A 40,887-nucleotide genomic window follows, 5' to 3' on the forward strand; every position below is an offset into this window, starting at 1 on the left:
CCCTCGGCTGCGATCAGACCGAGCCCGCCCAGCTCGCGGACCAGCGCGTGACCTCGGTGCTGCAGGACGTGAGCGAGCGGGGAGCCATCGCGCAGCACGAACCCTGGCGCGCCTTCCGGAAAGTGACCCTCGGTGCTTCCCTCGCCCCGGGTGATCCACACGGCGCCTCGAGACCTGAGTTCCTCGATGAGTCGCGGCGCCTCGATCGTCTGCCCATCCGCCGCTCGTATCGGAACGGGGGAGGCGTCTTCCACGCCGAGGAGGCGCAAATTCCACTGGTAGGTGGCAACGACAGGATCCTCGGGACGTGCTGCGGCGAGCTCCACCAGCAGTGCCGCCGCGGCGCGCAGGACCACCCTGGCGATTTCGTCGGAGGGCGCGGCGGTGCCGAGCAGCAAGGTGCCTCCGATCGGCAGGGCCCCGCTGAGATCGCGGTGCACCGCGGTGACGCTGAGTGGGCCATGGCCTGAGCGCATGCCGTCGGGCGTGGGGTGAGAGAACCGCACGTAGGGCTGGATGGGCCAGACCGCAGGGAGCCAGATCCGCCCCATGACGAGGGGGCGTCCGGAGGGATGCGCGGCTTCGACCCAGCGGCTCGCGAGCACCTCCGTGGGCGCAGGTGCCTGCGCATGGAGCCAGGCACGGACCTGCGTGCGGACCTGCTTCAGCAGCCGGTCGCCAGCGGCGGTCGTGCGAGGCGCGTCGAAGTACCGGTTGGGCGACAGTCCGTCGTCGTTCACAGCGGCGAGGAGAGGCCAGCCCGGACGATCGTCGAGTCGGCAGAGCGGTCGCCCCCCGATGTGTACGGCGACGCCTCGCGGATGACCCGCCCCCTCGAGGGAGGGAATGAGCAGCCCGATCTCGCCGCTCATGCCGGCCCCTCCAGAGAACGGTACGACGGCGAAGCATCGTGCCCGCTCCGCCGGATCGAGGGCAACACGCGCGAGAGGTGGTGCGGCGAGGCGGCGCTCGCCTGCGAGGTCGCGCGCCACGATCGGGGTCGCATCGTGCAGCGTGATGCGCGCGCGGAGCTGCTCCTGCTCCTGAAGGGATAGACAGAGGACGGGTGGATCGTAGACCCGTCGCGGGTAGGGGGGCGGGGCGTGGGTGCAGGCCCAGGTGGCGCCGGGGGCGCTGAGGTCCAGCAAGGAGCGCCACGCACCCTGCGTGTCCTCGAAGAGTGGCGCTCTCCGGCCGTCGTCGAGGACCGTCTTGTTCTCGGAGAAGGTCGTGCACACGGCCCGGCGCAGGTGGGCGCGGACGAAGGACGGGAGCTCGTCCGGCATGGCAGCGTGGGCCAGCAGGTGCCGGCTCATGGCCCGCGCGATGCGCTGGAGCAGCGACGCGGTGTGCTCGATGGTGGGGTGAGCGTGGTCGACCCGCACCACGAGCTGGAGCGGCATCGCGAGCTTCGCAGGGACGCGTCGCATCGTCCCGTCGAGGCCGACGAGCTGCACCTCGGAGGTCGTCCCGTCGAGCACCTCGACCTCGCCGTCGGCTTCCTTGATGTCGAGCTCGCCGAGCGTCCGGCGGAGCAGCGGGTGCGGCGGAACTCCTGGAAGGCGTGGGGCCTCGTCCTTCACGCCTGACGTGGCGCGGCGGGCTTGCAGGGTCGCCACGGCGTGGGTCACGTCCCGCAGGGCGAAGCCGAGCGCCTCGAGCAGTCTCCTCCGCCCCGCTCCGTCCGGGTCCTCGGAGAGATGGAGGATGGGACTGTCGAGATCCGAGCTGCGCGCTCCCTTGCGCCATGGGAGGTGGAGTCGCGAACCGAAGTAGAGATCCCGACCGTCCGATCGCAACGAGACCAGGAGCGCACAGGTACCCTGCACGGTGGGCCAGCGCATCGTGCTCGACCGGATCGCGGCGGAGAGCTTCGTGGCGCCGAGCTTCGCTTCGAGCAGGGCGGCGAGGAGGTTGCACACCCGAGGATCGCGGAGCGGGCGCACGTCGTTTCCGGGCTTCTGTACGTCGACGAGGAGCTGGTGCGCGAGCGTGAGCGCGGCTTCGTGGACCCGCTTGCTGACGGCGGCGAGCCCCGCGGCGCTCAGATCGGTGAAGTCGTCGACGTGGGCCAGATCGTCGACATTCACCCGGGCCACCACGGGCACGGCGAGGGGCAGAGCGCGCCGGCACAGGGCGCGCCGGGAGAAGAGCACGTCCACCCAGGCGCGCTCGATGGGGAGCGTCTCACGCGGGAGCCCTGCGATCACGGCGATGCGTGCCGATTCCTCGAGGGGCAGCGTCTGCCGGGAAGCGTCGAAGGGGGCGGCGGGCTGGCCCGCGTGCAGGAGCGCGGTGATGGGCAGGAGGGGGCCGCGAGGGGAGTCACCCAGGTCGCCGAGGCTTTCGGGATCGTGCTCCGAGCCGGCCAGGAACGCCCTGCGGGTGCGCTCACGTTCGGAGATCGCGCGGAGTTCGGCGAGCTGGCTTGGGGTGATCTGCGCGGCGCGCCCCTGAAACCAGGCGATGAGGGCCTTGCGTTCGCGCGCGTCGCGGACCAGGAGCGGCTGCCATGCGAAGGTCTCGAAGCCAGGCTCGCTGGACAGGAGAGGGACGGCGTGGGGCGCCGGGTGCGCGGTCTCCGCATCCTCCAGGCTCGCAGGCTTCGGGAGGCCGTCCGCACCGAGCAGCGAGAGCAGGGGGAGCTTGCGGATCCGCGCGAGCAGCGCGCCTTCGCCCGACCGCGCGTCCGGGAGCGAGGCCCGCTGCGCGAGAGCGCACGCGCTGAGGAGCAGGTGGACCACGATGCGGGACGATATGGCCCCATGCGTGGGCGGCGATGGTGTCAGCCCCAGCCGCTCGGCGGCCCCGTCCGCGCCCTCCACGAGCGCGATGAGCGCCTCGCACAGGTCCAGCTCCACCCTTTGCGTCGTGAGCGTCGAGCGCCCTGCGAGGACCTTTTGCCACGCGCGATCGGGTACGACCTCGTCGCTGTCGATGGCGATCGCAATCGGCGCCAGCGAGGGCTTCGGTTTCACGGTGTCCAGCGGGCGGAGGGCGTGGTGCCACATCTCCACGTGCGCGTCGGCGAGCGTGGCCATCGCCATCGCCCACGGGCGGGTCCAGACGAGCACGGGCTGCGCGTCGGACTGCGTGCCTGGCGCCAGGCGCGCGAGAGCGCTGGAAAGGACACGCTGGCGCTGTCGTTGACGTTGCAGCAACCCCTCGGCGTCGACCAGCGCTTCCCCGTAAGGGATGAACGCGCTCCCGGGGAACATCGCTTCGAGCCAGGCGCGCTCCTCGACCCGTAGCGTCAGCACCGGGCGCCCATCGGCCGCGCGGCCCGTGGCGCCTGCGGGGGCCACGTGGAGCGCTGGGTGGAGCCTCGCGAGCAACGAGAGCGTCTCCAGGCTCTCGCCCCGCTCGGGCTGGGTGGTGGGCCAGACGCGTGCCTGCTGGAGGCCGAGGAGCCCGTCGAGATCGGTCTCTCCCCGGAGGGCATGGCCGGGGTCCGTCGGAGGGCGCTCGCCGAGAGGGGACGCCCCAGCCTGCGCCGCGAGCAGCGTGCCCGTAGCGCAGCGGATCACCGGGCCGAGGCGGCCGCGGGCTTCCTTCTCGTCACATGCTTGCTTCGCCTGGCTCGATCCACTGCCGAACAGGCGCTGCGCCTCTCGGTCGACCATGACGAGGGCGATCCGGACCGCCTGGTCCACGGCGGCGTGGAGGTGACGGTCGCGCTCGACCCCCTCGTAGCCGAGCTGAGGGCGCAGGCGTCCTGGCCAGGCGAGCGCTGCGTCGAAAGGGAGCGGCACAGCGGCGCGGTCCAGCGCGATGATGTCGAGGACCCGCCCCTCGTAGAACACGCGGATCGACGCCGCCGCAGGGGACAGGGGCTGCCCACGGTGCGCCTGTGCTCCTGCTGCGGACGCTGCGGAAGGCATCGCATCGAGCGCCCGGATCACCACCTCACCGCAGAGGCCGAGGTGCGGTCCTTCTTGCACGTCGAAGGTGCTGCGCGCGAGCTGGCCTGGGCCATGAGGCACCTCCACCGCTCCTGGCGCGTGGGCATACAGCGCGCGGCGGCGCTCCTCACCGCGCTGTGCCTGCTCCACGAGCTTTGCTGCGTCCCGGTGCGGGAGCCGCTGGAGGAAGCTCGCATCGATCTTCCCACGAACCCACACGATCTCGTCGGCCCAGGGTGACGCCACCTCGGGGACGGGAGCGCTCGAACGCCACACGTAGACCGTGTCCGGCAGCGACGCGGGCGCGAGCCCTCGGCCCAGGCCATCTCGCAGAAGCGGCAGCTCCAGCAGCGCGCGAACCTCCTCGGGCCAGGCCGCATCTGACGACACCCTGGCACTGCCGACGCTCGCGCACGCTGCGAGCGCCTCCTCCAGCGCTCTCGCGTCGTCCGAGAGCACGACCACCCCCTCGGGCACCTCACCCCGCCCGCAGACACGCGCCGTCAGCGCGTGGAGTGCTTCCACGAACGAGGCATAGGCGGCCTCCGCGATCAACGCGCGCAGCGGCGCGTCTTCACGCAAGGCGGAGCGCGAGGCGTTGGTCGGCAGCGCCTCGGCGTCGACCAGGATCCGCACCGGCAGGGTGAGCCCCGCGTGAGGTGTCGAAGGAAATCTGTCCCCGAAGCTCCATCCACCACGGAGCAGCCGCACTCCATGCTCGAGCAGGTCGAGCACCGGGCCGCGCTCGGAGGCTTCCTCTTGTTGTCCGGGTGCCCCTGCGCCTCGTCCGGGTGCCCCTGCGCCGGCGGGCACGGACGAGATCTCCAGCGCCCCTCGCGTCGTTCCGTGCAGTCGGAAGGGTACCCGCACGAGAGGCGCTGGCACCTCGACCCGGGCGAGCGGTGCCCCGTCGAGGGTGATCGGAATGGCGAGATCCGCGGTCGCTGCTGCGAGCATCTCGATCTCGGGTGGCCTCCCGCCGGCCACGGCCCGCCGGACCACGTCCCAGCCCATCCGTCGCCGCAGCTCGACCCGCATCCCTTCTGCCGGCATCCCGGGCGGCGCCGTCACCTCCGCGTGCTCGGGTCGCGCGGCGGCCTCCTCGGCGCCCGCCTCCACCGTTGCCGGCGTGAACCGCGCCCGCACGCAGCGTCCGGGGCCGAGAGGAATGAACACATCGACCCGCGCGAGCCCCAGCCCGAGCGCCGCGTTCACGCCCAGTGCGAGCAGCCGCACCCGCCGCCCCTCCCGATCGCGTGGCGCGTCCAGCACGTGATCGAGCAGCCGCACCAGGGTGGTCCGATCGAGGGGCCGCCCGTCGAAGTTCACGATCACATCGTCGGCGTCGCTCTGGAGCGCGATGTGGGTGGCTCCTCCAGCGACGGCCGCGCGCACCAGCTCCAGCAGGTAGAGGTGCAGGTCGACGAGCAAGTGCTCGCGCAGCTTGGCCACGGCGCGGCGCGCATCCACCCGCAGCGCGCCGCGTGCGACGACGCGGCTCATGGCCGCTCCTTGGTCGACGCGCGCCGCCTGGCACCGCGCTCGTTCGAGCCGAGCCCGCTCAGATCGAGGAGCCGATCGGCGTCCCCGCCTCCGAGTGGCCCGCGCGCCTCCAGGATCAGCGCCCGCGCCAGCAGGGCTGCGGTGGTGATCGGATCCACCTCGGCCGCCGCCCGGGCCAGGGACACCGTGGACGCGCCGACGTTCAAGTACAGCGTGTCCCTGGAGCGGAAGCGCACGCCACGGCGCTCCACGTCGTTCGCCGTCGACAGCCGAGGCGCGCTGGACGTCTCGGGAATGGCCTCCCCCTTCTGCGCGCCCTCTGGCGGCAAAAGCAGTGCGGCGCGCTGCGCCAGCGCGCCCTCGACACGGCAGAAGTGCACCGCGGCGACCGCGTGCGCCGCCAGCGCGAGGGCCTCTCCGAGCGCCCCCGTGAGCGCGGCGTCGGCGCCTCCCATCGCCTCCGTTTCCGGGATCACCAGCAGGTGATTCTCCTGCGCCGTCGTGACCCGTCGCCGCGGGTAGCACCGCTCCAGCAGCGGGCGCAAATCCGGGTGGACCACCCGCACGACGGGCGTCCCCGCCGCCGCCAGCGCCGTGCTCAGCGCATCCGCCTCGTTCGTCACGAGCAAGGGCGCGCGCCATGACCCCCATGACGTCAGGTCGGCGGCGATCGACCGGCCCCGCACCGTACACGCCAGCGGAAAGGGGATCTGCGCCGCATCGATGCGCGTGGGCGCCGTGAGCGCGGCCTCGACGAGCGCCATGTACGCGCCCACCTCGCGGCCCGCCGCCGCCGCCTCGGCCGCAGGCCAGAGCTGCGCTGCGAGGACGCGCTGGAGCGGCCCCCGGGACGCCTCCCGAGCACACCGGAGCGCCTCGCGGAACGTCCTGTCGCGGCGCACGTCGTCTCGGCTCAGCGTGTGCTGGAAGCGAGGATCCATCGCCTTGAAGCGCAGCCCGTCGAGGCCTGGCAGCACCTCCTCCGAGGTCTCGAAGAGCGTGAGCCCGCGGTTGTAGAACCCGGCGAACCGCTCCGCGCCGGCCTCTGGCTCTCGCCGCCTCGCGGCGCCGAGATACCGCGCGCCTGCCGACGGACCCACCACCACCCGGAGGTCCCCCTCCGTCACCGTGACGAACGCTGCAGCCGTCACGGCGAACGGGACCTCGACCCGTTCCATCCGAGCCGTCCCCTCCCCCTCGACGACCGACAAAGTGATCGGCCGGTCCGCGTGCCGGCACCAGCGCCGCAGCGCCTCTCCCACCAGCGCCGCGTGGCGCGTGAAGGCCGACGCGTCCATCCGCTGGAGCAGGATCACCCGCGTCCCGCTTCCCTCTCGCGGCCCGGCATCCTCCAGCTCGAAGGTGGTGTCAGGCCGCAGCACGAGCCGGAACGCGCGCCCGTCCCGCCAGGTCTCCACCTCCACCGCCTCGGGTCCGATCGCCAGCACGGAGATGAACCCGACTCCGTACTTGCCGATCTTGCCTTCGACCCCCTCCTTGGACGACGCGAAGAGCGTGAGCAGCGGCCCCTCGATCGTCTCACGCGTCATCCCCTGGCCATCGTCCAGCACTGCGGTGGACGTCACGCCGTCCGCGACCCGCCCGACGCGCACGTCGACGCGGTGCGCGCCAGCATCCAGGCTGTTCTGCACCAGCTCGCGGAGGAAGGCGTACGGGTCCGCGAACTGGCGGACCATGTCGCCGATGAGCCCAGTCTCTTGCAGGGGAGCAGGCCGCTCCTCGTGGCTGGAACGATAAGGGAGCACGCGCGAAGGCCCTCTCGGTCACACGCAGGGACGCTCGCGGAGCGTACCACGGGCTTCCGGGGTGCCTTCGGGTCGATGACATGGCTAGCTAGCGCGCATGAACGCGCCCGCCACCCGCCGTCGCGCCTTCTCGAGCACGCGCCTGGGCGCGTCGAACACGCGTCTGGGCGCGGCGATCATGCGCCTGGGCGCGGCTGTCGTGCTCCTCGCCGCGTGTGCCGCGCCTCCCGTCGCGAGCCGCAAGACCTCGCCGGCGGAGCCTCCCCCACCGGCCCAGGGGGCCACCGTCGACGCGCGCGTGCCGACGTCGACCTCACCTCCGCTTCCGTCGAGCGCCCCTTCGTCCCTTCCGCAGGGGGATCCGGCCGCCGAAGGGCTCGACCCGACCCGGCTCGCCGACCTCGTCGCGCGTGCAGAGGCCACCTCGTCCGACGCCCTGGTGATCCTCAGGAACGGCAAGCTCGTCGGCGCGTGGACCTTCGGCGAGCCCCGGAGCCCGATCGAGCTGATGTCGGTCACGAAGTCGATCGTCAGCCTCGCCATCGGGCTGTTGATCGACGAAGGCAAGATCGCGTCGGTCGATGCCCCCGTTCATCACTTCTTTCCCGAGTGGAACCAGGGACAAAAGAAGGACATCACCGTGCGTCACCTCCTCGAGCACACCTCGGGGCTCCAGCACGAACCGTCGACGAACGTCATCTACGCGAGCCCCGATTTCGTGCGGCAAGCGCTCGCAGCGGAGCTGACCCACCCTCCCGGGACGCGCTGGTCGTACAACAACAAGGCCGTGAACCTCCTCGCAGGCGTCGTGCACGTCGCCTCTGGCGAGAAGCTGGATGACTACCTGAAGCGGAAGCTCTTCCTGCCGCTCGGCATCCAGGAGTCCTCCTGGGAGCGGGACAGGGCAGGGAACCCGCATGGCATGTCGGGGCTGGGCTTGCACGCGGTCGATCTGGCGCGCATCGGACAGCTCCTGCTCGACGGCGGCGTGTGGAACGGAAAGCGCGTGCTCAGCGAGGGATGGATCGACACCTCGACGGCGTGGGCGAGGGAGCGCGGCGAGAGCGGCATGCTCTGGTGGCCCGTCCTCGACTGGATGAAGTTCTCCATCGACGGCGAGCTCGTCGCGCAGTGGCGCAAGGCGAAGATCGACGGCGCCTTGCTCCGCAAGCTGATCCCGCTCCAGGACCGCACCTTCGACTCCCGGCGCGCGTTCGAGGAAGCCCTCTCCGGCGCGCTGGGACCGGAGGGAGTCTCTGCCTTGCAGGCCTCCACGAGCAAGGCCGGGCTGCGCACGAAGAAGGTCCAGCTCGGGCCGACGATCGGCTACGCCGGCGATGGCTGGCTGGGCCAGTTCCTGGTCGTCTTGCCCGCAGCGAAGCTCGTGGCGGTGCGCCAGCGCCGGTATCCGGCCAGCGAGGCCGAAGTGAACGACCCGGACCGGAGGTTCCCGGACTTCATCGAGAAGGTCCGCGCCCTTCCGCGTTGAGCCGCATCCACGCCGGACGCCACACGACGTATACAGGGGGCCATGACCGAACGCGCGGACACGCCCGCGGCTTCTCCTGCTCCGGCATCCGCCACCGCAGACGAATACGCCTGGCTCGTCGGCTTCGAGGGTGACTGGCGCGACACCTGGTGGAACCGCGACTTCCTCGACCTCATGGCGCGCCGCCTCGACCTCGGCGCCGTCCACGCCGCGCTCGATGTCGGCTGCGGCGTGGGCCACTGGGGGCGCACCCTCCTGCCCTTTCTCCACCCCGAGGCGACGCTCGTCGGCATCGACCAGGAGGCCAGCTTCGTCACGCAGGCCAGCGCGCAAGCCGAGGCCCACGCCCTCGCGTCACGCACCTCGTACCGTGTGGCCCAGGCCGAGGCCTTGCCGCTCCCTGACGCCAGCGTCGATTTCGCCACCTGCCAGACCGTCCTCATGCACGTGGCCGACCCCCTGCGCGTCATCCGCGAGATGCGCCGTGTCCTTCGGCCAGGCGGGCGGCTGCTCGTGGTGGAGCCCAACAACTTCGCGGAGAAGGCGGCCATGCTCGTCGCGGCGCCCGGCCTCTCGCGCGCCGAGCGCCTCGCGCTGCTCACCCTCGAGGCCACCTGCGAAGATGGCAAGCGTGCCCTGGGGCGCGGCGACAGCTCCGTGGGCGAACACCTCCCGACGCTCTTCCAGGAAGCGGGGCTCGTCGGCATCCAGGTCCATCAATCGGACAAGTGCGCCGCGCTGCTCCCCCCCTACGAGGCCCCCGAGCAGCGCGAGGAGCTGCGCCAGATGCTCACCTGGATCGACGGCGGCGTCTGGCTCGGCGCAGGTGGCACCCGCGACGAGACGCAGGCGCTGTTTCTCGCTGGCGGCGGAGACCCCGCCGACTTCGACGCGCTGTGGACCCTCGCTCTCCGCGAGGCCCAGGCCTTCCGCGAGGCGGCGATCGCGCGCACCCTGAGCGGAGCGCGCGGCATCACCTGTTACCTCGTCTCGGGGAGAGCCCCCTGATGCGTCGCCCCGTGCACCTCACCCTCGCGCTCCCACTCCTCACCCTCCTCCTTCCAGCCTGCATGCCAGGCCCCATCCTCCCCTTGCCCCACGACCCGCCCGCCCCCGCTCCTCGCCACACCCGCCCCCCGCCGCCCGACGGTGCCGTCTCGACCTCCGCCGAAGATCCCGCGATCACCCGGGCCCACCGCGTCGATCGCCTCATCGAGGCCAGCATCCGCGCCACGCATGCCCACCACGCCCTGCTCGTACGCAAGGCCGGCCAGGGGGATCCGCTCTGCTACGGCCTGGAGGGACGCACCGACGACGAACTGCAAGCCCTCGTCGCCCACCAGCGCGCCCTCTTCGCCCTCGACCCGAGCGCCTTGCGCGCCTGGGCCGAGGGTCGCCCCGGCAGCGCCGATCCCACCCCCCACCTCGACGCCCTCCTCGCCGCTGGCATCGAACCTTCGCTCTCCACCCCCGTGGAGCTGTCGACCTCGTACCTGCGCCGCCGCGCCACCGCCCCCGAAGGCACCCCCCGCGCGATCGCCAACCTGTTCCAGATCATCCTGGAGCTCGACCGCGACGGCGACATCCTCCAGCAGGCCTTCGACGCCTACATCGCGCTGGGCGTGCCGGTGTACGTCGGCCAGCTCGGCATGAAGGGCAGCGACGCCGACTTCCTCGCCATGGGCGAAGCGCTCGCCCCGAAGACCTGCGCCTCCCCCTTCGCCACCGACCCGGCCGCGTGGCAGATCGCCGCCCGCAAGCTCTGGAACTGGGGCGAGAAGAAGCTCCACGTGCGCGACGCCGCCGTGGTCGCCACCGAGCTCTCCCGCGAGCCGGCCGTGCAGGCCCTCTTGCCCGCCTTGAAGGCCCTCCCCGCGCGCAAGCTCGCGGTCCTCGGCCACTCCTTCACCCTGGAGCTGCACTGGTCCACCCCGGGGTCGTTCGTGCAGATCGCCGGCGCCATCCTCGCCGAACAGAGCCCGCAGGTGACGCTGCTTCAGACGGCCGCTGGGGGCCTCGGCGCGGCCAAGGCCGAGAAAAAGTACCTCGCCGACCTCCTCGCCACGAAGCCCGACAGCGCGCTCCTCGTGCTCCTCACCCGCAGCGACGACGACTACGCCGCGCTCGCGCGCATCGGCAAGGCGCTCCGCGAGGCGAAGATCGACGCCTACGTCTTCGACGACGTGATGGACGGGTCGAGCCGCGAGAACTCTGCCGTGGCGCGAAAGGCCGCCGACATCGCACGCAAGGAAGGGATGCACGTCATCGAGGTGCGCAAGCTCCTCGAAAGCGCACCCGACCGCGACGCCTTCCTCTGTCTCGACGGCATCCACATGACCGAGCCGTACCACCGGCTCATGGCCCGCGAGTGGCTGCGCCTCCTCGCGGGCGCACGCAGACCAGCCCTCTGATCCTGCGCGTCGGTTTTCACCGACACCCCCGCAGTGCATCGCAGCGGGCGGGCCGAGCGCTCGTCGACCCCGCATTTTCAGGTCGACGCTTCTTCACGGGAATAACTCACGGAGATGGCGGCAAGCGGTCCTCATCGCTTGCCGCTGCAACCGTCCTCGGCCGTTCCCGGGCACACCTCGACCTGCAGGGGGGACATCAGGTCGCTCCCTATTGTACTCGGGCGTGTTTCGACCGATCCATCGGGGCCATGGCGGTCTCCAGTCAAGCCTCTCCTCCCGCCCGACCCGTCTCTGCCCGCGCGCGCAAGATCGCGTTCGCAAGCCTCGCCGTGGCAGGCATCGTCGGAGCCATCGCGCTCGTCCGCCTCCAGTCCGCTCCCTCCTCGGAGAGCCGCCCGCCCGAGCGCGGTGGGGCCTCCGCTGGTGCGGCTCCCACCGGCGCACCCAGCCAGAAACCCGTCGCTGGCCCCTCCAGCCAGGCGCCGCTCCTCGTCGACGTCCACGTCGCCAAGCCCGAGCCCCTCGAACTGACCGTCCCTGCCACCGGCTCACTCATCGCGCACGAGTCCGTCGATCTCGTCAGCGAACTGTCGCGGCGCCTCATCAAGGTGCAGGCCAAGGAAGGCCAGCCGGTCAAGAAGGGCGACGTCCTCTTCCAGCTCGACACCGCCGACCTCAACGCGCAGGTCAAACGTCTCGACGTCCAGAAGCGCCTGGCGAAGCTCACCCTGGAGCGCAGCGACAAGCTCCAGGCCGAGAACCTCGTCACCCGCCAGGAATGGGAACAGGCCCGCGCCCAGTACGACCAGGCCGAGGCCGAGCGCGCCATCCTCGGCGTCACCCTCGCCCAGTCCACCATCCGCGCGCCCTTCTCCGGCACCCTCGGCCTCCGCCGCGTCAGCGAAGGCGCCTGGGTCACCCCGCAGATCGTGCTCGCGACCCTCCAGGACACCAGCCGCCTCAAGATCGACTTCACCGTCCCCGAGCGCTTCACCACCGCGATCAAGCAAGGCCAGAAGTTCACCTTCACCGTCGAAGGCCATGGCGAGCGCATGAGCGGCACCATCGTCGCCATCGAGCCGCAGATCGTCGCCTCCTCGCGCAGCGTGCTCGCCCGCGGCCTCGTCGAGAACCACGCGGGCCTCCTGCCTGGCACCTTCGCCCGCGTCGAGGTCCCCCTCTCTGCCGACGACGCCTTGCTCGTCCCCTCCATCGCCGTCATCCCGAGCGTGAAGGGACGCAGCGTCTACGTGGTCAGAGAGGGCAAGGCCCAGCTCGTCGACGTCAAGACCGGCGCCCGCACCCCGGATCGCGTGCAGATCCTGACCGGCATCACCGCCGGCGATCAGGTCATCGTCACCAACCTGCTCCGCCTCCGCGACGGCGCCCCCGTGAAGGTGAACACCCCGTGACGCTCGCCGAGATCAGCATCCGTCGGCCGGTGCTGGCCGTGGTCCTCTCGATCCTCATCGTCCTCTTCGGGCTGGTGAGCCTCACCTTCCTCGGCGTGCGCGAGTACCCCGCCGTCGACCCGCCCATCGTCACGGTCACCACCAGCTACCCGGGCGCGAGCCCCGACGTCGTCGACACCCAGATCACTGAACCGCTCGAACAGAACATCAACGGCGTCGCGGGCATCCGCACCATGTCCAGCACCTCCCGCGACGGCCAGAGCCAGATCCGCGTGGAGTTCGACCTCTCGGTCGACGTCGAGGCCGCCGCCAACGACGTGCGCGACAAGGTCTCCATCGCCCGGCGCCTCCTGCCCGTCGACGTCGACCCACCCATCATCGAGAAGGCCGACGCCGACTCCTCGCCGATCGTCTTCATGACGCTCTCCAGCGAGACCAAGGACATCCTCGAGGTCGCCCACGTCGCCGACACCCTGGTCAAGGAGCGCGTCCAGACCATCCCGGGCGTCGCCAGCGTGCGCATCTTCGGCGACCGCCGCTACGCCATGCGCTTGATCCTGGACGCCGACCGCATGGCCGCCCACCAGGTGACCCCGAGCGACGTGCAGGCCGCGCTCTCCCGCGAGAACGTCGACCTCCCGTCCGGGCGCCTCGAAGGCCAGAGCACCGAGGTCGGCCTCAAGACCCAGGCGCGCCTCTCCTCGACCGCCGAGTTCAACCGGATGCTCATCAAGCAGCAGGATGGCCGGCAGATCGTCCTCGAAGACATCGGCCGCGCCGAGCTGAGCGCCGAGAACCTCCGCAGCGGCATGCGCTCGCAGGGCATCCCCCTGGTCGGCGTCGCCATCATCCCGCAGCCGAACACCAACGCCATCGCCATCGCCGACGAGTTCTACCGGCGCCTCGAACAGATCAAGCAGGAGCTGCCGCCCGAGTTCACGACGGACATCGGCTACGACTTCACCACCTTCGTCCGCCGCTCCATCGAAGAGGTGGAGGAGACGCTGCTCATCGCCTTCGGCCTGGTCGCGCTGATCATCTACCTGTTCCTGCGCGACTGGCGGGCCACGGTGATCCCGGTCATCGCGATCCCGGTCAGCATCATCTCGACCTTCTTCATCATGTACGTGCTCGGGTTCTCCATCAACATCCTGACGCTCGTCGGGCTGGTGCTCGCCATCGGCCTCGTCTGCGACGACGCCATCGTGGTGCTGGAGAACATCTACGGGAAGATCGAGCAGGGCGTCCCGCCGCTGCGCGCAGCGATCGACGGCTCGAAGGAGATCTACTTCGCCGTCATCTCCACGACGATCACCCTCGCCGCGGTCTTCCTCCCCATCGTCTTCCTCCAGGGCCTCACCGGACGCCTCTTCCGCGAGTTCGGCCTGGTGGTCGCCGGCTCGGTGCTCGTCAGCGCCTTCGTCGCGCTGTCCCTGTCGCCGATGATGTGCCGCTTCCTGCTCAAGCGGCACGAGAAGCCGAGCTTCTTCTACCGCATCACCGAGCCCCTCTTCGTCGGCATGACCCGTGGTTACGCCATCGCGCTCGGCGCGTTCATGCGCGTGCGCTGGGTCGCACCGATCGCCATGGTCGGCATCCTCGCCGCCACGGTGTTCTGGTTCCGGAAGCTCCCCTCGGAGCTCGCTCCGCTGGAAGACCGCTCCAACATCCGCGTCAACGTGCGCGCCCCCGAGGGCGCCACCTACGAGTACACCGAGGAGGCGCTCTCCCGGGTCGCCCAGTACGTGGACGACAACCTCCCCGAGGTGCGGCGCAACTTCAGCATCGTCGGCACGCAGGGCGGCCCGCCGAACACCGGCACCCAGAACCTCTACCTCTACGAGCCCTTCGAGCGCTCGCGCACCCAGGCCGAGATCTTCCAGCAGATCACCCGCGACCTCGGCCCCTTCGGCGCCCTGCGCGTCTTCCCCGCGCAGCCGCCCACCATCGGCAGCCGCTTCGCGGGCCAGCCGCTCCAGTACGTCATCCGCGCCCCCAGCCTGGAGGCCATGGTCGAGGTGCTCCCGACCTTCCTCGAAGAGGCCCAGCGCCGCCCCGAGCTGCGCTTCGTCGACGCCGACCTCAAGGTGAACCGCCCCGAGGCCAACATCCGCGTCGACCGCGCCCGCGCCGCCGAGCTGGGCATCCCCGTGCTCGATGTCGCCCGCGCCCTGCAGCTCACCTTCGGCGACCAGCGCTTCGGCTACTTCATCATGAACGGCAAGCAGTACCAGGTCATCGGCCAGCTCGACCGCGACGACCGCAACGAGCCCGAAGACCTGCGCCGCCTCTTCGTGCGCGGCGCAGGCGGCCAGATGATCCCCCTCGACAGCCTGGTCACCTGGGAGGAGCAGGCCGCCCCTGCCGCCATCTACCGCTTCGACCGCTTCGTCTCCGCCACCATCTCCGGCAGCACCGCCACCGACTACACGCTGGGTGATGGCATCCGCGTCATGGACGACATCGCGGCCAAGGTCCTCCCCCAGAACTTCAGCACCTCCCTCGCGGGCGAGGCGCGCGAGTTTGCCGACAGCTCCTCCAGCTTGAGCTTCGCCTTCGGCGTCGCCCTCTTGCTCATCTACCTGGTGCTCGCCGCGCAGTTCGAGAGCTTCATCGACCCGTTCATCATCCTGCTCGCCGTGCCCATGTCGCTCAGCGGGGCCGTCGGCTCGCTCGCCCTCACCGGATCGTCGCTCAACATCTTCAGCCAGATCGGCATCATCATGCTCATCGGCCTGGTGACGAAGAACGGCATCCTCATCGTGGAGTTCGCCAACCAGCGCAAGGAGCAGGGCCTCACCGTGCGCGAGGCCGTGCTCGAAGCCGCCGCCTCTCGCTTCCGGCCGATCCTGATGACCAGCCTCGCCACCATCCTCGGCGTCGCCCCCATCGCCCTCTCCCTCGGCGCCGCCGCCGGCAGCCGCCAGTCGCTCGGCATCGCCGTCATGGGAGGTCTGCTCGTGGGCACCTTGCTCACCCTCTTCCTCCTGCCGGCGCTCTACTCGTTCATCTCTCGCGAGCACCGCCCTGCCGAGGACGAAGAAGCGCATCCCTCGGCCGCCTCGCCCGAGCGTCTCCACGAGCCCCCGGCCGCCGCATGAGCACTTCGTCCAGCGCGCGCTCCATGAGGCTGGTGATGGCCGTCACTGGGCCCTGGCACGGCGCGTCATCGGCTTGGTCCGCCTCGTGCCGGTGCGGTACGCTCCTGCCGAGCGACCCTGACGCAGCGACCCTGACGCAGCGACCCCGTGAACCCTCTCGGTGACTCCTGGAGCGCGGCCAAGAGCCGCATGATCGAGACCGTCGAGGATGCGATCCTCGCCCTCGAAGCGCGGGTGCGTCCTCGCGCCGTGCGCGCGGTCGCCGAGCGCGCGCTCGCCGAGCTGGGCGTCGGCCCCGTCCCGCGCAGCGCCTTGCTCTCGGCCCTCGTCCGCTGCGCCGACGTCTCCATCGCCTCCATCAGCCGGGTGCGCGCCAACGAGGCTGCGGTCGGCGTCGCGTACCAGGCCGCGGCCACCCCGGAGGCGAAGCGCGAGGTCCTCTCCGCCCAGCTCGAACGGTGGGCTGCCGAGCGCGTCGTCGAGGGCCGCTTCGCTTTCGTCCACCAGATCCAGAACCAGCTCCGCCTCGCCGGCGACAAGCGCGCCCTCGAACGAAACCTCGACATCGAGGCGGTGAGCGAGCGCTTCGCCGAGGCCATCGCCAACCTCCTCGACGAGGTCGAGGTCGCCTACCACGCCACCGCCACCCTGGCCCGTGCGCTCGACGATTCCCGCGAGGCCGTCCGCGCCGCGACCGACGGCGGCGTCCTCCGGCTCGCCATGGAGCACGCCGATCCAGGGCAGTCGCCCACCATCCGCCGCGCCGCCCTCCTCGCCGCCGTCGCCCTCGTCGAGCGCATCCCCGTGCGTGAGCGCCTCGGACACCTCGGACCGCAAGCGGCGCGCTCGGTGATCACCTGGGCCCGAGGCATCTCCGCGGGCCGCTGGATCCAGATCGCCGCGATGGAACTCGCCGTCCTCATCTTCCCCGACGAGGCCCTCCCCCTCCTCGTCGAGCGCCTCAAGTCCCGCGGCCCCGAGGACGAGGACGGCCTCATCATCCGCCGCAACGCCCTGCGCATCCTCGGCACCCTCCCGCCACCGAGCGCACGCCGCGCGCTCGGGCCTTCGCTCCGGAGCGCATCGTCCGCAGCGAGGCTGCGCAGCGGGCGCCAGAAGTCCGGAGAGCACCCCACGCTGACGCGCTCGACGCCCCCGTCGCCGTCCACGCCCCCTCCGACGACCTCGCCGCCGAGCGTGCTGCCCGTGACCCCGGCGCCTTCGACCCTCCTCGTCCCTGCGCCTCCCACCGAACTCACCTCGCCAGCGTCGGGATCCGGCACCCCGGCCACCCCGGCCGGAGCTCCTTCTTCGGCTTCCCCGCTGCCGGCGACCCCGCTGTCGGCGACCCCCTCGATCACCGTCAGTTCCCGCGTGGTCGTGACCGAGGTCGCCGACGCCGCCGAACTCTCGCCGACAGCGCCTCCCGACCCTCCGCTCGCGGTGCGCGCTGCCGCCGACGATACGACGGAGTCCGACCCTGTTCCCGTCGTGTCGCCACCCGTCAGGTCGACCACGCGCAAGAAGAAGAGCAGGAAGAAGGGCCACGCCGAGGAGCCGCATCCTGCCGTCGAAGCCCCGGACGTGTCGGCGCGTGGCCTCGTGGTCGATGGCGTACTCCTGCCGCCACCCGCCACCGTCGTCTCGTCACCGAGCGTGACCAGCGGCGAGGTGGTGTCGCGCGCATCGAGCGGCGAGGAGGTGGTGTCGAGCGCACCCGAGGTGATCGGGTCGAGCGCATCGAGCGGCGAGGTGGTGTCGAGCGCACCCGCTGTCACGTCACCGAGCGCATCGGCCGGCGTGACGTCGAACCCACCCGAAGCCACCGCGGCGGACCTCTCTTCAGCAGCCAGCGAGGACGACCGAGAGGACGCCAGCGACGGCGCCAGCGAAGACGCGGCTCAGGAAGAGCCGACGACCGTCCCTCCCGAGCACAGCGGGATCATGTCCCTCCCGCCTGGCGTCACCGTCGCCCCGCCGCCCGATCCCGTCGAGGTCGCGTGGATCGCGCACGACGATCCCAGCGAGCACGTCCGCCAGGAGCTGGCGCGTCAGCTCGCCGCCTTCGGCCGTGACGACGCCTTCGACCGCCTCATCTCCCTCGCCCTCGACGACAAATCCCCCCGCGTCCGCGGCCTCGCCCTGCGCGTCCTCGCCCGTGCCGCCATGCGCTCTCCGAGCGCCCTCCCTCACGCCGAGCGCGGCATCCGCCGCTCTCTCGGCCAGGTCGGCCCCCCCGTCGCCGCGCGCACCTCCTTCGAGGCCATCCGCCTCCTCTGCACCGGCCCCTTCGGTCAGCTCCCCCCGACCACCTTCGTCAAGGACCTGACCGACTTCGCCAACCGCCCCGAGACCAAGCCCGAACTCGCCGACGAAGCCGCGGGCTTGCTCCGCCTCCTCGAAGTCGAGCAGCGCCCCGTCGCCGACCGCATCCGCCACACCCTCATCGCCGCGCTCGACACCCTCTTCGAAGGGGAGCGCTGCTCCATCGAGCTGCCCACCGACGCCGAGCCCCGCGACATCGAGCGCGCCCTCGCCGTCGCCTCGCGCGGCGACCTCACCGCGACCCTGCGCCACACCGGCCCGGGCCGCTACGTCCTCACCCGCGGCGAGCCCCGCGGCTTCCGCTTCTGGCGCGCCATCCACGAGATGCGCACCCCCGCTCCCGACAAGCGCAAGGGCTGGGTCCACACCGCTGGCCGCGTCTTCGTCGGCGAGATCAGCGCGCCCTCCGTGGGCATGTGCGAGGTCACCCCGACCCGCATCCCGGGCGAGCGCCACCTGCACCCCGAGGTCGGCGGCTGGGGCGCCTTCCTTCCGCGCATCGACGACCTGCTCGCCGTCTCCGGCCGCAACCGCCGCGAGATCCGCATCATCACCGCTGGCGGCACCGTCACCCTCGGCGGCCCCGAGACCTTGCGCCAGCGCCTCAAGGCCTGGTGGCGCCTCTCCTTGCACTACGAGCGCTGGGCCCAGACCCGCTCCCGCTCGATCATGGCCACCGAGCCCGCCGAGCAGCGCCGCTACGCGACCCTCATCTCCGAGATGGGCTTCACCGTCACCTACGGCGACACCTCGGGCGACGTCCGCGGCGTGCCCTACCGCATCGAGCCGCTCCTGCCGGTCAAGTACCTCGGCACCGAGGTGCTCGTGCAAGAGATCGGCGGCAGCGCCCTCTCCGCGCCCATCCTCCCCGTCTGGATCGAGAGCTTCGTCTCGTACCTGGTCAGCCCGAGCGGCAACACCCCCGTCCACCTCGCCTGGGTCGTGTGGGTCATCCTCGCCTTCCTCGTCCTGCGCAACGCCTGGGTCATGGGCGTCATCGAGCGCGCCCGCTACGGCATCCCCATCTCCGTCGGCGGCTGGGGCACCCGCGGCAAGAGCGGCTCCGAGCGCCTCAAGGCCGCCCTCTTCCACGCCCTCCGCTTCGACGTCGTCGTCAAGACCACCGGCTGCGAGGCGATGTTCATCCACGCCATGCGCGACCTGCCCGCCGGCGAGATCTTCATCTACCGCCCGTACGACAAGGCCACCATCTGGGAGCAGCGCAACATCCTCGTCGCCGCGCGCAACCTCCGCTGCCAGGTCTTCCTCTGGGAGTGCATGGCCTTGCAGCCCCTCTTCGTCGACACCCTCTGCTCCGAGTGGATGCAGGACGAGATCACCACGCTCACCAACGCCTACCCCGATCACGAGGACATCCAGGGCCCCGGGGGGGAGGACGTCGCCCGCGTCATCGCCCGCTTCATGCCCACCGAGGGCCTGAGCCTCACCACCGAGGAGCAGATGCTCCCGCTCCTCAAGGACGCGGCGAAGACCCGGAACACGAACCTCATCTCCATCCCGCCGGTCGAGTCCGATCTCATCCCCGTCGACCTGCTCGATCGCCTCCCGTACCAGGAGCACCCGCGCAACATCTCGCTGATCCTGACGCTCGCCGAGCACTTCGGCATCGACTACGAGTGGGCGCTCGTCGAGATCGCCGACCACGTGATCCTCGACCTCGGCGTGCTCAAGACCTACCCGACGGTGAGCTACCGCGGCCGCAAGCTCACCTTCTCGAACGGCATGAGCGCGAACGAGCGCGCCGGCTTCATGTCGAACTGGATCCGCCTCGCGTACGACAAGCACGACCCCGACGAGCCGCCTGGCCGCGCCACGGTGATGGTCGTGAACAACCGCGCCGATCGCGTCGCCCGCTCCCGCGTGTTCGCGCAGATCATCGTCGAGGACATCGGCATCGACCACGTGATCCTGATCAACACCAACCTCGGCGGCATGATGCAGTTCATCACCGAGGGCCTCGACCTGAAGCTCAAGGACATGCTGGTCACCGGCGACGGCGGCAAGGAGCGCGCGCTCCAGCGGTTCGATCAGAACATGAAGAAGGTCGGCATCCCGGCGCGCCCGGGCGCCCTCGAAGACGACCTCACCCGCATGCTCACCGCCTTCCCCATGGACGAGGCGAAGGCCAAGGAGATGGTGGCCAGCGTCATCGGCAAGCGCGAGAGCCCCGACGCCGTCGAGGCGGCGCTCAAGGCCTTGCTCGACCCGCTCACCGTGCCCGAGGGCGAGGACGACATCCGCCCCGACATCCTGCTCCACGCCGCGCGGCGTGTGCGTCGCCTGAACGCCCGCGACAAGGCCCGCGTCGAGGTGTCGGCGGCCCTCGACCGGAACGACGAGGCGGGCGCCAACCAGATCTTCCGCACCGTGTACCGGGAGCTGTTCCTCGAACGGGTCGAGGTGCTGTGGAACGCCGATGCCAAGGGCGACAAGGTCGTCGACTTCATGACCCGCGCCATCCCGCCGGGGATGGACGCGCGCATCATGGGCTCGCAGAACATCAAGGGCACGGGCCTCGACTTCGTCTACCGCTGGCTGTCGATGGACCGGGTGCGCCTCGCCCTGGAGAAGATGCAGAAGAACCCGTCGTCGCGGCGCGAGCTGGTCAACTGGATGCTCTCGTACACCGACTTCGGCCTCATCGACGTGCGCGAGGCGCTCGCTTACATGCGCGGGGTGCTGGTCGGCAACGACGAGGCGTGGGCCGAGCACAAGAGCCTGGTCGAGAGCGCCATCAAGCGCCTGGAGACGCTCGACCGCGACAAGACGGCGGGCCTCGACGCGGTGGCGAAGGCGGGGATGATGAAGAAGGTGCTGGGGCGCCTGGAGCAGGGCGTCGATCACCTCGACTCGGTGCGGCGTACCTACCGGGCGCGCCGGGTGATGAACGATCTGTTCGCGCAGCGGGTCGGCCACAGCGGCGCGGCGCTCTTGCTCCGCGAGATCGTGGGACGTGGCAAGGGCGGCTGGCTCTACAAGGACGTCACCGAGATGCAAGAGAAGTGGGGCGGGCGCTTTCGCGCCTGGAAGGCGAAGCGGAAGGCGCCGAAGCCCGACGCGGAGACGTGACCCCGGTGTGTCTGTGGTGCCAGGGCTGGGGCCCCGCACGGCCCCTACTCCGAAGCGTCCGGAGCCAGGGAGTCGTCGAAGCTTACGAGCTTCGGTTCAGGGCGCCCGGAGCCCTCAAGGGGAGCAAGAGAGCCTCGCTGGACTCGGAAAGCGGCTACGCTAGGATCAGTGGGTCCCTGGCGACCGCGAGAGCGGGCGCTCTCCGGCCTTGCACACACGCACCAGCATCGCGAGGCAATGCTCACTCTCATCGAAGCGATCAACTTCCGTTGTCTTCGGTATGTCCGACAGCCACTGGAACCCTTCCACGTCCTCGTCGGCCCGAACGCGAGTGGGAAGACGACCTTTCTGGATGTCGTCGCCTTTCTGGGGCGCCTGGTTTCGAGAGGGCCCGAGGCTGCTGTCGAAGAGCGGACGGGAAATTTTCACGACCTCACCTGGAACCGATCGCAGGAGCAATTCGAGCTGGCCATCGAGGCGAGGATTCCGGAGACCAGGCGGGAGAAGATCGAAGAGTCGTTCGATGCTCTGCGCTACGAGGTCGTCTGCGGTGTCGATCCCAAGACACAGGAGTTCGGGATCATCGCCGAGAGCCTGCATTTGCGTGGCTCCAGCGAGGATCCACGACAAGGGCTGCTACGGTTTCCGCGAAATCTTGAGCCGCCTTCTTCCTTGATGACGAAAAAGGGCGTCAAGAATATCCGCCGGGTAATCGCCAAGGTTCCAGGGGGCAACGACAACTTCTATTCGGAGAGTCACAAGGAAAAGGGCAAAGGCTGGTTCCCTTCCATCAAACTCGGCCATCGTCGCTCCGCGCTGGGCAACCTGCCTCATGATGAAGAAGCGTTTCCTGTAGCAACCTGGTTCAGTGAGCTGCTCACTCAAGGTGTCCAGTCGATCACGCTGAATAGCCTTCTCATTCGTAAAGCGAGCCCCCCTGGCCACACCCGCGGCTTTCGGCCAGACGGCTCGAACCTCCCCTGGGTCATTGCCGACCTGGAGAAGAAGCACCCGGAGCAGTTCGCCAAATGGATTGCGCATCTGCGGACCGCCTTGCCCAACCTCGAAGGCATCAGGACCGTGGAGCGAGAGGACGACAGGCATCGTTACTTGATGCTCCGGTACCGAGGTGGTCTCGAAGTGCCTTCATGGGTCGCCTCGGACGGGACACTGCGGTTGCTTGCTCTGACGTTGCCGGCTTACCTGTCCGACCTCAGGGGTGTGTACCTGATTGAAGAGCCTGAAAACGGGATCCATCCTTCGGCCGTCGAGACGGTCTATCAGTCGCTCTCGTCTGTCTATGATGCGCAGATCCTGCTCGCGACCCACTCCCCCGTGATCCTGAGTCTCGCGCGAGCTTCCGATGTGCTCTGTTTCGCGAAGACGGAGGAAGGCGCGACGGACATCGTGCGCGGGAGCGAGCACCCCGCGCTGCGCGAATGGAAAGGAACGCCGAACCTCGGACTGCTGCTCGGCTCTGGCGTGCTGGGGTAAAGGCCATGGCTTACGAGAAAGACTTGGTTGTGCTTCTTCCCAACAAGGATGCTCAGTTCTTGTTGCGCGGCATCCTTTCCAGGATGCCAGAGATGGGGATGCGCACTCCGTCAGTTCAGTTCGACACGCACCCTCTCCGCGATGCTGGATGCTTGGACGGCGATGAGTTGCTGGAGTCGCAAGCGAGCCGCTATGAGAAGGCGCTTATTTTCGTTGCCGATCGAACCAAGAGCGGGCGCGAGGAGATGACCCGAGAGGATCTGGAAGCCAGGATCGAAGAAGGGCTGAATCGTACGGGGTGGGGCTCCCGTGGTCGCGCGATCGTCGTCGATCCAGGGATCGATCGCTGGTTGCTCGAGCATCAGCTCGGCGAGACGTGGTCTCCCATGGAGGGAGCGTTGTCCACTGCGCTCGACATCGCGCTGCGACGCCGCCGTTTGCCTAGGTCCTCGAACCTCTATGAGCCCCTTGGCGAGCGCCTCGTTCATGAGGGGCTTATCGATCCCGCATGGCGAAAGCTCGTCGCCATCCTCCGACAGTGGTTTCGAACGGAAGCGCAGCCACTCGAAAAGGAATCTTCAGAGGTGGAACTCCGGGTGAGGTTCGACGCGCTGGTCCAGAAATGGTTGAGCGAAACGGCTCATCTTTCATCGCTGGATGCCATCGTGCAGCATGGCGCGTACCGGGAGATCATCGGGATGGGGCCTCGCGTGATCCCGCTAATCCTTCGAGATCTCGAACAAGAACCCAAGCACTGGGGGACCGCCTTGCGAGAGCTGACAGGAGAGAACCCGATTCCTCCAGAGCATGCAGGCAGGGTCCGGTTGATGGCTGAAGATTGGGTGAGGTGGGCCAAGGAGCGGGGGTATGACAGGTAGTTCACGCCACTCGCCCATGCTCGAAGTCGTCTTTCCGGATCTCTCTGGTTGGGACTACGAGGTTACCAGCGAGATCACGTTCGATTACAACTGCATCGCGTTCGCTGCAGGAGACGAGTCTAGCTGGTGGTGGCCAACTCACCCCGAGGGTTACTGGCCACCCGAGGCGCCTCGAGAATGTACGCTCGAAGCGTTCATCAAAGCTTACGAGACCCTTGGGTATCACCCGTGTGATGACGACTCACACGACCCGGCTTTCGACAAGGTCGCGCTTTATGCCGATGAAAAGGGCACGCCAACGCATGCGGCGCTGCAAATCGATGGGTTGTACTGGAAGAGCAAGCTGGGGAAGCTCCACGACATCAAGCACCCGCTGAATGCGCTGGTTGGCTCCAGCTACGGTCGCGTCGTGGCCTTCTTGCGGAGAGCCCGACCCACGAACCTTTGAGCCGGGTTCCACCGTGTTGGGTTAGCCCGTTTTCCTCGCTCCTCCTTCCCGAAGGTCGCCTGACGGCGCAGAACGGGGCAGGCTTCGGCCATGTGCACCCTCATCGCCGCCGTGGGGCAGTGGCCGGAGCTCCCGCTGGTCGTCGCTGCCAACCGGGACGAGTTCCTGGCGCGGCCGGCGCGACCGCCGTTCCTCTGGCCCGGGTCGCCGCGGGTCGTGTCGCCGCGGGACGAGCTGGCGGGTGGGACGTGGCTCGGGCTGAGCGAGTACGGGGTCTTCGTCGCCGTCACGAACCGGGCGGGATCCCCGCCGGACCCTGCGCGTCGCTCCCGGGGGGCGCTCGTCGTGGAGGCGCTCACGGCGTCGTCGGCGAGGTCGCTGCACCAGCGTCTTCAGCCGCTCGAAGCGACCACCCACAACCCGTTCCACCTGTTCTACGCCGACCGCGCCGACGCCTTCATCACCTGGAGCGACGGCCACGCCGTACACCACGAGGTCCTCGCGAAGGGCTTGCACGTGATCACCGAGCGCAGCTTCGACGCGGGGGACCTGGGGCGCGAAGCCACCATCCGCGCCTACTGGGCGGAGCACGTCGCGGGGCGCGCGTTCGATGTCGACGCGCTCCGCGGGCTGCTCACGATCCATGGCGTCGATCCGCGCGCGGGGACGTGTGTTCACCTCGACGAGTTCGGTTACGGCAGCCGTTCGGCGTGCATCCTGAAGCTCGGGGCGGCCGGGGTGGCCTCTTCGCTTCTGTGGGCCGAGGGTCGGCCCTGTCAGAAGCCGTTTCTGTCCCAGGAGGAGCTTCTCCTCGCGCTGGGGGAAGGCACGCGACGGGAGGCCACGGCATCGGAGCGGTAGCTCGGACAGAATTTTTGTGGTTTCGGCCCGCCCTCCTGGTCGGCTGAAGGGGGGTCGAGGGGGCCGCGTGGTCGCTGTTTTGTGATCTCGGTCGCTTTTGAAGCGTGAAACACCGGCATGCGGGCCGTAGGTCGGTTGGGTGAGGTCTCATCATGGGAGGAGATCACCCGCATGCACGCTGGGAGAGGTCTCACCAAGCGTGCCTACGGGCCGTAGGTCGGTTGGGTGAGGTCTCATCATGGGAGGAGATCACCCGCATGCATGCTGGGAGAGGTCTCACCAAGCGTGCCTACGGGCCGTAGGTCGGTTGGGTGAGGTCTCATCATGGGTGGGGATCACCCGCATGCACGCTGGATGAGGGTCTGCTGGGATGGGAAGCAGCGGGGAGGAAGGGGGAGTGAGGCGATGGGGAGGCTTCCTCACGGGTGTGGGGAAGGTCACCGTGATGGATGGCGGCCGCCGGAGGACAGGGAACTCGGGCGGGGCGGAGTTCCGGTGATGGAAGAGCGGTGCCGGAGGATGGGGGCCTCGCGGACGAGGGCCTTACGGACGAGGCCTTACGGACGAGGCCTTGCGGACGAGGGAGCGTCTTGCTTCGTCGGCCGATCGTTTTACAGGAGCGTTCGTGATGTCCGAACCGACCCTGGACGAGCTGCGGCAGGTGATCGTCGACGCGTTTCCGGAGCTTGCGTCGTCGCGGTTCACGCTGCTGACGATGGGGTGGCAGTCCCTCGCGGTCGACGTCGACGACCGGCTGATCTTCAAGTTTCCCAGGGACGAGGAGGCGGAGAAGGCGCTGATCAGCGAGGCGGGGGTGCTCGCCGTCGTTCGTCCGGCCCTGACCATGACGGTCCCAGATCTGACGCTGCACCAGGGGACGCGGTTGTTCTCGCGGCACGACAAACTGCGCGGGGAGCATCTGCTCGCGCCGGAGTACGAGCGGCTCGGGGAGCGGTCGCGTCAGGTGCTGGCCGAGGAGCTCGCGCTGTTCTACGCGGAGATGCATGCGCTGCCGGAAGCGGCGCTGAAGGCGGCGGGGGCAGGGCCGGCAGAGGCATGGATGGAGCCGGACGAGATCCTGGAGAAGGCGTGGCCACGGCTGCCGCCCGCGCTGCGACCGTACGCCGAGCAGACCCTCGCGGTGTGGCGAGACCTTCCGCCGGATCCGCACGGGACGACGTTCGGGTTCTTCGACGGGCACGGGTGGAACATGGCGTTCGACCACGAGCGCGAGCGGCTCCAGGGGATCTACGACTTCGCCGACGCGGGCTTCGGCGTGCTCCACCGGGAGTTCCTTCAGTCCGACTGGATCGCGCGGGACCTCACGGCGAGGATCATCCCGGCGTACGAGCGCCTGACGGGCCGGGCGATCGACCGAGCGCGCGTGGCACTGATGAGCGGCGTGCTCAGGCTGTGGGAGCTGGCCGATCTCGCTGCCGAGGATACGCCCAGGATCGAGGCGGCGGTGCGCATCGTCGAGGTGTGGGCTGCGTCCGAGCGGGCTTGAGGAGCACCTCCGTCGTCGCCGGGAAGCGGGTCAGGAAGTAGGATTCACGGCCATGTCTTCTCGTGTTCGTGGTCGCATCCAGATCCATCCCCGAGGCTTCGGCTTCCTGAAGCCCGAGCCTTCGGGCGATCCGGCCGGTGAAGAGCGGCCGGCGGCGTTCGTCACGCCGCCCGATCTCAACCACTTCCTCGAAGGCGATCTGGTCTCGGCCACGCTCGTCGAGAGCGAGCCCGGTCGCTTCACGGCGACGCAGCTCGCGCTGGTGGAGCACGCTCGGGCGGAGCTTCTGGGGACGATCGTCTTCCACGGGGGGCGACCTCACCTGCGCACCGACCGCGATCTCGCGAACACCGACTGGCCCTTCCGGCATGGCGAGGGCGCGGGGCTGGCCGAGGGCGCGTGCGTGGTGGCGCGGGTCGAGGGGAAGGAGCTGCGGCTCGAGCGCGAGGTGGTCCACGAGGCCGACCAGGGGCTGGAGCGGTGCATCGTGCGCCACGGGCTGCGGGGGGCGTTCCCGGAGGAGGTGGCCGCGTGCGCGGAGGCGATGGCCAAGGAGACGCTCGCCGCCCTCGACGCGGGGGCCGAGACGGCGAGCTGGCCGTCGGCGTTCGGGCATCGCCGTGACCTCCGCAGCATCCCCACCGTCACCATCGATGCCGCCTCCACCCGCGACATCGACGACGCGCTGGCGGTGCTCCCCGCGGGGCCCGATGGGGCGCTGCGCGTGCTCGTCTCCATCGCGGACGTCGATCAGTTCGTGCCCGAGGGGTCGGTGCTCGACGTGGACGCCCGCGAGCGCGCGACGAGCGTGTACCTCGCGGGCCGGGTGCTCCCCATGCTGCCCGAGTGCCTGAGCAGCCACGCGGCGAGCCTCGTCGAGGGGGCGGATCGGCTGGCGCTGACGGCAGAGCTGCGCATCGATCCCGAGGGACTGGTCACCTCGGTGGATCTCTACGAGAGCGTGATCCGCTCGACGGCGCGCCTCACGTACGACGCGGTGGCCGAGCTGCTCGCCACGGGGGCTTCGGCGGATGTGCCCGCGGAGGTCGTCTCCACGTTGCGCTGGTTGCGCACGGCGGCGGCGCGGCTCTCGGCGGTGCGGGCGGCCCGCGGTGGGGTGTCGCTGCACCGCGAGGAGGCGTACATCGCCCTCGACGAGGCGACGCGCTCGCCCACGGCGATCTCGGGGCGCACCGACACCGAGGCGCACCGGCTCGTGGAGCGCTTGATGGTCGCCGCCAACGAGGCCGTCGCGGGCTGGCTCGTCGCCCGAGGGCTGCCCGGCATCTACCGCGTCCACGACGAGCCCACGGCAGAGCGGGTCCTCGCGCTGGGGAGCTACGCGCACAACTTCGGCATCGAAGCGGGCTTCGGTCCGCGCTTGACCTTGCGGGGCCTGGCGGCTTTCGAGGCGCAGTTCGCTGGCGCGGCCATCGCGCCCGCCATCCGGAACGTGCTCGGCAAGGCGCTGGGTCCTGCGCGGTACACGGCGCTACCAGGGCTGCACTTCGGTCTCGGCGCGCCGCTCTACCTGCACTTCACGTCACCCATCCGTCGCTATGCCGACCTTGCGGTGCACCGCGTGGTCAAACACTACCTCCGCGGCGAGCGCGGCCTGCGCGCCGGAGACGAGCGCTTCGCACTCCTCGGCAGCCACCTCGACGCCCGCGCGCGGCGCGCGAGCAAGGCCGAGGCAGAGCGGCACCGCATGCTCGTGGCGCGCTACTTCGCGAGCCGCGTCGGCGAGGTCGTCGAGGGGAACATCGTCGCCATCAAGCCCTTCGGACTCGTCGTGCAGATGCGCGGCACGGGCGCGACGGGCACCATCGCGCTCGACGCGCTGCCCGAAGGGCCCTACCAGCCCGACGCCGCCATGCACGCGCTCGTCGGCCCTGGGCGCCGCTACAGCATCGGCGATCCGCTGCGCGCGGTGATCGCTTCCACCAGCGAGGCGCTCGGTCGCGTCGAGCTGCAGCTTGCCCGGGAGGCTGGATGACGACCCACTGCGCCGTGTGCGGGGTCGAGCTCACGTCGGGCGCCTCGGACGGGCCGCGCTTGCGCCTGCTCTGTCCGAGCTGCCGTTCGGCGGAGCGCCCCACCACGGAGCAGCTCGCGGCCGCGCTGCCGAAGCGGAAGCCCGAGAAGGTGAAGAAGCGGTGGCGGCCGAGGACCATCGCGCGCGCCTTGCTGATCGTGATGGCGCTCCTTCTCGCGGTGATCCGTCTCCTGGAAAAGTGAGCGGCGCAAATCGGCTCGGATCGTTCGTGTAGAACCGCGAGCGCTGGGGCAAAATCCGCCTCGCAGTGACGCCCAAGGAATTCCAGAAGCAGCTCAAGGCCCTCCTCCTCAGCCCTGTCGACGGCATGGACTGGGAGGACAAGCTGGCGCGTGTCCGGCAGTACCTGCGCACGATCGAGGCGCGAGCGAACCCGCAAGAGGAGTCGGCAGAGCTTCTGCCCGCGGTGGAGATCATTCCCTTCGAGGCCGGCAAGCGTCCGCTCGACGAGGCGCTCTATCCAGGGCACGGGTGCAGCGAACGCTCGGGTCTCCTGAGCACGGCGCCGGACGCGGTCCTCCAGGGGGAGGACGAGGTGTGGATCCTGTTCCGGCTCCGGGATCTCTACGCATACGTCGCGCCCTTTCAGCGGTCGTTCGAGGTGACGCTGTCGGCCTGGTACTTGCCGCCGCCAGGGGTCGACGCCGCGCCGGTACCCGTGCCGGGGCTCGTCGGGGTGCCGATCGCGCCGCAGGTGGTCGCGCGGGATGCGTATCCGCTGCCGGCGCTGGAGCCGTCGGACTTTGCCGAGTTTCACCGGACGCTCTTCGTCGCGTCGCTGCGCCCGCGAGAGCAGCTCGTGCCGGCGGTGCTTCCGGAGGCGCTGCGCGAGCGCACGCCCGACGGTGCCGATCCGTTCACGTTCGCGCACCGGTTTCAGCAGGCGTTGCGCCTGGAGATCACGCTCTCGGAAGGAGGGGAGCGGCTGTCGTCGGCGACGACGGAGGTGGAGATCTTCGACACGGGGCGCTTCGGGTCGCTCTACGCGCGGCTGCTCGACGAGCTGGTGAAGGCCGACCTCGTCGCGCAGCAGGAGCAGCTGCGCGTCGACGATCTCCACGTCGGCTACCACCCGTGGTTCCCGGTGCTCACCATCGGGGCCGACAAGGCGAACCTGTACCTCCGCGCCATCCGCCAGGATCTGGAGATGCAGCGCCGCAACTTGCCGGACCCGCGCTGGCTCTTGCGGGTGGGGCTGTACCTGGAGCTGCTCACCTGCCTGGGGATCATGGAGGCGGTGCGGGACGAGTACCCGGATCTGCTCACGCCCGCGGAGCGCGCGGTGTTCGAGAAGAGCCCGGCGTTCGCGCCGATCCGCGAGCGGCTCCGCGTGGACGACTGGCGCAAGGTCTGGGAGCTGCGAGAGATCGCGCCGCACCGCGCCGGATCGTTCTCGTCGGTGTCGGTGATCCTGTCGAACCTTTTGCGCAAGCAGCGAGCGACGCTGGGCTTCCTGCACACGCACCACGAGGACCTGAAGGCCGCGCTGGAGCTGGCCGGGCCGAACCTGGTCGACGCGCAGGAGACGTGGCACCGGGTGTTCCGCGACGCCGAGCGAGCGGTGCTCCGGAACGCGGAGATCGCGTTCCCGGAGCTGCGGCAGCTCGACGCGCGGCTGCGGGAGTTCGCGCTGTGGCACCAGCGGGGCGACATGCGGGTGCTCGGGTTGACGGTGCTGCCCGAGGCGTTGACGTCGCTGTTCGGGGATCAAGACGGGATCTACCCGTCGGCCTGTCGTCAGTACCGGCGCTCGATGAACGAGGTGGCCGGCTGGGCGGCGTCGCATGGGCTGATGGACTTCACCGGGGAGGAGTGCATCCCGCCCAACGCGAGCTTGCTGGAGGCGCAGATGCACCAGCACCCGAAGCTGCTCGACGCCCTGCAGCGGCGCGATGGCTACGGTCGGGACCTGGAGGTGTCGGCGCCGCGGGCGGGGACGTCACCCGGGAGCCTGGACGAGGTGATTGGGGTGCTGCGCGGGGCGAAGGTGTTCGGTCCGCTGATGGACCGGGAGCTGCGGCGGCTGGCACAGCGGGCGCGGCGGGCGGTGTACGGGCCGCTCGATCGGGTGGTGGTGCAGGGGAACTCGGACGCGTCGATGTTCGTGGTGGCCTCGGGTTCGGTGGAGGTGCTGGTGCGGCTCGGCGATGGGCGGGACGCGCCGCTGGCGACGCTGGAGGCGGGGGCGATCTTCGGCGAGATCGCGCTGCTGACGGGGGAAGAGCGCTCGGCGACGGTGCGGGCCGTCGAGGAGGTGGTGCTCTACGAGATCACGAAGGAGGCGCTGCAGCCGATCATCGAGGCGCGCCCTCAGCTCGTGGTGGAGCTGGCGCGGCTGATGGCGCTGCGCCAGGCCGATCTGCGCGAGGTCGCCGGTCGTGTGCACGAGGAGGAGCAGACGAGGAGCCTCGCTGCGCGCATCCGGGGGTTCTTCCTGGGCTGAGCGCGAGCGCCCGAGGGGAGCGCAGGCGTCGGGCGTCGAGCGCTCAGCGGCGCGCAGGCGTCGGGCGTCGAGCGCTCAGCGGCGCGCAGGCGTCGGTCGACGAGCGCTCAGGGGCCGCGGAGGAGCCAGGCGACGGCGTCGCTCTCGGCCTGGAAGAAGGAGTACTCGGGTAGGCGCATGTCGGTGGAGAGGCGGCCGATCTGCATCTTCGAGAGCGCGCTGCTGACGAGGTTCGCCGCCCTGCGCATACCGTGCTTGCGCGCGAACTCCATGGTCTTCTCGACGTAGGCGTTCACCTCGGGTTTCTGCGCGGCGAACTCGGAGATGTCGGCGAGCACGTACCAGGGCCTGCCCTCGCCAGCGGAGCCGTCAGAGGAGGCTCCGCTACGCGCGGCTTCGTTGACGACGAGGGCGGCCTTCGCCCGGAAGTCGTCGAGGTATGCCCGGGCCTCGTGGATGTCCCAGAAGCCCCACACCTTGAGCCGGACGATGCAGTGTTGCAGGTCGGCGACCACGCGGAAGCGACGCTGTCCGCCGGTGCTGCTGCTGGCGCTGGGGGCGCTGCTGCCGGTGCTGGACCCGCTGCCGGTGCCGGGGGCGTTGCTGGCGTGGTTGCCGCTACCAGCGCTGGGGGCGTTGCTGCCACTTCTGCTGGCGCTGGGGGGGCTGCTGGCGTGGCTGCTGTTGCCAGCACCGGGGGCGTTGCTGCCACTTCTGCTGGCGCTGGGGGGGCTGCTGGCGTGGCTGCTGTTGCCAGCACCGGGGGCGTTGCTGCGGCGCTTGCTGCCGCTGGGGGTGAGGTGGCCGTGGAGGTGGGCGTCCTCGTGGTGTGGAGCCGGGCGCTGTGAGGCGGGTGAAGGCGGCTCGGGGGAGGCGGGGGGCGAGACGCTCTGGCGTGCGAGCGGCGGGAGGCGCTCTTGCAAGATGGTGGCGCCGCGGAGGCGGGAGACCGAGATTTCCTCGCTGTGGTGCGTGGGCTCGGGCGTCGCGTACTCGGTGGCGCCGAGCGTGAGGGGGGGGCCGGTGCGGCGCTCGCGCGGTGCGTTCGGCAAAAGGACGTCGAGCGCGGTGCCGAGTTCGAGGATGGCCTGGGAGGCGCGCTGGAAGCGCGCGTCGGGGCGCGCGGCCGTGGCTTTCGAGAACCAGGCGTTGAAATTCTCCGGGAGCTTGCGGCCGCGGCGGCGGAGTGCGCGCTCGACGGGGGGCTCGGTCGGCCCGGCGAGGACGGCGATGGCGAGCATGTACGACGAGCCCGCGGCCTCGGCTTCTTCGCGCCAGTAGGTCTCGCCGACGAGGAGGGCGTAGCCGACCTGCGCGAGCGCGTAGACGTCGGCGGTGGCGCCGATGGTGCGCTCGGCGCGGACCTGCTCGGGTGCCATGTAGGCGGGGGTGCCGACCATGCTCTGCGTGAGGGTGGTGCCCTCGCCGAGCACCTTGGCGATGCCGAAGTCGAGAATCTTGAGGCAGGGAGAGCCGTCGTCGCGCTCGGTGAGGAAGAGGTTCTCGGGCTTGAGGTCGCGGTGGACGACGCCGGCCGCATGCGCTCGGTCGAGGGCGAGCGCGGCCTGGAAGAGGAGCATCACCACCTCGGCGGCGGAGATCGAGCCGCGTCGGCGCACGAGGGCGCCCAGGTCCTCGCCCTGGAGCAGCTCCATCACGAGGAAGGGGGTGGCGGAGGCGTCGTCGACGCCGGCGTCGTAGACGCGGACGATGTGGTCGCTCTCGAGCGAGCCGGTGATGCGCGTCTCTCGCTCGAAGCGGGTGCGCAGCTCGGGGCTCGCCATGAGGGTGGGGAGCATGATCTTGAGCGCGCGTCGTCCGGAGGTGACCTCGTCGAGGACCTCGTAGACGGCGCCCATGCCGCCGGCCTTCAAGCAGCGCCGGATGCGGTAGCGGCCGTTGAAGAGGCCTTCGAGTTGAGGAACTGCAGCTTGGGCGCCCATGAGAACTCGTCAGCCTGTTCGCGCTCGTGGCGGAGTGCGCCGGTGCGTCGTCCGGTGCGCTCTCGGTCATCCGCGTGACGGAAGGAGCTTCCCGCACGCCACGGCGAGGTGCTCTGAGCGAGGAAAGTACCAGCGCCCTCCACGAGCGACAAGCGCGACGCCCGGGGCCGATCGTGCGGGGCGGCACACGATGTCGCGGGCATGCTCGTGATCGGCGTGCGCGGTCATGGGCGCAGGACGTCGAGGAGTGCAGCCCACAAAGAGGTCACGTCCGGGAAGCGCGCTTCGCGGGAGGTGGCGAGCGCGCGCGCGACCCAGGCGTCGATGGCTGCGGGGAGGTCGGGGCGACGGGCCTTCAAGCTGGGGCGAGGGCCGTGCATGCAGGCGACGATGAGGTCGATGCGGGTCTCGGCCTGGAAGGGGGGCTGCCCTGCGAGGGCGCGGAAGATCACCGCGCCCAACGAGTAGACGTCGAGGCGGTGGTCGAGCTCGTGCGGTCTGCCCATCCATACCTCGGGCGCGATGTATGCTGGGGATCCGGCGATGGCGCCCTTGGTGGTGAGCGGATCGGCGGCGAGGTCCTTGGCGAGCCCGAAGTCGAGGAGGCGGACGACGCCCTGGTCAGGGTCTTCGAGGACGAAGATGTTCGCCGGCTTGAGGTCGCGGTGGATGATGCCGCGCGCGTGGGCCGTCTCCAGGGTCTTCACGATGGGCTCGAACAGCGTGATCAGGCGCTCCTGGGTGAGCCGTCGGCCCTCGGTGTCGAGGGCGCGCAGGGTGGCTTCCAGGTCACGGCCGTGGAGCAGCTCGAGGACGAGGTAGAGGGTGCCCTGGGGGGTGCTGCCGAAGGCGCGCACCTCGGCGGCGCTGGTGCCAGCGAGGGCGCTCATTGCGCGGGCTTCTCGGGTGAGGCGGGCCTTCAGGCCTTCGTTCGCGGCGAGTTCGGGGTGCAGGCACTTGATGGCGACCTCGGCGCCGTGGGCGGTCAGGTCGCGGGCGCGGAAGACGGTGCCGTGCGCGCCGGCGCCCAGCTCGTCGAGCAGCTCGTAGCGTTCGTCGACCACGTCACCGACGTCGAAGATCTCCATGCGCTCCGGGCTCACTGAGGAAGATGAAGGTCATGCGGCGAGCGCGGAGCGTAGGTCGCGCGGGCCGTCCGCTGCAACGCGACTCGGGGCTTCGCGGCCGAGGAGCTGGGGAGGGTGTGGGCCAGTGAACCGCAGGTGCGCCGTGTCGTCAGGCGAGGGACGTGAGGGGCGGGCGTCGGAGGGGAGGTGGCGGGGCTGCGAGGAGAGGGGAGGACGTGGGCTTCGTGAAAGGTCGGGTGTGATGGCGTTGCACGACGGCACTCACCGAGGCGAGAGAGGCGGTGGTGCGTCGTTCGCCAGGGTGACTTCCTGTTTGCGCAGCCAGTGTCGGAGGAGGGGGAGGAAAGCGTCCGGTCGTTCCAGGTGCGCTGCATGGCCTGCGTCGGGAATCACGTCGAGGCGGGCGGTGGGGGCGCGTTGCGACGAGGGCGTGGGTTGCGCGTGTGTGTTCAGGAGGGGGAGCATGCGACGCGCGATCGAGGTGAACTTCTCGTCACGTGCGCCGGTGATGAGCAGGATGGGCATGGTGAGCTGGTGGAGACGTGACCACAGCGGCGTCTGCGTGCCGGTGCCGAGGTGGCGCAGGGCGGAGGCGAGGCCAGTCGGTGTGTTCTCTTCCCGGGCGGCGCGGCTCCGGGTGTCGTGGGGGAGTCCGCTGAACAAGGGCTGCGCGAGCCACTCGTCGAGGAAGGCGGAGACGCCGATGCGCTCCAGTCGGTCGGCGAGGCGGCGGTCGGACGCTTCGCGCTCGGCGCGCGCGTCGCTGTCCTCGATGCCCGGCGTGGCGCCGACGAGCACGAGGGCACGGACGAGGTCGGGGCGTGCGAGCGCGAGGTGGAGGCAGACGCGGCCTCCGAGCGAGTACCCGAGGTAGGCGGCGCGGCCGCCGGCATCGCCGAGGCGATCGGCTGCGTCCCAGAGGTCGCCGACGGCGGGGGAAGAGCGCCCGTGGCCAGGCAGGTCGACCCGGACCACTTCGTGGTCGTGCTGGAGGGCGCCGGGCAGGTCTGCCCAGCCGTGGCCATTCTGGGTGAAGCCATGGACGAGCACGAGCCGGGGGCCGCTGCCGTGGGTCTGGCGGTGGAGCGCGGGGGCGCTCGGGGCTGGTGCGGGGGTCGTCATCTGGAGGTCGCGGAAAGTCGGTGCGTCTCGCGGGAGCAGGTTGCGATGAAACGGGGGAGGAGGGGCAGGAAAGCTTCTGGGATCCCGTGGCGAGGTGCTTAGAATCTCGCATGGACCTGGATCGCATGCTCGAGCAGTGCAGGCGCGATCAGTGGAGCGTGAGCGATCTCGACTGGAGTGGCTCGCCGCGCTCGATGTCGCGTGAAGACGAAGAGCAGATCGTGCAGCTCTTCACGGACATGGCCGGCATCGAGAGGCTGGCCTCGGCGATGTTCCGTGAGCAGGAGCGGCGGGTGGAGGATCCGCGGCTCAAGGCCATCTTCGCGACCTTCATCCGTGACGAGATCCGGCACGCGCAGACGGCGCAGATGCTGGCTGATTTTTATGACGTGCATCACTTCCGGCACTACCAGGAGAGCGAGAGCCTCCGGGCGTTCTCGTCGGTGTTCGTGGAGGCGATCCATCACCTCTCGGACGACGTGGCGAACGCGTACATCGTGACGGGGGAGCTCTTGCTGGACATCGCGCTCCTCCGGTCGATCGACGATCACGTCGGCGACGCGATGAGCGGGGCGGCGATGCGGCTCATCAACCGCGACGAGTCGCGTCACATCGCGATCGACTACTACATGAGCGCTTACTATGCGTCGGACGAGTACGAGGAGAAGCAGAAGCTGAAGCCGAAGCTCGGGCTGAAGGAGCGGGCGCAGGCGGCGAGCACGTTCTCGCGGATGCTGTACCGGGCGCAGCCGTTCATCCGGGATGTGTTCCTGCGCCCGATGGAGAAGCTGGATCCGCGGGGGAAGCGGCTGCGAGCAGCGTTCAAGCGGTCGCAGCTCCTCGGGATGAAGGAGAAGTCGGCGCGGCGGCCGTTCACGCGGTTCACCCGGTCGCTCCAGGCGGGGTTCGAGAACCCGGTACTCAGGCCGGTGCTGGGCGATGTGTTCGTGCGTCTCTCGGGGGTGGGGCCGGATTTTCTGGCGCGGCTCTACACGGACGAGGAGCTGACGCGCGCGCGGGGGATGTCGTACGAGGCGCTCGCCGACGAGGCGCTGGAAGCGAAGCAAGAGAACTGACGGGAGAGGGAAGCGACGGGCGGCGTCGTCGTCGGGTCACTTCTTCTTCTTGGTGTTGAGCTTGATCTTGCCGACGTTGGGGAGGTCGACCTCGAAGACCTTGGGCGAGGTGCCGTTGCCCTGGGCGCTGGTGGCCGTGGCTTTGCCGACTGGAGCCTGAGCGAGGGGGACGGGCTGCGGCGCCGTGTCGGTGGACAGGTTGGTGGAGGCAAAGGGCGCGGCGCTCGGGGAGGGAGCGTGCTCGGGAGGCGTGGTGGAAAAGGCTGAGTCAGGGGTCGCGTCCGAGGAGGGGAGGGCGTTCGCGGGCTTGTCCGGAGACGAGGGCGCTGGGGTGGTGTCGTCGTCGCGGAGGGCGAACCAGAGGGCGCCGACGAGGAGCAAGGTGACGAGGACGCCGAGCACGCTGAGGAGGATGCCGATGTGCAGCGTGCGGCGCTGGGCGCCGGTCGGGTCGTCGTAGGTGGCGGTGGCGGTGAGCGTGGAGGCGACGCCCGAAGCTCCCCGGTGGGGCTGGGGCGGTTGTGCGTGGCCAGGGTGAGGGGTGGAGGGGAGGGGCGCGGAGGCTGCCGCGTTGGTCGTCGAGGCCGGGCTGTCGGTGGGCGGGGAGCCGAGGCTGATCTCGCTGCCGGCGTCCTGGATGAGGGTGGGGGCGAAGGAGGCCTGGATCGCCGCGCCACCGCCCGCGATGACGGAGCTCGGGAGCGAGGGAAGGGAGCCGCGCTGGGGAGGAGCTGAGGGGACGCCGACGGCTGGCGAAGGTGCCGCGGTGCCGGGGAGGTGGCCTTCGGAGAGCTGCGCCATGGCGTAGGAAGGGAGCTCGCCGCGGCGGGCGGAGCGAACGTCCTGTTGCATGGTGCGTGCGTCGGGGTAGCGGCGTTCTTTCTCGAATGCGAGGGCGCGGTCGACGATGAGGCAGAGGCCTGGCGGCGCGCCGCGGGCGATGGTGCCGAGGCGAGGCGCGGGCTGGGTGGCCATCTTGACGAGCAGCTCGGAGTCGGTCCGGGCTTCGTGGAGGCGGCGCTTCGTGACGATGCGAAACATGGTGGCGCCGACGGAGAAGAGGTCGGAGCGCTGGTCGACGCCCGTGCCCTTCACCTGTTCGGGGGCCATGTACGAGACGGTGCCGAGCGTGGCGCCAGCGCGGGTGCGCAGCTCGGTGCGGACGCCGTCGCGCAGGTGCGCGATGCCGAAGTCGAGGACCTTGATGCGGCCGTCACGGAGGAGGAAGAGGTTGTCGGGCTTGATGTCGCGGTGAATGATCCCTTGGTCGTGCGCCGCGGCGAGGACGTCGAGAAGCTCGTCGGTGATGCGGAGGAGTTCTGGAGCGTCGATGCCGTCGAGGCGCTGGGCGCGGTCCCAGAGGGGCTCGCCGTCGAGGAGTTCCATGACGAGGAAGGGGACGCCGTCGTCGGTGACGTCGATGTCGCGGATCTCGACGACGCCGGGGTGGTGGAACTTGTTGACGGCCTGCGCTTCACGCTCGAAGCGGGCGCGGAGGTCCTTGTTTCGCGCGATGTCGGGGTGGAGGATCTTGATGGCCTCTTGGCGCCCGATGGAGTGCGTCGCTGCGTACACGGCGGCCATGCCACCGATGCCGATGAGCCGATCGAGGCGCCATTTACCGCGGAGGACGGTGCCGAGGCGCTTCTCGAATTCCTCTCTGTCTTCGCTCATCGCACCGCCCGGATCTCGCCGCAGGTGGGGAGGGAGTCAACGGCTCACTCGGGGAGAGGGTGCATGCCACCACGAACCCAGGGTTCGGTCACCGCTCGGAAATTTCCTTCGGTGCGCATGCCGGCGAGCACGGAGGCGAGGCCCCACTGCAAGCGGTTCACGAAGGTGAAGTCCTGCGGCATCTTGGGGACGTAGGGCACGACGGGGAGCGCGGCATCGTCCTTCAGGACGATCTTCTTCATGCCGCGTGAAAGGAAGGCGACGGCTTCGCGCGCGTTCTCTTTGCTGCAGACCCACGTGCCGCGCGTGGTGACGGGGAGCAGCAGCTCGAGCGTATAGTCGCGGTACAGCTCCCAGGTCTCGTCTTTGGGATCGTAGCCCAGCTCCTCGACGATCGCGCGATCGAACTCGGTCCAGTCCTCGTCCATGGCAGCGAGCATGTAGCGCTTCATGCCGGCGACCAGCTCGGGCGGTGCGATCTTGATGCACCCGTAGTCGAGGACGGTGACCCGGCCGTCGATGCGGAAGCGGTAGTTGCCCGGGTGCGGGTCGGCGTAGAGGACGCCGTGGCGAAGCAGTGTACGGAGGGTGAAGCCCCAGAGGGCCATGCCGGCGCGGTTGCGGGCCTCCTGCGAGGCGGTCTCGCAGAATTCGGCGTAGCCGATGCCGTCGACGAGCTCGGTGGTGATGACACGGCGGGTCGTGAGGCCGTGGTGCACGCGAGGGACGTAGATGTCGGGATCGTCGCTGTGGAGGCGCCGAAACAGGTCGGTCATCTCCGCTTCGCGCGCGTAGTCGAGTTCGTCGAGGAAGACCTTGCGGAACTCGTCGAGGGTCTGGCCGATGTGGAGCTTCTTCGCGATGGGGGCGACCATGGTCTCGAGCATGGCGACGCTCTTGAGGTCGTTCTCGATCGCCTTGTCCATGCCGGGGTACTGCACCTTGACCGCGACGTGGGCGCCGTCGTGGGTCGCCGCGCGATGGACCTGGCCGATGCTGGCCGCGGCAAACGGCTCACGCTCCCAGGTGGCGAAGACGTCGGCGGGAAGGGCGCCAAACTCCTGGAAGACCATCTGCTCGGCTGCCTCTGGCGATAGGGGCGGAGCTTTGTCGAGCAGGCGCTTGAGGGCGCCCTGGAATTTCTCCTCGTAGCCAGGGGGGGCGAGGCCATCGATGTAGCTCGCCATCTGGCCGAACTTGAGGGGCAATCCCTTCATTTCGCCGAGGGTCTTGAGCATGGCCTCGGCGGTCTTCTTGACCTCGGCGGTCATCTTCTTGCGCGCAGCAGCCTGATCCTCCTCGGTGCGCGGCTGCCCGAGGGCACGCTTGGCTCCCTCCACGGCGAAGGGGATCGCGCGGGGAGCGAGGCTGGCGAGGCGAGCGAGGCGCCCGAGCTTGGAAGTGGGCGGCTTGTCCTTGGGCTTCTGGTCGGCCATGCGGGGGTACTGGATGCCAGGGGTCGCTCAGCGCCTCGGCGGCGCGTTTCTTATCTTCGCCAGCGGCCACATGGAGACGACGTTGCGGAGGCGCTGGCTCTGCTCCGGTGAGATGTCTCCATCGACGTATACGCGAGGGCGGCGATCTTCAACCACAGCGCGGACCGTTGCACGGTGGATGTGCTGGGCTCGGAGGACGTCGACGATGTCGTCGAGCAGGCGTTGGGGAAGCCGGCCTCGGAGGAGGCGGACGTGCCGACCCTGCACGCGCACGCAGAACAGCTCGTTGGCTCGGGCAATCCCGATCGCCAGCACGAGCGCGGCGAGCAACAGTAGGGCGAGAGGAACGGCGAGCGGCACCGGCTGAGCCTCATGGTGGAGCCCCAGCGGCGTCAGGTCAACCGCGCCTCGGTCATACCGCCCACCTCGGCGTCCTCCTCTGGCAGACCGTCGCCCCAGGACCTACCTTAGACCGCAAGAATCATGACCTTTGCTGGACCCAACCCCCCGACCCTGCAGGCGCTCGATCACCCTCCTCCGGGGGCGTCGATCGATCCCAGCCTGGATCTAGAGGAGGAGATCCAGCGTCTGAAGCGCACGCGCAACGCTGTCGTGCTGGCGCACTACTACCAGGACAGTGAGATCCAGGACCTGGCCGACTTCATCGGCGATTCGTTGCAGCTGGCCCAGGAGGCGAAGAAGACGACGGCGGACGTGATCCTGTTCGCCGGCGTTCACTTCATGGCAGAGACGGCGAAGATACTGAATCCCGAGCGGATCGTGGTGGTCCCCGACATGAAGGCAGGGTGCTCGCTCGCCGACGGATGTCCGGTGGATCGCTACCGAGCGTGGCGGCAGAAGTACCCCGATGCGGTGGGCATCACGTACATCAACTGCTCTGCCGAGGTGAAGGCCGAGAGCGACTACATCTGCACGTCGTCAAACGCAGAGAAGATCGTTCGCGCGATCCCCGAGGACAAGGAGATCCTCTTCGCCCCCGACAAGAACCTGGGCCGCTACCTCGTGGAAAAGCTGGGGCGACCGATGCGGCTCTGGCAGGGGAGCTGCATGGTCCACGAGACGTTCAGCCTGAAGAAGATCGTCGGGCTACGCGAGCGACATCCCGATGCGAAGCTGATCTCGCACCCCGAGTGCGAGGAGCCGGTGCTCAGGTTGTCGGATTTCATCGGTTCGACGACCGCGCTGTTGAAGTTCACGATCGCCGATCCAGCGACGAAATTCATCGTGGCGACGGAGTCGGGGGTGGTGCATCAGATGAGGAAGGCGTCCCCTCACAAGGAGTTCATCGAAGGTCCCCCCGAGGGGAACTGTGCATGCAACGAATGCCCGTTCATGCGGTTGAACACGATGGAGAAGATCTACCTGGCGCTGCGTGATCTGGAGCCGCGTCTCGAGATGCCGGAGGCGCTGCGTGAGCGCGCGAGGGTCCCCATCGAGCGCATGCTGGCGCTCTCGTGAGCTACAGCGCGACGGCCTTGCGGATGGCCTCTTCGAGTTCGAGACGATCGAAGAGGCGCTCGATGTAGTCCAGGCGGTCGGTCTCGATGACGAGGCTGGGCGAGAGGTCGTAGCGCGCGAACCACTCTTCGTAGAGCGCTTCGAGTGAAGCGAGGTAGGCGCGTGGGATCTTGCGCTCGAACGCGCGACCCCGGTGCCGGATGCGTTTGACCAGCGTCTTCAGCGGGCAGCGGAGGTAGATCATGAGATCGGGAGGCCGGATCTCCTCTCGCAAGGCCTGGTAGAAGGACTGGTATGTCGCCCAGTCGCGATCGTCCATGTAGCCGGCGCGATGGAGGTGGGCAGCGAAGATCTCGGCGTCCTCGTAGATGGTGCGGTCCTGG

25 protein-coding genes (2 of these 25 cut by a window edge) are annotated in these 40,887 nt (G+C 69.6%); 16 read left to right on the top strand and 9 right to left on the bottom strand.

Going from position 1 to position 40,887, the window contains the following annotated elements:
- A protein-coding gene (locus tag CMC5_RS05220) for a hypothetical protein (RefSeq protein ID WP_050429384.1) crosses the window boundary here: on the bottom strand, nt 1-5,405 show its 5' portion. It extends 538 nt beyond the left edge of the window; only the first 5,405 of its 5,943 coding nucleotides appear in the window; it begins with the start codon at nt 5,403-5,405; its stop codon lies off the left edge, out of view.
- A complete protein-coding gene (locus CMC5_RS05225; RefSeq protein ID WP_245678303.1) occupies nt 5,402-7,171 on the bottom strand; it encodes an ATP-binding protein in 1,770 nt (589 codons plus the stop codon). The genes CMC5_RS05220 and CMC5_RS05225 overlap by 4 nt, the downstream gene beginning before the upstream one ends.
- A gap of 97 nt (nt 7,172-7,268) precedes the next feature.
- Here CMC5_RS05225 and CMC5_RS05230 point away from each other — a divergent pair, with 97 nt between their 5' ends.
- The 14 genes from CMC5_RS05230 (at nt 7,269) to CMC5_RS05295 (ending at nt 30,686) form a co-directional block, all read left to right on the top strand.
- On the top strand, nt 7,269-8,660 hold the full coding sequence (locus CMC5_RS05230) for a serine hydrolase domain-containing protein (RefSeq protein WP_050429385.1): 1,392 nt from the start codon (nt 7,269-7,271) through the stop codon (nt 8,658-8,660).
- Nucleotides 8,661-8,702: 42 nt separating this feature from the next.
- Entirely contained in the window at nt 8,703-9,668 is a 966-nt protein-coding gene (locus tag CMC5_RS05235) for a class I SAM-dependent methyltransferase (protein ID WP_050429386.1), read from the top strand.
- Nucleotides 9,668-11,071: an SGNH/GDSL hydrolase family protein gene (locus CMC5_RS05240; RefSeq protein WP_050429387.1), complete on the top strand. Its 1,404-nt coding sequence runs from the start codon at nt 9,668-9,670 to the stop codon at nt 11,069-11,071. Before CMC5_RS05235 ends, CMC5_RS05240 begins: the two co-directional genes overlap by 1 nt.
- Nucleotides 11,072-11,319: 248 nt before the next feature.
- Entirely contained in the window at nt 11,320-12,483 is a 1,164-nt protein-coding gene (locus CMC5_RS05245) for an efflux RND transporter periplasmic adaptor subunit (protein ID WP_050429388.1), read from the top strand.
- A complete protein-coding gene (locus CMC5_RS05250; RefSeq protein ID WP_050429389.1) occupies nt 12,480-15,584 on the top strand; it encodes an efflux RND transporter permease subunit in 3,105 nt (1,034 codons plus the stop codon). Before CMC5_RS05245 ends, CMC5_RS05250 begins: the two co-directional genes overlap by 4 nt.
- Before the next feature lie 147 nt (nt 15,585-15,731).
- Nucleotides 15,732-20,999 carry a HEAT repeat domain-containing protein gene (locus CMC5_RS05255; RefSeq protein WP_245678304.1) on the top strand — a complete coding sequence of 1,756 codons (5,268 nt, stop codon included), beginning with the start codon at nt 15,732-15,734 and terminating at the stop codon, nt 20,997-20,999.
- A 237-nt stretch (nt 21,000-21,236) separates the two neighbouring features.
- The gene (mads3, locus tag CMC5_RS05260) at nt 21,237-22,493 is read left to right on the top strand and encodes a methylation-associated defense system AAA family ATPase MAD3 (RefSeq protein WP_050429391.1); all 1,257 of its coding nucleotides are present in this window, start codon (nt 21,237-21,239) and stop codon (nt 22,491-22,493) included.
- Between the two features lie 5 nt (nt 22,494-22,498).
- Nucleotides 22,499-23,371: a hypothetical protein gene (locus CMC5_RS42095; protein WP_156338226.1), complete on the top strand. Its 873-nt coding sequence runs from the start codon at nt 22,499-22,501 to the stop codon at nt 23,369-23,371.
- Nucleotides 23,372-23,387: 16 nt separating this feature from the next.
- Entirely contained in the window at nt 23,388-23,819 is a 432-nt protein-coding gene (locus CMC5_RS05270; RefSeq protein WP_050429393.1) for a DUF7689 domain-containing protein, read from the top strand.
- Nucleotides 23,820-23,909: 90 nt separating this feature from the next.
- A complete protein-coding gene (locus tag CMC5_RS05275; RefSeq protein WP_050429394.1) occupies nt 23,910-24,680 on the top strand; it encodes an NRDE family protein in 771 nt (256 codons plus the stop codon).
- A gap of 628 nt (nt 24,681-25,308) precedes the next feature.
- Nucleotides 25,309-26,187, top strand: a complete 879-nt coding sequence (locus CMC5_RS05280; protein ID WP_050429395.1) for a phosphotransferase family protein — start codon at nt 25,309-25,311, stop codon at nt 26,185-26,187.
- Between the two features lie 52 nt (nt 26,188-26,239).
- Nucleotides 26,240-28,183: a ribonuclease R family protein gene (locus CMC5_RS05285; RefSeq protein ID WP_050429396.1), complete on the top strand. Its 1,944-nt coding sequence runs from the start codon at nt 26,240-26,242 to the stop codon at nt 28,181-28,183.
- Entirely contained in the window at nt 28,180-28,425 is a 246-nt protein-coding gene (locus tag CMC5_RS05290; RefSeq protein WP_050429397.1) for a hypothetical protein, read from the top strand. The genes CMC5_RS05285 and CMC5_RS05290 overlap by 4 nt, the downstream gene beginning before the upstream one ends.
- 65 nt (nt 28,426-28,490) lie before the next feature.
- On the top strand, nt 28,491-30,686 hold the full coding sequence (locus CMC5_RS05295) for a cyclic nucleotide-binding domain-containing protein (protein ID WP_050429398.1): 2,196 nt from the start codon (nt 28,491-28,493) through the stop codon (nt 30,684-30,686).
- 107 nt (nt 30,687-30,793) lie between these two features.
- Here the strand turns inward: CMC5_RS05295 and CMC5_RS05300 are convergent, their stop codons facing one another.
- From CMC5_RS05300 to CMC5_RS05310, 3 genes are all read right to left on the bottom strand, one after another.
- Nucleotides 30,794-32,629 carry a serine/threonine-protein kinase gene (locus tag CMC5_RS05300; RefSeq protein ID WP_050429399.1) on the bottom strand — a complete coding sequence of 612 codons (1,836 nt, stop codon included), beginning with the start codon at nt 32,627-32,629 and terminating at the stop codon, nt 30,794-30,796.
- Between the two features lie 224 nt (nt 32,630-32,853).
- Nucleotides 32,854-33,717: a serine/threonine-protein kinase gene (locus CMC5_RS05305; RefSeq protein ID WP_050429400.1), complete on the bottom strand. Its 864-nt coding sequence runs from the start codon at nt 33,715-33,717 to the stop codon at nt 32,854-32,856.
- 261 nt (nt 33,718-33,978) lie between these two features.
- Nucleotides 33,979-34,839 carry an alpha/beta fold hydrolase gene (locus CMC5_RS05310; protein WP_050429401.1) on the bottom strand — a complete coding sequence of 287 codons (861 nt, stop codon included), beginning with the start codon at nt 34,837-34,839 and terminating at the stop codon, nt 33,979-33,981.
- Between the two features lie 110 nt (nt 34,840-34,949).
- On the opposite strand from CMC5_RS05310, the gene CMC5_RS05315 reads away from it, so the two are divergent.
- Nucleotides 34,950-35,915, top strand: coding sequence for a ferritin-like domain-containing protein (locus CMC5_RS05315; protein ID WP_050429402.1), 966 nt, complete (start codon nt 34,950-34,952; stop codon nt 35,913-35,915).
- A 36-nt stretch (nt 35,916-35,951) separates the two neighbouring features.
- Here CMC5_RS05315 and CMC5_RS05320 read toward each other — a convergent pair whose 3' ends face one another.
- The 3 genes from CMC5_RS05320 to CMC5_RS05330 are packed head-to-tail and all read right to left on the bottom strand — an operon-like array spanning nt 35,952 to nt 39,385.
- A complete protein-coding gene (locus tag CMC5_RS05320; protein WP_050429403.1) occupies nt 35,952-37,589 on the bottom strand; it encodes a serine/threonine protein kinase in 1,638 nt (545 codons plus the stop codon).
- Between the two features lie 44 nt (nt 37,590-37,633).
- Nucleotides 37,634-39,025 (bottom strand): ABC1 kinase family protein, encoded by a 1,392-nt coding sequence (locus tag CMC5_RS05325; RefSeq protein WP_050429404.1) that lies wholly within the window; start codon nt 39,023-39,025, stop codon nt 37,634-37,636.
- 27 nt (nt 39,026-39,052) lie between these two features.
- Nucleotides 39,053-39,385: a DUF3634 family protein gene (locus CMC5_RS05330; protein ID WP_156338229.1), complete on the bottom strand. Its 333-nt coding sequence runs from the start codon at nt 39,383-39,385 to the stop codon at nt 39,053-39,055.
- A gap of 123 nt (nt 39,386-39,508) precedes the next feature.
- Here CMC5_RS05330 and nadA point away from each other — a divergent pair, with 123 nt between their 5' ends.
- Nucleotides 39,509-40,504, top strand: a complete 996-nt coding sequence (nadA, locus tag CMC5_RS05335) for a quinolinate synthase NadA (RefSeq protein WP_050429406.1) — start codon at nt 39,509-39,511, stop codon at nt 40,502-40,504.
- A gap of 1 nt (nt 40,505) precedes the next feature.
- Here nadA and CMC5_RS42100 read toward each other — a convergent pair whose 3' ends face one another.
- Nucleotides 40,506-40,887, bottom strand: partial view of a deoxynucleoside kinase gene (locus CMC5_RS42100; protein ID WP_245678305.1) — the 3' portion only. Its footprint extends 257 nt past the window's final position; only the last 382 of its 639 coding nucleotides appear in the window; the start codon falls outside the window, past its right edge; the stop codon is at nt 40,506-40,508.

This window comes from Chondromyces crocatus (assembly GCF_001189295.1).
GTDB classification, from domain to species: Bacteria; Myxococcota_A; Polyangia; order Polyangiales; family Polyangiaceae; genus Chondromyces; species Chondromyces crocatus.

Coding starts and splice junctions, on each gene's coding strand:
- CMC5_RS05230 (WP_050429385.1), top strand. CDS start 7,269: ATGAACGCGCCCGCCACCCGCCGTCGCGCCTTCTCGAGCACGCGCCTG.
- CMC5_RS05235 (WP_050429386.1), top strand. CDS start 8,703: ATGACCGAACGCGCGGACACGCCCGCGGCTTCTCCTGCTCCGGCATCC.
- CMC5_RS05240 (WP_050429387.1), top strand. CDS start 9,668: ATGCGTCGCCCCGTGCACCTCACCCTCGCGCTCCCACTCCTCACCCTC.
- CMC5_RS05245 (WP_050429388.1), top strand. CDS start 11,320: ATGGCGGTCTCCAGTCAAGCCTCTCCTCCCGCCCGACCCGTCTCTGCC.
- mads3 (WP_050429391.1), top strand. CDS start 21,237: ATGCTCACTCTCATCGAAGCGATCAACTTCCGTTGTCTTCGGTATGTC.
- CMC5_RS42095 (WP_156338226.1), top strand. CDS start 22,499: ATGGCTTACGAGAAAGACTTGGTTGTGCTTCTTCCCAACAAGGATGCT.
- CMC5_RS05270 (WP_050429393.1), top strand. CDS start 23,388: ATGCTCGAAGTCGTCTTTCCGGATCTCTCTGGTTGGGACTACGAGGTT.
- CMC5_RS05275 (WP_050429394.1), top strand. CDS start 23,910: ATGTGCACCCTCATCGCCGCCGTGGGGCAGTGGCCGGAGCTCCCGCTG.
- CMC5_RS05280 (WP_050429395.1), top strand. CDS start 25,309: ATGTCCGAACCGACCCTGGACGAGCTGCGGCAGGTGATCGTCGACGCG.
- CMC5_RS05285 (WP_050429396.1), top strand. CDS start 26,240: ATGTCTTCTCGTGTTCGTGGTCGCATCCAGATCCATCCCCGAGGCTTC.
- CMC5_RS05290 (WP_050429397.1), top strand. CDS start 28,180: ATGACGACCCACTGCGCCGTGTGCGGGGTCGAGCTCACGTCGGGCGCC.
- CMC5_RS05300 (WP_050429399.1), bottom strand. CDS start 32,629: ATGGGCGCCCAAGCTGCAGTTCCTCAACTCGAAGGCCTCTTCAACGGC.
- CMC5_RS05305 (WP_050429400.1), bottom strand. CDS start 33,717: ATGGAGATCTTCGACGTCGGTGACGTGGTCGACGAACGCTACGAGCTG.
- CMC5_RS05310 (WP_050429401.1), bottom strand. CDS start 34,839: ATGACGACCCCCGCACCAGCCCCGAGCGCCCCCGCGCTCCACCGCCAG.
- CMC5_RS05315 (WP_050429402.1), top strand. CDS start 34,950: ATGGACCTGGATCGCATGCTCGAGCAGTGCAGGCGCGATCAGTGGAGC.
- CMC5_RS05320 (WP_050429403.1), bottom strand. CDS start 37,589: ATGAGCGAAGACAGAGAGGAATTCGAGAAGCGCCTCGGCACCGTCCTC.
- CMC5_RS05325 (WP_050429404.1), bottom strand. CDS start 39,025: ATGGCCGACCAGAAGCCCAAGGACAAGCCGCCCACTTCCAAGCTCGGG.
- nadA (WP_050429406.1), top strand. CDS start 39,509: ATGACCTTTGCTGGACCCAACCCCCCGACCCTGCAGGCGCTCGATCAC.